The sequence below is a fragment of the Aeromonas sp. R1-2 genome (assembly GCF_040908505.1).
Taxonomy (GTDB): Bacteria; Pseudomonadota; Gammaproteobacteria; order Enterobacterales; family Aeromonadaceae; genus Aeromonas; species Aeromonas veronii.
Genome location: NZ_JBFODU010000032.1, coordinates 55,254 through 112,924 on the forward strand (window position 1 = coordinate 55,254; position 57,671 = coordinate 112,924).

A 57,671-nucleotide genomic window follows, 5' to 3' on the forward strand; every position below is an offset into this window, starting at 1 on the left:
CGAGCAGACCAACTTGCTGGCGCTGAATGCGGCTATTGAAGCGGCGCGGGCCGGTGAGCAGGGACGTGGCTTTGCCGTGGTGGCCGATGAGGTGCGCAATCTGGCGGGTCGCACCCAGAATGCCATCGTCGAGATCCAGACCCTGATCAGCCAACTGCAATCCGGTACCGGCGCCGTGGTCAAGGCGATCCGCGATGGTCATGGACAGGCTGACGAGACGCTCGCCAAGGTGGATCTCTCGGTGCAGGTGCTGGAGCAGATTATCCAGTCGGTCTCCACCATCCATCAGATGAACGAGCAGATTGCCCGGGCGGCGCAGGAGCAGAGCCGGGTGGCGGACGAGATCAACCGCAACGTCAGCAACATTCGTGATGTGAGCCACACCATCCGGGCCGAGGCGGCGACATCCGCCGAAAATGGTCGCGAGCTCTCTGCGCTGGCGGATAAACAGCAGCAGCTGGTGGGGCAGTTCAAGGTATAGAAGGGATGAAAAAAGGCGCCATCCAGCTGGAGGCGCCAAACACATTCAGATGACAGACTGGGTCAAACCGGTGAGATTTGAGCCCCTCTTCCCGCAGAGGAAGAAACACAACACCACAATCGCAGTCGAAAGACTCACTAAAAACACATGTAAACCAACACGTAGTAGAAAATGTGAGCCATATGACGACTGATTGCTGGGCGAATTATGTTTATTCACTGGTCGACCCGCAACCGACAAATTATAATGCGCCCCATTAGAAAAACTCATCGTCGGCTGGTGTCATGTCTCGTCGTTTACCCCCGCTCAATGCCCTCAAGGCCTTTGAAGCAGCGGCTCGTCACTTAAGCTTTACCCGCGCAGCAGAAGAGTTGTTTGTGACTCAGGCTGCCATCAGTCACCAGATCAAGGCGCTGGAGGAGTATCTTGGCATCAAGCTGTTCCGCCGCAAAAACCGCTCCTTGTTGCTGACCGAAGAGGGGCAGGGCTATTTCCTGGATATCAAGGACATCTTTGCCTCCATCTCTGAGGCGACCGACAAGCTGCTGGCCCGCAGTGCCAAGGGGGCGTTGACTGTCAGTTTGCAGCCGAGTTTTGCCATCCAGTGGCTGGTGCCGCGGCTGGTCAAGTTCAGCGAGCGTCACCCCGATATCGATGTGCGGATCAAGGCGGTCGATCTCGACGAAGGGTCGCTCACCGACGATGTAGATGTGGCCATCTACTACGGGCGCGGCAACTGGCCGGGTCTGCGCTCGGACAAGCTGCATACCGAATACCTGATCCCGGTCTGCTCCCCCTTGCTGCTGACCGGGCCCAAGCCACTGCGTACGCCGCAAGATTTGACTCTTCATACCCTGCTGCACGATACCTCCCGCCGCGACTGGAAGGCCTGGTTCCGCCAGCTCGATATCGATGCACCCAACGTCAATCAGGGGCCCATCTTCAGCCACTCCACCATGGTGATCCAGGCGGCGATCCACGGCCAGGGGGTGGCGCTTGGCCACAGCGTGCTGGCACAACCCGAGATTGAGGCCGGCCGCCTTATCTGCCCGTTCGAGCAGGTGCTGGTGAGCAAAAATGCCTTCTATCTGGTGTGCCAGGAGCAACAGTCGGATCAGGGCAAGATCGTTGCCTTCCGCGACTGGATGCTGGAGCTGGTGGAGCAGGAAGAGGCGCGTCGCAGGGCAAGGCTCGCCGATGCCTGATGTGATCCGCGAGGGGGCAATTGATGCCCCCGTTCGCATTTTGCTGGCCCACGGGGCAGGCGCGGGGATGGATCACCCCTTTCTTGCCGAGTTGTCATGTCTGCTGGCCGGGCCGGATATCGAAGTGGTGCGCTTCAACTTTCCCTACATGACAAGGCGTGCACAGGATGGCAAGCGCCGCCCGCCTGACAGGGCGCCTGTGCTGCTCGCCCATTGGCACGACATGATCCGCGAGTTTGCCCATCCACGACTGTTTCTGGCGGGCAAGTCGATGGGCGGGCGGATGGCGGCGGAACTCTATCGTGAAGGCGAGGGTGAGATGAATGCTGCAGGATTGCTCATTCTCGGGTATCCTTTCCACCCTCCGGCCAAGCCCGACAGCTGGCGAGGCGAGGTACTCAAGCATATTGCAGTGCCAACTCTGCTGTTGCAGGGGGAGCGCGATACCTTCGGTAGTCGCGCCGAACTGGCCGATTTCCCCTTCTCACCCGCCGTATCGGTCCATTGGTTGACCGATGGTGATCATGGTTTCAAACCGCGTAAAGCCAGTGGCGTGAGTGAGCAGGAGAATATGCAGCATACAGCGGCGGCCATCAGCCATTTTGTGGCCCGGCATGGATAGCAGAGAGGGTTGGTTTGATTGCCAGCCGTGATGAGAGAGGGAGAGTGAGGATGCAGATCCATCGACATTGGCTGATACTAGCCGGTCTCTTCGGGTTGACTGCCACCATGCTGGGGGCTTATGGCGCCCATGGATTGGCGGCGACCGGCATTACGCCCGAGCGTCTGGCGGCGTTCAATACCGCCGTGCAATATCAGTTTTTTCACGCATTGGCCCTGCTGGTTCTGGGCTGGTGTGGTGTGCGCAGCAAGGTGATCCACCTGGCTGGCACCGCTTTTGTGCTGGGGATCATCGGATTTTCCGGCAGTATTTACGCCATGGTGCTGCTTGGCAGCAAGGGGCTGGGGTTGATTACCCCGGCCGGTGGCCTCTGTTTTATGTTGGGATGGACGGCCCTGATCTGGGCCGGCTGTCGTCTTGGAGGAAAAAATGAATAATCTGCTGCTTTATTGCCGCCCCGGTTTTGAGAAAGAGGCGGCTGCAGAGATCACCGAGCGTGCCGGTAACATGCAGTGCTACGGTTTCGCCCGGGTCAAGGACGACAGCGGTTATGTGATCTTCGAACTGTATGACGAGGAGCAGGCGGACCTGCTGGCTCGCAAGCTGCCATTCCGGGAGCTCATCTTCATCCGTCAGATGCTGGTGGTCACCCATGAGCTGAAGGATCTGGATGTCGCGGACAGGATCTCCCCCATCCTTGAGGCGGTGAGTGACTACACCATTTGCGGCGATCTGCGGGTCGAAACCGCGGACACCAACGAAGCGAAAGAGCTGTCAGCCTTTTGCCGCAAGTTCACCGTGCCGCTGCGTCAGGCGCTGCGCAGCAACGAGATCCTGACCAAGAAGGAGACGCCGAACCGTCCGGTGTTCCACGCCTTCTTCATGGCCAATGATCATGTCTTGCTGGGTTACTCCTACTCGTTCAACAACTCCGGATTCCACATGGGGATCCCGCGCCTGCGCTTCCCGGCCGATGCACCTAGCCGCTCCAGCCTCAAGCTGGAGGAGGCGTTTTACGTGTTCGTGCCGCGGGAAGAGTGGGATGTGCGTCTCTGCTCCGGCATGAAGGCGGTGGATCTGGGTGCCTGCCCGGGTGGCTGGACCTATCAGCTGGTGCGCCGTGGCATGATGGTGACGGCGGTCGACAACGGCATGATGGCCCAATCCTTGATGGATACCGGTCAGGTCAAGCATATCCGGGATGACGGTTTCGTCTGGCGTCCGAGCAAGAAGAACACCTACTGGCTGGTGTGCGACATGGTCGATAAACCGGCGCGGGTCGTTCACATGATTGCGGACTGGTTCCGTGAGGGCGACTGTCAGGAGGCGATGTTCAACCTCAAGCTGCCGATGAAGAAGCGTTATGCCGAGTCGGTGCACAATATCGAGGTATTGCGCGAGATGCTCAAGGAGATCGACAACGCGTTCGTGATCCAGGCCAAGCAGCTCTATCACGATCGAGAAGAGATCACTGTGCATGTTTACAACAAGTACTGGGTCTCCAAACTCGAGCCCAAGGCGTGATGTAGCCATTCAGCCCGAACGATAATTACCAAGGCCGACAGGGAAACCTGTCGGCCTTTTGCTATGCGGCTGCCGGAAAATATCAGAAACGGTAATCGAGGCGCAGGGAGGATTCGTCGTCGGTCACCTTGATCTCTATCTGCAGCGGGATGGTTTTGTCGACCGGATTGAACTGCATTTTGATTCCATCCCCTCTCAGTCTGATTGCCGTATGCAGTCCACCGGCTTTGAATTTGACCTTGGGTCTGAAGCGTTCAATCGACAGACTGATGCTCTTTTCCGGGGTCAGATTGAGCTGCGGGTAGGAGGTGATCTTTTGATTGCCAAAGTTGTCGGTGGAGACTTCAATACCAAACGACAGGGGTTTGGGCGCCTTGAGCAGGTCGTTGGTATCCAGGCTTGAACGCCATACCTCGGTGGCAGTCCGTTTTTCCTGCTGTGGCAGTTTGGCGGTTTGGGTTGATTGGGCCTGTTCGAAGGCACTGGCAGTGCCACAAACCAGCATCAGACCCGACACCAGATAGCACCCGTATCCCTTCATGAAAAACACTCCTTGTTCTTCTTCTCTATTGAACATAGTTGCTGTTTGGGGAGTGGCAAAGGATTCGGAAATATAAAAAAGGGAGCCGAAGCTCCCTTTTAAAATCAATGAATTAACTCACAGGCGATCGATGATAGCCTGGGTGAATTCGCTGGTGGAAGCCGTGCCGCCCAGATCGCGAGTGACCCGATCACCGGATTCGATGGTAGCTCGTACCGCCTCGCGGATCCGCTCTGCTTTATCCTGCATGCCGAGGTACTCCAGCATCTGGATGGAGGCGAGGATCACCGAGGTCGGGTTTGCAATGTTCTTGCCTGCAATGTCGGGGGCAGAGCCGTGGACCGCTTCGAAGATGGCCGCGCCATCGCCGATGTTGGCGCCGGGCGCCATGCCAAGGCCGCCGACCAGACCGGCGCAGAGATCCGAGAGGATGTCGCCGAACAGGTTGGTGGTGACCATGACATCGAAACGCTCCGGATACATCACCAGATTCATGCAGGCGGCATCGACGATCATCTCTTCGCTCTGGATATCCGGATAGTGGCTGGCGATTTCACGGGCTACTTCGAGGAACAGGCCGGAGGTCGACTTAAGGATGTTCGCCTTGTGGATGATGGTGACCTTCTTGCGCCCTTCCTGACGGGCCAGCTCGAAGGCGAACTTGACGATACGCTCGGCCCCTTCGCGGGTGATGATGCTCATCGCCTCGGCACTCTTGTTGTCATCGCTGCGCTTCTGACCTGCACCCGAGTACATCCCTTCGGTGTTTTCACGCACCGTGATGATGTCGATGTTGTCGTAACGGCTTCTGGTGCCCTTGAAGGAGATGACCGGACGCACGTTGGCGTAGAGGTTGAACTTCTTGCGCAGGGAGACGTTGATGGAGGTAAAACCGCCGCCGACCGGTGTGGTCAATGGCCCTTTCAGGCTCACCTTGTTCTTCTCAATCAGATCCAGGGTAGCCTGGGGCAGCAGCTCGCCATGCTTCTCGAGGGCAACCAGACCCGCATCAGCGTATTCGTACTCAAAATCACAGCCCGCATGGGTCAGGATCTGGATGGCTGATTCAATGATGCTGGGGCCGATGCCGTCGCCGGGGATCACGGTAATTTTTCTTTTGGACATGAGAGGGTTCCACTTCCAGGGTATAGGGGAGGATGGGGCTGCTTTATAGCATTTACTCAGCAAACCAACCACATTCCTTTACATTCTACTCACTTTTATCAACAGCGAGGGTGAGTCTCGTCATGGTTCACGCCCTTGCCTGCATTTTTGTTCGGCACTTTAGTCTGGCTGGGGCGGGTAGCGGATGTCCCGCAGGTTGAATCCCAGCGGAATATCCTGCTGCAAGCGTACCAGCCGCTGGGCCAGCAGGGCCTCATCCTGATGTTGGCGCAGCTTGATCAGGGGCTTGGCGGCGTCCTCTTGCTGACAGGCTTCGAGCATGGCTGCCAGATTGCCATATTGCTGCAACAGTTGGGTGGCGGTCTTGGGGCCGATCCCCGGAACCCCCTTGATATTGGAACCGCTGATACCGGTCAGGGCCCAGAAGTCGACCAGCTGAGCTGGGGCTACCCCATATTGCTGCTGGACGAAGGCCGCATCCAGCCAGCGCTTGTTGAAGTAGTCGCGCACCCGGATCTGCTGGCAGATCAGTTGGCAGAAGCCCTTGTCGGTGGAGATGATGGTCGCCTGATGGCCATGGCTGGCGATGCCGCAGGCGAGAGTGGCGATAAGGTCATCTGCTTCATCGGTCTCGGAGAGCAGGGCATCGACCCCGCACTCCCAAAAGGCATCCTGCAGGGTCGCCAACCCCTCACGCAGTTCGGGGGGCATGGGAGTTCGCCCCTCCTTGTAGGCCGGATAGATCTCTTTGCGCCAGCTATGCACCTCGCCATCAAACACGGCAATGACATGGGTCGGCTCGCTATTGGCCAGCAGCTTGCGGCAGGTATTGATAAGGTTGGCGCGGGTTGCAACCAGCGCCTGGGCAGGGGTCAGTGCCTGCTGGGCCTGTACCGCGTGCAGACGGCGAATGAGGTTGAGGGCATCGATGATGAGCAGGTGTGGCCGGATAGTTGACATGGGGCACTCTTGGCGGTCGGGACGCCCCATTGTAACAAACCACTCGCCTTATGGGGGATTGATGGCGGTCGGGAAGGCATAGCGCCAATAAAGAGGGGCGCCGATGCGCCCCTCTGTCGATGATGTATCTGTACCCTAGCGGACGATTTCGTAGCAGGGCACATACTGGCTGCCCGGCAGCTTCATCCGCTGCTGCTTGACGAAACTCTCTAGCAGCTTGTCCATCAGGTGCATCAGCTCCTTGTCGCCGTGCAGCTTGAAGGGGCCCTTCTTCTCGATGGCGCGAATGCCCCCTTCCTTGACGTTGCCGGCGACGATGCCGGAGAAGGCACGACGCAGGTTGGCGGCCAGCAACTGGGGCGGCTGGTTGCGGTGCAGATCCAGACTGGCCATGCTGGCGTGATCAGGTTCGAAGGGGAGTTGGAACTCCGGCTCAATCTTGAGGGACCAGTTGAAGGAGTAGGCATCGCCGACCGATTTGCGGTATTCGCGGATTTTCGGCATCGCTTCCTTCATCACCCGGGCCACTTCCGGTGCATCGCCGACAATGATCCGGTAGAGTTTGGTCGCCGGTTCACCAAGGGTCGCCTTGATGAAGTCGTCGATGGCTCGGAAGTAGTCGGCACTCTCTTTCGGGCCGGTCAGGATGATGGGCATCGGCTGCCGCTCGTTGGCCGGATGCATCATGATGCCGAGCAGATAGAGCAGCTCTTCGGCGGTACCGACCCCACCCGGGAAGATGATGATGCCATGGCCGAGGCGCACGAAGGCTTCCAGCCGTTTCTCGATATCCGGCAGGATCACCAGCTCGTTGACGATGGGGTTGGGCGGTTCTGCCGCAATGATGGAAGGCTCGGTCAGGCCGATGTAGCGCCCGTTGCGCACCCGCTGTTTGGCATGGCCGACGGCGGCCCCCTTCATCGGGCCCTCCATGGCGCCAGGGCCACAGCCGGTACAGATGTTCAGCTCACGCAAGCCCAATTCGCTGCCCACGGCGCGGGTGTACTGGTATTCGATCTCGTTGATGGAGTGGCCACCCCAGCAGACGATCAGGTTGGGATCGGCGCCGGGCAGGATCACCTTGGCGTTGCGCAGAATGGCGAACACCACGTTGGAGATATGAGTGGAGTTGGTCAGATTGACCTGGCGGTTGGACTCGAGCTGATTGGAGACATAGAGAATGTCGCGCAGCACCGAGAAGAGATGCTCCTGAATGCCGCGAATGATCTCGCCATCGACAAAGGCGTGCTCGGGGGCATTGAACAGTTCCAGCTTGACCCCGCGCTCGCGCCGGATCACATGAATATCGAACGATTTGAAACGCTCCAGTATCTCCTTGGAGCTGTCGGTATGGCTACCGGAATTGAGCACTGCCAGCGAGCAGTTGCGAAACAGTTGATAGATATCGCTGGAGGCAGTCTGCTTGAGGCGATCCACCTCAAGCTGTGACAGCAAATCCATGCTGCCGACGGGATTGATGTGCGTAATCATAGGTTCCCCTTTACTCACTTGTTATCGTTGTGTTTTTCCCTGGGGAGAAAAGGGGACGCTATGTTGCATCCCCTGAGATCGATAGTAGTGGTAACAGAGGGTGGAGGGAAATAGGGCGACGACTGTTCGCTGTTTTTTTGACCGCTCGTCAGGCCAGTGTCACTTGATCCCGACCGGTGTGTTTGGAGTGGTAGAGTGCCTTGTCCGCCCGTTCAAATACATCTGACGGGTTGTCCCCATCCTTGAACAGGGTTGCGCCGATGGAGATGGTGATCTCCACCTTGGCATCGCGAAAACGGAACGGGATGCTCTTGATGGTCTGGCGCAGGGTCTCCAGCGGCTTCTGGAACTTGTCCGGGTTGATGTTGGGCAGCAACACCACGAACTCTTCTCCACCAAAACGGGCGATGAAGTCGGTGTCACGCAGCGCGCTCTGCAGCGCCTTGGCGACCACTTTCAGTGCCTTGTCACCCGCCATATGGCCGTAGTTGTCATTGATGTTCTTGAAGTGATCGATGTCGATGATCGCCATGCAAAGCGGAGTGCGGTAACGAAGCCAACGTTTGTACTCCTGCTCCAGCCGTTCATCGAGGGCGGCCCGGTTGTGCACCTGGGTCAGGCTGTCGAGGAACAGCTTGTGTTTTTGAATGGTCAGCCGCTTCTTGTACTCGGCGGTCTCCTCCTTCATCAAGCGCAGCTTGGACTCCATGGTTGAGAGGCGGGTGAGCAGGTGACGCTCCCGCGCCACCGTGCTGTCACGCTCTTGCAGCAGCAGGTTGATGGCGCCCATATGGCCGGAGATGGCGCGCTTGAGCGCATCGATGGAGTTATGGCTGGCCAGGGAGTGATCGATCGCCTGCAACTCGTTGACCAGCGCCTCGCGGGTCTCGCGGGTTTCGTTTTGCAGCGCACGCCCCTCATCGAGGGATTCGGTAAACCCGACATGTACCGCGGACAGGCTCTCGTTGAGGGAGCTGAGGAAGGCGCGGGAGGCTTTGCGCTCCTCACGGGTGCCTTCGATGATGAGCTCGATCACCTGCAGGCAGGTTTCCGCCAGCAGGGCAGGGTTGATCCCGATCAGCAGTTGGCGGCGAATGTCGCTCAGGCTCTCGCCGATGGCGCCGGCAAAGTCGAGTTCGGTGATAAGCCGCTGCAGCTCATCAGCGATACGGGCGTGATCCTTGAGATCAAACGGGTCGACATCGGGTTGGCCATCGTTGCTGGCAGTATCGCTTTCTTGTTGAGTTGCACCTGACGGTGCCAACAGGGGCTGGCTTGGCAGCAGCTGGATCTTGATCGCCTGCTGGTAAAACTCCAGCAGCTTGATCACCTTTTTCTGGTGATCGGCAATGCTGTAACCGGCGGGACTTGCCAGAAATTCCTTGAGGGACTTGCGGGTCTCTTCCGGGAAGCCCTTGATGTTTTTCAGCTGTTTGGATCCAAGCTCGATGGCGGTCTGGGTCAGGGTGATCGACTCTTCCAGCACATTGCTGTGCTGCTGCAGCAGTTTTTCAATGGCCAGCAGATCCTCGTCTAGCGCGGTAAATGCGGGATTGTTATCCAGTTTCTGCTTGAGCTTGGCGAAGCGATTGTCCAGCTCGCGGTCGAAGCCACGGCAGGAGAGCATCAACTTGTTGATAAACTGAATACCACGGGCACGCTCTGCATCGGAAAACGACAGTACGCCGTCGAGTTCCAGCTGTTTCTGCTGAAGGGATTCCCTGAGTCTTGCCAATTGTCCTGCTACGGCAGCGATGTCATTCATTATCAGGTCGCCCTGTTGTCATTATTGTTTTTGGTGTTGGATAGCAACAGTGGTCGAACCTGGTTTCGATCCTCGCCTGTTATCTACATTATTTCCTGGTGGTTATCGGCTGCCGGCTTCCTTGCAAGGCTGGGCCAATTAACCCATTGCTTTTCATGAGAAGAATTGACTTTTACCAGTCCCTTGTCAATTGCCATCAGGCCGCATTGCCACACATCTCCATTAAAAAATGCCGCTTGTTGGCAATCGATCGCCGCGAGCTCCAACCAGGCGTTTTGCTGGCATTTTTCACTGAGCTGAATGGCTCCCGACAGGGCGAGATAGCAGAGGTCAAACAGGCCATTGTGATCGAGCGCGGTCGCCGCTTTCGGCAGGAAGGGGTGACTGACAATCCCGAGGCTGATCCGGCGATCCAGCGGATAGTTGCAAGGGAAGGCGGCGATGGCGGTCAGCAGGTCTCCCGCCAGTTGATGCAGGTTGGTGACGTGGCGCTGTGGCACCACATAGAGCATGTGTCCTTCACGCAAGTCATAGATACGGCCATCTTGTGGAGTCAGGGTGTCCATATAGGCACCAAAGGCCTGCTCGATTTCTCTGCTGGCCTGATAGCCGTGGCGCTCCAGCGTGTTGACCAGGAAAGGTACCCGGAACAGCAGATAGTGCAGCTTGTCATCGAACTCGCTGGAGGGCTGTTCACTGAGGTACCAGCGATCCGATTTGAGCTGGCGCTTTGCCATCTCCCGGGGCCAGCGGTTCATCAGCCGCTGCCAGTTGGCCAGCCCCGAGCGTGGCTCGATCAGCAGGGCCTCATTGGTCCGTTTCAGTTGCAGGCGGGCAGTACGCAGCTTGAGCCAGAGGGTGAAGAAGAGGTAGATAAAGAGCGCCAGCAGCAGGCTGGTGGTGATGCTCGACCAGAGATAGCGCTCCTGCTGATGCTGGCTGTTGTTAAGCCGCTGCTCCAGCTCCTTGATATGTTGTACCCGCTCGACCTGGACATAGTTGTCGCGGATCGCCGCCTGCTCCATGGCTTGCTCCTGCTGGCGCACCTCCTCGCCAAGACGGTGGAAGCGCTTGTAGCTGTCGAGAGCCTGACGCAGATACCCCTTCTGCTCATAGGCCAGCGACAACAGGCGGAATACCTCGTACTGGCGGCGGGTATCGCCGAGCTGATTGGCCAGTGCGCGGGCGTTCTCCAACTGCAGGATGGCGATGGCGGCCTCCTGCTTCTTCAGATAGAGCTCGCCGAGCAGCAGCAGAGTATCGATCAGCGGCTCTTTGGCATCGCTCAGCTCATGGGACTGACGGGCCGCATTGAGGTAGTTGCTGGCCAGCGAGAGGTTGCCGCTTTGCAGGTAGGTCTTGCCGATTTCGTATTTGAGCAGGGAGGCTTGTGGTCGGTTGCTCCCTTCATCGAGCAGATCCAGCGCATTGAAGAAGTAGACCAGCGCCATATTGAGGTCGCCCTGCTCGCGGTTGAGTCGCGCCAGCACCATCAGGGAGTCGCACAGCAGGGAGGGGTTGCCGATGGAGTGGAAGTAGTTGGCCGCCTCATTGGCATACTGCAGCGCTTTCTGTGGCTCCTGCTCCTGCTGGTAGAGTTTGACTATCTGGTTCGACAGCAGGCCGAGAAAGAGCGGGTCATTGAGGCTTTTGGCCTGTTGCTGGGCATCGATATATTCCCCCAGCGCCAGCTGTGGCTGCTGCAGCGCGCGATAAAGGTCGCCGCTGATGGCGCTGACCCAGGCACTGGCGAGGGGATTGGGGGTCTTGGCGGCCCAGATCCGCGCATCTGCCAAGTGGGCCTTGGCATCATCGAAGTGCTGGTTCTCGATGTCGTAGCTGGTGCGTTGCAGGCGGCCATAAATCTGGAGCTGGCTCTGCTTGAGCGTGGGGACGGCCAGCTGTTCGTCCAGTTGATCCATCAGGGCGCGGCTGGTGCTCTGGTTATCCGGTTTGAGGGCCTGACTGCGGATCTTGAGATAGAGGCCGTGGGCCTTGAGTTCCGGTTGCCGCTCTTTGTCTGCCAGCGCCATCGCCTTGTCGAGCGCTTGCTGGGTGGCCTGATATTGGCCCAGTTGCAGCAGACACTCCCCTTTGAGCAAGTGGGCGCCTATGGTCTGGGCCGCCGTGCTGTAGCTCAGGATGGGTTCGCGATAACCGAACTCCTGGCGATTGCTGATGATTTGCTGGGGATTATTGGCTGCGCGCGTCAGGAAGGCGGTGGTGATCTGGACGCATCTGGCAGGATCGGTCAGTACCATCGATTGCGCTTGTTGCAGATCGATAGAGAGTTGCTCCTTGTCCAGATCCAGATTCGGAGCTGACAGGGAGGACATCATCATGGCCAGAAAAAACAGTTGATTCATTGGATTAAGGACGGCGCAGAGGTGTTGGCATGTTATCCAAGCCCCCCCCTGCGAGTCCAGCGTTTACTGTGGTTTGCTGGTGGCCGGCAAGTGGGTTTCGTCTGGATTTTATTATCCAGCCCCCTTATCCCAGCTGCATAAAGCATCGATTGAAACCTTTTTGCAAGTCATGGAGGGCAGTGTGCCTGCCCTCTCTGTCGCAACTCGACTTTATTGGCGGATCAGACGCAAGTTGGCGGGCACGGCTTCGAAATCGGAGCGGAACGGGTTGATGTCGAGGCCGCCGCGGCGGGTATAGCGGGCATAGACGGTCAACTGCTCAGGCTGGCAATAGTGCTTGAGGTCGATAAAGATCCGCTCGATGCACTGCTCGTGGAATTCGTTGTGCTGGCGAAACGAGATGAGATAGCGCAGCAGCTTCTCCCGATCGAGTTTCGGCCCCTTGTAGCGGATCACCACAGAGCCCCAGTCCGGTTGGCTGGTGACCAGACAGTTGGATTTGAGCAGGTGGCTGTGCAGGGTTTCCTCGACCAGCTCGCTACCGGCTGCCCCTTGCAGCAGGGACGCATCAAACTCGTAATTGTCTACCTCGATATCCTGCTCATCGATGCACTCGCCGGGCAGCTGGGCAATCTGGTGCGGCGCCTTGTCGAGGGGGAACAGGGTCACCTTGACGATCTCACCCGCACAGGCGCTCAGATCCTTGGTCAGCATGGCGGCGACTGCCTCGATAGAGTCGCAACGGGTCTGGTTGAAGGAGTTGAGGTAGAGCTTGAAGGATTTGGATTCGATCAGGTTCGCACTGGTGGCCGGAATGGCCACTTCACCCACCGCCACCATCGGCTTGCCCTTGGCATTGAGCCAAGAGAGCTCATAGAGGGTCCAGACATCGCAACCGGTGAAGGGCAGGTCATCGCCCAGCTGGAGATCATTCCGGTTCAGGCTACGTGGAACCGGCTGCAGCAGGGAGGGGGTGTACTGGCTGATGTAATCGGATTGCTGGCCCAGGCTCAGGCCGGTCAGGGCGCTGGCCCCGGCGTATCTATCTTGTTTGCTCACGTAATGTGCTCATGATGAGTGGAATGAAACGGGCCATTGCAGGGCCGGATGGTTGCAGCCGTTTGGCTTGGGCGTCGGCCTCTCTGTATCCCGTGTTCTGTATCCCGGGTCGCAAGGTAGGCTGGCAACCTTGTCTGTTACCGGGTTTGGTGGTGCAATAGCGGACTTTGCCAGCAATTGTGGGGATTTTCGATGTCGGATCAAGTTTTGTCTGCCCTGGAGCACTTTTTTGCCCGCTGGCAACGGGATGGCGAGGCCAGACGAGGCCTGCCCCTGTGCGAGTGGGAGGCGGACTGGCGTTCCCCCTGCCAGCTTGGTGAGCCCGCCGATGGTCGGGTGGCCTGGCGCCTTCACCAGCGCCCCGAACCCGCCGATTTTACGGCTATGGCCGATGCTCTTGAGCTGACAATTCATCCCGGCGCCATTGCCCTGTTCGGGCACTGGTTCAGTCGCCCCATCCCCTGCCTTTTCAAGGGGCTGCGCCTTGAATTGATCCTGCCGTGGAACGACGCGGATCTCGACCTGCTCAGGGAGAACCTCATCGGCCACCTGCTGATGCTGCGCAAGCTAAAACGAACCCCCTCCATCTTTATTGCCACCACCCGCAACGAGATGACGCTCATCTCGCTGGATAACGAGAGTGGTCAGGTGTGGCTTGAGTGGCTCGATTCCGGCCGCCGTCTGACGCTGGCTCCCTCCCTACCGGCGTTTCTGGAGCGGCTGGAGACGTTGCCGCAATAGCACCTGTTTGAGCCAAGGTTACTCATCGGAACGAAAAGAGCCTTGCCATGCGGCAAGGCTCTTTTTTATGGCATCGCGTACAGGGAACGCGCTTAATCCTTGAAATCCCAGGAGAGGTTGGAGACCAGACGGCAGCTGTCGCACTTGAAGTCGAAGATCTCGTGCAGCGGCTCTGCCAGCGCCCACTCACCGCCACAGCTGGGGCAGGGGCGCGCCTTCTCCTCGGCCGCGCTCAGCCCGCCCACCCGATAGAGGTAGTAGTAGGTGGGGATGCCGCTCAGCACTTCCAGCCGCTTGGCCAGGTCGGTGCCGCGCCGGTAGAGGCGGCTGCCCACTTCGCCGATTTCGTGCAGCGCCGCATGTTCGGCGATGGAGCCGTTCATCTGCAACTGATCACACGCCTCCCAATCCTCCTGCCACTTGATGATCTGCTTCTGATCGCCGTTGGCGACCGCGGGCAGCTGGTAGAGCGGAATGGGGGCGAAGTGGTCGCCACAGCGCAGCGGCGAGCAGGTGTGCAGGAAGCTGGTGTAGAGCATCATCCAGCTCGGCCGCTCGCCCTGCTGGCCGCAAGGGTCTGTGCTGTCGGAGAGTAGATCCGCCCCCTGCAGCTGGAGTTTCGGCGCCAGCAGCCCGGCCTGATTGAGCTGCTGCTCCGCCAGCTTGACCTGATCGCTCTGGTTATCGGGGTGCAGGCTATCCTGCTCCGGGCAGACTACCCGACTGACGAAATAGCCGTCGTGCATGCTGGTAGGGAACTCCCGCCCGAGGATCTGGCCCTGATAACGCAGCATGTCGAGGTAGTTGACGATAGCCCGCTCGGCTTCGCCAAGGGAGGTATCGCGGTAACACTCAAAGCAGAGTTCGACGATATACATGGTTCAGCCTTGCCCCTGCTGGAGGAGCAGGTCGGTCAGGCGATCTACCTTCTGTTCGATGCGCGCGAGCTGTTCGGCGAGTTGCTGCAGGGTGAGCTCCGGTGCAGGCTGGGGGGCTGCCTCTTGCAGGATCTCGCTCTCGGCGGTCGCGACGGGCTGCTGCTTCCACTGGCTCAGCACTTTCAGCAGCTCGGCCATCGGCACAGGCTGGGTGAGGCGGGCCTTGATCATGGCGGTGGTGGGTGTCAGGCCCTTGGCGGCCAGCTCGTTGGCAATTCGGATGATCTCGTGGGCGGACATAGGCATGCTCTGGGTGAGAAGGAGGGATCGATATCGGGGCGGGATCTTAACCAAAGCCAGCAGGGGAGGAAAGGGGCGGGCGGCTTAGCGGGGCTGGCGCAACATCACATCGAGCTGGTCGATCGCCTCGCACCAGTCGGAGTCGTTCCACAGGGCATCGCGCAGAAAGCTGGCTTGGGCGGCGCTCCAGAAACCGGCCTCCGGCAGCAGGGTCTCATTGTCGAGGTGATGGTCGTGCACAAAGCGGTGCAGGCTCAGCTCGTCGTTGGCCATCCCGAGCTGGGCAAACAGGGCTGGCAGATCGTGGACAAGGGGTTCCATCTCGTCTCTCCCTTTGCTTAATCCCTGAGATTATAGACAGGCACAGCCATCGGGCGCAGAGACGAGATTGGGGATCAGGCTGAGGGGATGCGATGGGGTGGCAGATCAACGCCCACGACGTGCAGCCCCTGCATCTTGAGGGTGCCCTGATAGTGGCTCTCGCCATCGCTGGAGAATTCAAACTGATAGTGGGTCAGCAGCCGCAGGGGATTGTGGGCCAGCTCCCGCCGGTTGCGGGCCAGCGACAGCAGTTGCAGGTCATGGTGCTGGCAGTAGCGGCGCATGTATTGCCAGGCCACTTCTGCCTGTTGGCGTTGCAGCCAGAACAGGCCGGCTACGGCAATCAGCAACAAAATTCCGAGCATCTCTCCCATAGGCGGGCTTCCTTATCGTGATGTCGATAACCGGGAGTCCTGCTCGGCACTCCCGATCTCCTTTTCTATATTCCCGCCGTGTTGCCTCGTGGCGTGAGGGGGAGGCGAGGGATCAGGCCGAGGCAAACAGACGGCCGATGGCCTTGCCCAGCGCATCGCTGCGCTCGGGGTCGCGCAGTCTGGCCAGCATATCATTGCGCAGGGCCGGTAAAGTGACCAACTCGGCAAAAACCTGATTGAAGAACTGGGTCGGTTGTAGCGCCAGCTGTTCCAGATAGTGGCTGAGCAGATTGGCATCTTTCAGATCGGGCCAGAGCCGGCCGGCGATGGCGAGCAGCAGCGCCGGGCTTGGCTGGGTTTGCAGCAGGGTCAGCAGCTTGTTGGTGCGCAGCGTGCTGCCGGGGCAGGAGGCCATGGCGCGGCAGAGGTAGGCCAGGGTCTCAGGGTTGGGGGCGGCGCACTCCTGCTCCTTGCCGATCCGCTCAAGCAGGGCACCTTGTACTGCTGGCGGCAGCGGGGCGTTTTCAAGGCTCTGGCAGAGGGCATAGAGCGGCTCTTGCGGCAGTTTGGGCAGCGCCTTGCAGATCAGCGCCAGATTGCGCTCATCATGCAGGCGCTCGGCCAGATCGGCAAAGCCCTGCAGCCCCAGCGTTTGCCAACCGGTATCGTTGGGGGCGGCCAGATAGTGGCAGAGGGCATCGTAATAGGCAGAAGGGGCCTGCTCCAGTTGTCGCGCCAGCTTGGCATGCAGACTGGCCATCTTGGCCTCCGCCGGGCGGAAGGTGTAGGGATTGTCGGCCAAGCGCTGGGCTTTTTCCTCGTCCAGATCGCCGGTGAGCTTGTAGCCCAGGGTCTCCACCACCTGATCCATGAACAGCTTGGGGCCGTTTGACATCAGCAGGCCGCGCTCATCGAGGGCAAACTTGAGGAACCAGAGGTAGTGGCGAGACTCGCTCGGTTGGAAGAAGTGCACACCCAGCCAGGCGTGCTGTTGCAGCGGCCAGGGATAGGGCTCCTGCTGCTGTTCGATGCGGACAAAGGTGTCGCTTGCCAGTGGCCGCACCTGGCGGCCCATGTCAAACAGCTGGAACTGGGTGCCAGCCTGAGTCAGAAATTCGGTCAAGGTATTGATGGCAGTAGGCGTCGCAGACATGGTGAGATCCGGCTAATGGTGATGCGGGCCGATTATAAGGCCCTTGCCGAGGATAGCCAGTGGCAGCAGACGTGCGCTGCGGCAGATATCAACATGGCAGCCATGCGGGGGGAGGTGTATAGTATCGCCCTTTTTTAAAGGCAGCAGGCCGCGCTGGCTGCCGTGTATGTCGATGACCCGGCTGAACCGCCGGTGCTGCGCGATTGAATGTATCGGCATCCTGGCTGACCCTGTCGGGTCGGCGGATCAATTTGTGGTTATGAGGAAGAGAGCGAGATGAATCAATATTTGCTGGTAGCTGGCCTGTTGGGGGAACTCACCGCCGAGTTGCAGCGCCTTGAGCGCTGGCAAGCTGACCATCCCGGTGACGAAGCCCTGGCAAGCACCCTGCCTTTTTGTGTCGATACCCTGAGCTTTGATCAGTGGCTGCAGTTCGTGCTGATCCCGCGCATGGAGCAGCTGGTGATGTTGCAGGCGCCGTTGCCCACCTGCGTCTCCCTCTATCCCATGGCCAGCGAAGTCTACAAAGAGGATCTGGCCGAGGCAGAAGCGCTGCTGCGCCTGATCGCCCGCTTCGATCTGCTGCTTTCCGGCAAAGTGATCGAACAATGATGCCTGCGCAAACTCGAGAAGAGAGTGACCTGAAGCTGACTCTGCTCTATCAGGATGAGTGGCTGGTGGCGGTCAACAAGCCGTCCGGTCTGCTGGTGCATCGCAGTTGGCTCGACAAGGGCGAGACCCGTTTTGCCATGCAGATGACCCGGGATCTCATCGGCGGTCGCCATGTCTATCCGGTGCATCGCCTCGATCGGCCCACCTCCGGGGTGCTGCTGTTTGCGCTCGATCCGGTGATTGCCCGCACGCTGACCGAAGCCTTTACCCAGCGTCAGGTGCACAAGGAGTATCTGGCATTGGTGCGTGGTTGGGCACCCGAGCAGGGGGTGATCGACTATCCCCTCAAGGAGCAGCTGGACAAGATTGCCGATGCCATGAGCAACCCGGATCGCCCGGCGCAAGATGCCGTCACTACCTTCCGGCGCTTGCATCAGGTCGAGCTGCCCCACGCGGTCTCCAAAAAGCACCCCACCAGTCGCTACAGTCTGGTCAGATTGTTCCCGAAGACCGGCCGCAAGCATCAGCTGCGCCGTCATATGGATCACCTGTTCCACCCCATCGTCGGGGATACCACCCATGGGGATGGTCGTCACAACCGTTTCTTTCGCGAGCACTTCGGTTGCGAGCGGCTGCTGCTGGTGGCCCGCACCCTGAGCTTTACCCATCCGGTGCTCAAGGTACCGATGCGGATCCAGGCGCCGCTCGGTCAGGATGTGCTGCGCCTGTTTGCCGAGCTGGGCTGGCCCGCCAGCGAGAGCGACTACTAAGCGCCGATCCTCAGCCCTGAACCGGTGGCATCTGACGCCAGCTTGCTGATAGAGTTGCTAAAAGAGTGACTCAAGCAGGGAGAGGAGAATGGCGCAGATCGATATCGTGGTAGGAACTGTCTACGGCGCAGCCATGCTGGTGGCCGAGACCTTGGCAGATGAGCTGGAACGCAAGGGGCATCACTGTTCTCTGCACGAAGAAGCACGGCTGGCGGACATAGACCCCGGCCGTTTTTTATTGCTGGTCAGTGCCACTACAGGACAGGGGGACATTCCTCCCAATCTGCAGCCCTTTGCCAGCGAGCTGGCTGACAAGGCGCCCTGGCTCAAGGGGCTGCGGTATGCCTTGATTGCCATGGGGGACAGCAGCTATGACCATTTTTGTGGTGCGGGCCGTCGGCTGGACGGATTGCTGCAAGAGCTGGGCGCCACGCGAGTGATTCCCCCGCTGGAGCTGGATGCCACCGTGCACGATGAACCCGAACAGGTGGCACTCAGCTGGCTGAAAAAGTGGGATATTCAGCCCTGAATATTCTCTGAAAAAGAGCCATATCAATCCCCTGATCCTTAACCGGCAGGGGATTGTTATTTGTGAACTGTCATTTCTCATATGTTCCCATAAATTATCTCTGTTGTTGTTTTATTTTTTCTCTTTTGAGTCCTCTTTCGTGTGGAAATATGTACATAGTTCTTTCTAAATAGTTCAATCGCTGAAAGCGATTTCAATCATGTTTTTAAAGAATTGTGGAGCTAATGAGACATTTCTTGATGGCTTATATTTTTGTTGGTATCGCTTTCAAGTGGTTTTTTATTGCTTTAAGTATGCTATTTTTGGTTTTATTTCTGCTTGCTTGTTGTTTTTGAGGGTTTTTTTTGTGCTTTTTGTTGTGGTTTGGCAATGGGTGTTCATTTTGTGAGTGTTGTCATATCACCCAGCTGGCATGCTCCATATAATCGCATCTGCTTGTCACTTGGATATATCTACTGGCTAAGCCTTGATTATTAGGACATCACTCATCCTCAGCGGGAAAAGGAAAATGACAATGAATGCAAAATGGCTTCCGATAGCTGCCGCAGTAAGTATGGCGCTCTCTTCCGGTGTTGTTGTTGCTGCTGACGCAGATAATGGTTGGGAAGTACATGGTTATGGTCGTCTGGGTGGTCAATGGAATGGCGATGGCGCCAGCAAAATGAACACCTTGGGGAAACAGGACTACCGTACTGTGACCTCTATGGATGAAAATGCCAACCAGGTCGAGTTGTCTGTAAAAAAGAAATTTGAAGGCAAAAATGGTGTAAAGGGTGAGTTTGTCACACGTGCCGAATATGGTAACCAGAATGCAGGTGACACTGGCTATTTTGTTTCCTCTGAAGGCTCACTGCAGACAAAGCGTGATGATGCCCAATTTGAAATGAAAGAAGCCTATGTGGAGCTGGCTGGTTTTGATTTCCTTGATAAAGATACCAAGATTTGGGCCGGTCAACGTTATTTGAACCGTGAACAAGGGATCTTGACCAAAGAGTTCTGGAAGCAATCTTCCGGTGTCGGTGCTGGTTTCCAGAATGGTGGTTTTGGTATGGCCGTGGTATCAGCTGATGATGCAGGCCAAGTGCGTAATAGCCATGACTTCGGCAAAACCGGTGAAAATCGCACCGCTACGTCACTGAATATTTACTATTATGGTCTGCAAGCTCTTGGTGGCACTTTCGACTTCGATTTGAAGGGGATGAAGCAGTCCAATACCGATGCCGATGCCGCATCAAACAGAGATCCGGTGACCGGAAAATATATCATCAATGCAGATACCGGTGTTGGTGCCTCTATTGCCTATAACCGTGATTATTATGGTTTTAAAGGTTGGTCCAAAACGGCTATCGCTTATGGCGAAGGTATGGCCTCCAATCGTGGGGTTAACTTCGGCTCCTGGAACGGTAGCTTTGGTAAAGACTCCAAGGCGCTGTTTTTGACCTCTTACGGGGTGGCTGACGTGACTCCCCGCCTGCAAATCGGCACTGAGGTCACTTACTGGGCACCGCAACATGTCGGTTGGGATGGTGACTTAGACGTATCTCGTTTTGTTGCGGCAGTGCAACCATCTTATAAAATCAATGATAATTTGCGTGCTATCTTTACCGGCTCTTATTCTGTAGAGAAAAATGAGAAGGCCACCGGTGGTGCTGCCAATTGGTTTGGTTCTGACGTAGACAATAGCGATACTACTGCTAAGTATTACGCTCTGGAAGCCGCTGTAGCCTTTACCGTTGATGCTGACTACTGGGGTCGCCCGCAAATCAAGCCTTTCGTATCTTGGGTGAGCGCAGATGATGAACAATTTGCTGGTAACATTGGCATTGATAATAACAAGAAGAGCCAAGTGTTCTATGGTGTTGAAGCTGAAGTGTGGTTCTAAGCTGATTCTCAGCTAACAGTAAAAGAAGCGGCGCATGTTCATGCGTCGCTTCTTGATTTAAAGGAATAGCTATTATGAGACGTAACACGAAAGTGGCAGTGATCGTGGCTGGAGTTCTGCTGTTGGGTGGATGTGCCAGTCATAGCTCACAGTCAATTCCGGATTCTGGATTCGCTACCTTGATGGCGTCTCCCGCATGTTGCACGGATTTTGCTCAGATGCCCCTTGATGCATTGCCAGATGATGACAGCACTCTGGAAGTAGTCTTGGATTCTTCTTCGCCTGTATTTGACTTCAATGATGGCAAGTCTTACTTCAAAGCCTTTCAGCTGCCCAAGCAGCGTAGCCAAATAGATATCACGCTTAAGTCTTATTTCACTGATAGCATCATGTTGCCAAGTGTGCTTTTTTTAGACAAAAATCTGAGGGTTATAAAAGAAGTCAATGCTGAGCAATTCCAGCTCGTTTATGGCAGCATCGGTCGTCGCATTTCCCTGGATAGCCATATTACCTTAGACCAAGCGTCATCTGGCCAGCAGGCTGAGTTTATGATTATCAAGGCGGACCCCAAAAGTCGTCAGGGTGAGACTAAGGTAATGTCTGCGGCAAGAAAATGGGCAAAGGAGACTGGCTTGGCTGAGCCGGTAGAAGCTGATCCTGTGTTCTCACACAGCATGTCTGGTAATTTAGCTCTGTCGGTGCGTTCATCTGGCCAGCTCTTGAGTTCAGGGCAGGTAATGTCATTAGGTGCAGTGCAAAACCAGTCCATCACTCCCTCACCTCAGCCTACCGTAGGCAATAGCAAAAGTGCCATCGTGTTACCAGCATCAACTTCAGCACCTGCCATGCTGAGTGAAACAGAAGCTTTCTACCAGAGCCAGATCGAAAAAGCGGTCAAGGCGGGGGATATCGACAAGGCGATGAAGCTGGTGAACGAGGCCGAGCGGGCTGGTTCAACCAAAGCAAAAAGCGTGTTTATTGATGCGGTCAAGCGCTCGCAAAAATAGAGTAATACGACCGTTTGCTGGTCAGATATATTTGTTGAGGCCTCCCTTGTTGGAGGCCTTTTTAATCGGTAGACTGTAATAAATAAAAATCACGCCGTTACATTGGGTTACATTGGGTTACCATTTGATGTAAATGGTATTATTAAAATACAAAGTGAAACTGCTATTTATATGTCTTTGTAATAAAGTGATAATGCGGATTATTAACTTATATTAGAGGCGTTTTTTAGCCGCTAAACAAGTTGTGATCTTCCCTCCAAATTCAATATTCCCCCGCCTTCGAAAGCAGCAATTTATGACCCGCTGGGTTATATTCTGATGGTCAAAATAAACAAGCCCGACTCGAAGATATCTGAATGAATCAGTGCTTATTTCATCCAGATAGATCGTTCAGGGACGACAATCCATTCAGGAGCGCACACAATGTTCAAAAATGCTTTCTCTAATCTGCAAAAGGTTGGTAAGGCGCTGATGCTGCCAGTATCAGTCTTGCCAGTCGCAGGTATTCTGCTGGGGGTGGGTGCTGCCCACTTCAGCTGGATGCCGGAAATTGTCTCCCAATTGATGGAGCAAGCCGGTGGTTCTGTATTTGGCCAGATGGCCCTGCTGTTCGCAGTGGGTGTTGCTCTGGGCTTTACCAATAACGACGGTGTATCCGGTCTGTCAGCCATCGTTGGCTATGGCATCATGGTTGCAACCCTGAAGGTCATGGCACCTGTGATGGGTGTTGAAACCATCGAAACCGGCGTGCTGGGTGGCATCCTGGCCGGTGGTATCGCTGCCTGGGCCTTCAACCGTTTCTACAAGATCCAGCTGCCAGAGTACTTGGGCTTCTTCGCGGGCAAACGTGCCGTACCCATCATCACCGGTTTCCTCTCCATCGGTCTGGGTGTGATCCTGTCTGTGATTTGGCCGCCAGTGGGTGGCGCCATCGGTGCCTTCTCTGACTGGGCTGCCAACCAGAACCCGGTACTGGCCTTCGGTATCTACGGCGTGGTTGAGCGCTCCCTGATCCCGTTCGGTCTGCACCACATCTGGAACGTACCGTTCTTCTATCAGGCTGGTACCTGCGTCAACGGTGCCGGTGAAACTGTTCACGGTATCATGACCTGCTTCCTGACTGCTGATGACGCTTCCCGCGCTGCCGGTAACGGCTTCGGTCAGCTGGCTGGTGGCTACCTGTTCAAAATGTTCGGTCTGCCTGCTGCTGCGTTCGCCATTGCTCACGCTGCCAAGCCGGAAAACCGCGCCAAGATCGTTGGTATCATGGCCTCTGCAGCCCTGACCTCTTTCCTGACCGGTATCACCGAGCCGATTGAATTCTCCTTCCTGTTCATCGCTCCGGTTCTGTACGCAATCCACGCAGTACTGGCTGGTCTGGCTTATGTGCTGACCAACTCTCTGGGTATCGTACACGGTCACACCTTCTCCAACGGCTTCATCGACTTCGTGGTGCAATCACCGCGTGCCGACAACATGCTGCTGCTGGTTGGTCTGGGTCTGGTTTACGCGGCCATCTACTACGTGGTATTCAGCTTCGTTATCCGTGCCATGAACCTGAAAACCCCGGGTCGTGAAGACGAGACTGCTGAAGAGGCCGTTGGCCAAGGCAAAGACGAGATGTCTGCTGCTTTGGTTGCCGCCTTCGGTGGTAAAGAGAACATCGCTTCTCTGGATGCCTGCATCACCCGTCTGCGTGTTGGCGTGAAAGATGTTGCCAAGGTTGACCAGGCTGGTCTGAAGAAGCTGGGTGCTGCCGGTGTGGTAGTGGCTGGTTCCGGCGTTCAAGCCATCTTCGGTACCAAGTCCGACAACCTGAAAACCGACATGGACATCTGGATGAAGAGCAACTAATCCTGTTGCCTGAATATCAGCGTGTTTGAAGAGGGAGGCGAAAGCCTCCCTCTTGCTATTTATGGTTATGGAGCGTGCGAGTCACAGCAGGTCGAACTCGGCAGGAGTCTCGTTACCCAAGATGCGATGTGTAACGGGATGCCCTATGTCGGCACAACCGCTGGTGTGCCTCGCTCGACTTATCGCATGTCATCACCTGATAAACCTACATAAAGTCAGCCAATAAAAAGAGCGCCACATCGGGCGCTCTTTAAGCAAGAGGGGGAGGGTTAGAGTTTCTCCAGATCCCGTTCGATTTCGCTGATCTTGTTCTGCACCACTTTTTCCAGATGGCGCAGGTCGCGCAGGATCTTCTGCTTGATGTCCGGGTCGGCTTGCTGATGGACGCCCTGGGTCAGGTTGTCCAGCTCATCCACCACATATTTGAGGTTGGCATTGATCTCGGTGACATCCTTGTACTCATGGGTACCGGAGTCGACCAGCATGGTCTTGCGCTGGCGGGGATACTTGAATTTGACACTCTTGGCGAAGAACTCGCCTTTCTGCTTCTTGAAGTAGATCTTGAGGATGTCGTGGTTGGCCTCCTGGCGCAGGGTGTAGCTGTCTACGGAGGCGGGATCCTGGATCCCCAGGCTCTTCAGATTCTCGTACATCAGGCTTCCTCGGTTTGAAACGATCCTGTCCCATCCATCTTAACCGATGCCTCATGGCTTGCCTGTGACAGGGGCGCCAAAATCAAAAGGGCGCCATCAGGCGCCCATTTAATCACGGCAATGCTGATTACTCGTCGATGGAGCGCAGCAGAGCGTTGATGCCGACTTTGGCGCGAGTCTTGGCATCAACCTTCTTGACGATCACCGCCGCGTAGAGGCTGTACTTGCCGCATTTGGAGGGCAGGGAGCCGGAGACGACCACGGAGCCAGCCGGTACGCGGCCGTAGTGGATCTCGCCGGTTTCACGGTCATAGATGCGGGTGGACTGGCCGATGAAGACGCCCATGGAGATGACGGAACCTTCCTCGACGATGACCCCTTCAACCACTTCGGAGCGGGCACCGATAAAGCAGTTGTCTTCGATGATGGTCGGGTTGGCCTGCAGTGGCTCCAGTACGCCGCCGATGCCGACGCCGCCGGAGAGGTGGACGTTCTTACCGATCTGGGCGCAAGAGCCGACAGTAGCCCAGGTATCGACCATGGTACCTTCGTCAACGAAGGCGCCGATGTTGACATAGGAGGGCATCAGCACGGTATTGGGGGCGATAAAAGAGCCTTTGCGGGCCGTTGCCGGCGGCACCACGCGCACACCCGCTTCCTTGAACTGCTCGGCGGTGTAGTTGGAGAACTTGAGGGGAACCTTGTCGTAGTACTGGGCATCGTCGCCCTTGATGATGCCGTTGTCGTTGATGCGGAAGTAGAGCAGTACCGCTTTCTTCAACCACTGATGGACAACCCACTCACCGGCGATCTTCTCGGCAACCCGTGCCTTGCCAGAGTCCAGCAGGTCGATGGCTTGCAGGATGGCTGACTTGGTGGCGCTATCCACGGAGCCCGGAGTAATGGTGTCGCGGCGTTCGAAGGCCGCTTCAATGATCTGTTGCAACTCGGTCATGACAGGTTTCCTTTAAAAAATTCTGTTTGTTGTATCACACTTTTCCGACTGTTTTTAAGGGGTTGACCGGAATTCTTCCGGCCAGCGGCCATTTCTTCATCCGGTGTGCGCCAACCAGTTGTTTGGCATGGCAAAAAACGCCCGACAACCAGTCTCTTTCGAATCACTCTTCGCTTAATCCAGTACCGACTGCTGGGGGTTGAGTTGGTGTACCAGTCGCTCTTCCAGCTGTTTTTGCTGTTCGGCGGTCAAGGGCTCGCCATCGAGGCTGGTCAGGCTGAAAAAGTCCTCGACCCTCTCACCGAAAGTGGCGATTTTGGCGGCGTGCAGCGACAGCCCGCACTGCTGGAAAACGGCACCGATCCGCGCCAGCAGGCCGGGAGTATCGAGGGCCGTCAGCTCCATCAGGGTGTGACGGCTCTCCCCTTTATGGGGCAGGAAGACCACCCGGGTCGGCACGCTGAACTGGCGGTGGCGCCGTGACAGCGGCTTGTTGCGCAGCACCAGCTTGCCCGGCTCCTGCAGCGCCTTCTCCAGCGCTTTCTTGATGGTGGCGGTGCGGTTGGGGCTGATGGGTTCGCCGCTTGGCTCCAGCACCACGAAGGTATCGAGCACATAGTTGCTGCGCGAGTTCATGATCTGGGCATCGTGGATGTTGAGGTTCTTCTGATCCAGCGCCGAGGCCACGGTGGCAAACAGATTCGGCGTGTCGCGGCAGTAGATAAATACCTCGCTGCCGCCGCGGGTCGGGTGTTTGCCGATGATCACCAGCGGTGCCGGGTTGTCGCCATGCTCGATGATGTGGCGGCAGTGCCAGGCGATCTGTTCCGGGCTGTGGCGCAGGAAGTAATCGGCCTTGAAGTCGGCCCAGAGCTGATTGATTGCCTCTTCCGATACATCCCGTTGTGCAAGCAGTTGCTTGGCCTGACGCTGGTTTTCGCGAATGCGCAGCCGCATGTCGGGCGGGTTCTCCAGCCCCTGGCGAAGCGCCTTCTGGGTCGCGAAGTATAGCTCCCGCAGCAGGGTGCCCTTCCAGTCGTTCCACAGGGTATCGTTGGTGGCGCAGATATCGGCCACGGTAAGGCAGTAGAGCAGGTCTAGATGCTGCTCGTCGCGCACCTTCTGGGCAAAATCGGTGACCACGTCGGGGTCATAGATATCGCGGCGCTGGGCGGTGACCGACATCAGCAGATGGTGGCGTACCAACCAGGCGACCAGTCGGCTCTCGTAGCGATCCAGACCGTGCAGCTGGCAGAACTCCAGCGCATCGACGGCGCCGAGCTCCGAGTGATCGCCACGCCGCCCCTTGGCGATGTCGTGGAACAGGGCAGCGATGCTGAGCAGTTCCGGTTTGCGCAGCCGGGTGAAGACCTCGTGGCAGAGCGGGTGGCTTTGGCGACTGGCCGGATTGGGGAACTGGTGAATGTTCTTGAGCAGCCGGTGGGTGTGCTCATCCACCGTGTAGGCGTGGAACATGTCGAACTGCATCTGGCCGACGATGAGGTTCCATTGCGGCAGATAGGCGGCGAGGATGCCGTATTTGTGCATCAGGGTGAGCGGCAGGCCGATGCCGTTGGGGTGGCGCAGCAGCGCCATAAACAGGCGACGGCAGTCGGGCAGATCCTGCAACCAGCAGTTCAGTTTACGGCGTGCCTCGCGCAGTTGGCGCAGGGTGGCCGAGTGGATGCCTGCAATCTCGGGATGCTGGACCATCTGATAGAAGAGGCGCAGAATAGCGGCCGGTTCACGGCTAAACAGCTCCGCATCCACCGCATCGATGAGGCGGCCACGAAGCTGGAACTCGTCGGAGAGGCGGCGCACATCCATGGCGGTGTTGCCGAGGATCGCCTCGTCAAACAGCTGCAGCAGCATCTCGTTGAGTTCGGAGACCCGACGCACCGTCTGATAGAAGCGCTTCATCATCTGCTCGACCGGGGTGTTGCCTTCCCCTTCGAACCCCAGCATCTGGGCCACGGTACGCTGGCGATCGAACAGCAGGCGGTTATCTCCCTTGTTGATGGCCATGTGCAGGGCAAAGCGTACCTTCCAGAGAAAATTCTGGCAGTCGAGTAGTTCGCGATACTCGGCGCGATTGAGAAAGCCGTGGCTGGTCATCTCGAACAAGGTGGTGGCGCCAAAGTGGCGGCGGGCGACCCAGGCGAGGGTCTGAATATCGCGCAGGCCGCCCGGATTGCTCTTGAGATCCGGCTCCAGCTTGTAGGCGGTGCCGAGAAACTGCTGGTGACGTTCAGCCTGCTCCTGGCGCTTGGCGCGAAAGAAGGCTTCGCTCGGCCAGAAGTGCTGGGGGCCGGTGGCCTCTTTCAGTTGTCGGAAACCTTCCTGGCGACCTGTGATGTAGCGGGCCTCAATGAGGTTGGTGGCGACCGTAATATCGGCGCGCCCCTGCTCGAGGCACTCCGCCACGTTGCGCACCGCCTGACCCACCTCAAGCTTGAGATCCCACAGCAAGGTGATGAACTCGCCGATGCGCAGTCCCAACACCTCGTCCAGTTCATCGCCATCATAGAGGATCAGCAGGTCGATATCGGAGTGGGGGTGCAGCTCGCCGCGGCCATAGCCCCCCACCGCGATCAGGGTCAGATCGCTCTTGTCAAAGCCGAACTTCTGCCACAACCGGCAGAGCAACTGATCCATGTACTCGGAGCGGGTGGCGACCAGCTCGATGATGTTGTCGCCGGCATCAAAACGGGCGTGCAGCCAGCCGAGAAAGCGGCTCAGGTACTCTTTGCAGTTGTCGCGAGTGAGCTGGTCATCGGGTAACAAATGGGGGGAAAGCAGGCTGGCGTCCATGGCATCTCACACAGTGGCAGGCAAACGGCTGAAACAGAAGTAAAAACCCCGGCGCTTTGGAAGTTCAGGGCCGGGGTTCGATGTTAGCTGTGTTTGATGAAGCGGTCGATAGTGTCATCGGGGCGCAGGGTAAGCACCTCGCAGCCATCCTCGGTCACCAGCAGGGTGTGCTCCCACTGGGCGGAGTCGCCGCCATCCTTGGTGGTCACGGTCCAGCCATCCTTCGGATTGACCTTGCAGTGATACTTCTTGCTGTTGACCATCGGCTCGATGGTGAAGCACATGCCCGCTTTCAGCTCCAGCTTGCCACTGTTGCGGTAGTGGAGGATCTGCGGCTCTTCGTGGAACTCGGCACCGATACCGTGACCGCAGTAGTCACGCACCACGGAGAAACCGGCCTTCTCGACGATGGGCTGGATCACTGCGCCAATCTCGGTGATGCAGGCACCCGGACGCACCTTCTTGATGGCGGCGTAGAGGCTCTCTTGCGCAACTTTGCAGAGCTGGCGGCGCAGCGGGGTGGTTTCACCCACGATGAACATGGCCGAGGTATCGCCGTGGTAACCATCCTTGATAACGGTGATATCCAGGTTGATGATGTCGCCATCGCGCAGCTTCTTGTGATTCGGGATACCGTGGCAGATCACATCGTTCACCGAGGTGCAGATGGATTTGGGGAAACCGTGGTAGTTGAGCGGAGCTGGAACCGCCTGTTGTACGTCGACAATATAGTCGTGGCAGAGGGTGTTCAGTTCGTCAGTGGTGACGCCAGCTTTGACATGGGGCGCAATCATGACCAGCACATCGGCGGCCAATTGGCCGGCAACGCGCATCTTTTCAATCTCTTCCGGTGTCTTGATTTTAATGGACATGGGATCTCTCTTGCGGCCTGCCGCTGGGCCTGCGAGGGCAGACAGGACAGGTAATGAAAAATAGATGCGTTTGCAATCAGGGCAAAATTTTATCCGCAACCCCCGCGTACTTCCAGTGTGATTGTCATCACAACGTCAAATCGGCATCGCAGCATCCTCTGGCGGGATCCATATTTACACCTGTTTAGGGTGTCGGCCGGTGGTGTCCTGGACAAAGTTATGATATAAAGCGCGCCGGAATGGGGAACTTGCGTCCCGATTTCATCACCCTTACTTAAACAACACACACACATCGACACATATGCCGGGGTGCCTTAACGGGTCGGTTATATGGGATGTGTGGAGGCCTAACCCCAATACAGAGGTATAAAATGGCTAAAGTTTCTATGCGCGACATGCTGCAAGCCGGCGTTCACTTCGGTCACCAGACTCGTTACTGGAACCCGAAAATGAAATCCTACATCTTCGGTGCCCGCAGCAAAGTTCACATCATCAACCTGGAAAAAACCGTTCCGATGTTTGACGATGCCATGAACTTCATCAGCTCCGTAGCTGCCAAGAAAGGCAAGGTACTGTTCGTTGGTACCAAGCGTGCCGCGTCTGAAGCCGTAAAAGAAGCCGCTGAGCGTTGCGACCAGTTCTATGTAAACCACCGCTGGCTGGGCGGTATGCTGACCAACTGGAAAACCGTTCGTCAGTCTATCAAGCGCCTGAAAGATCTGGAAACCCAGAGCCAAGACGGTACCTTCGACAAGCTGACCAAGAAAGAGGCGCTGATGCGTACTCGCGAAATGGAAAAGCTGGAGAAGAGCCTGGGTGGTATCAAGAACATGGGCGGCCTGCCTGACGTTCTGTTCGTTGTCGATGCCGACCACGAGCATATCGCTATCAAAGAAGCCAATAACCTGGGTATCCCGGTAGTTTCCATCGTTGATACCAACTCCAACCCGGACGGCGTTGACTATGTCATCCCGGGTAACGACGACGCTATCCGTGCCGTACAGCTGTACCTGAATGCTGCTGCTGACACCGTACTGGAAGCTCGCGCTCAGGACATCGTTGTTCAAGCTGAACAAGATGGCTTCGTTGAAGCTGAGTAATTGATAAGGACTGTAAAGCCCTTATTAACCAAGCTGATGTAATTGGTTAGCAGGGGCCCTTGTGGCCCCTGTTTCTTGTCAATTCAAGACCGAGGATACTGGACATGGCTAACGTTACTGCCGCCCTGGTAAAAGAACTGCGCGAGCGCACTGCCGCTGGCATGATGGATTGCAAAAAAGCACTGGAAGAAGCTGCTGGCGATATCGAGCTGGCAATTGAGAACATGCGCAAATCCGGTCAGGCCAAAGCCGCCAAGAAAGCTGGCCGTATCGCCGCTGAAGGCGTTATCTTTGCTCGCACCGAAGGCAACGTTGCCGTCATGATCGAGCTGAACAGCGAAACCGACTTCGTCGCCAAAGATGCCAGCTTCATGGCAATGGGCCAGAAGATCGCTGACATCGCTGCGACCCAGAAAATTGCTGACGTTGACGCGCTGAAAGCCGCTGACTTCGGTAACGGCGAATCCGTCGAGCTGACCATCACCAACCTGATCGCCAAGATCGGTGAGAACATGAACCTGCGTCGCGTGATGCTGGTTGAAGGTGACAACCTGGGTACCTACGTTCACGGTTCCCGCATTGGTGTTATCACCAAGCTGACCGGTGGTTCTGCCGAGCTGGCCAAAGATCTGGCCATGCACGTTGCTGCCAACAGCCCGCAATTCGTCAAGCCTGAAGACGTGTCTGCTGAAGTCGTTGCCAAAGAGCGCGAAATCCAGATCGACATCGCCATCAACTCCGGCAAGCCGAAAGAGATCGCTGAGAAGATGGTTGAAGGCCGCATGAAGAAGTTCACCGGTGAGGTTTCCCTGACTGGTCAACCGTTCGTGAAAGATCCTTCCATGACCGTTGCCGAGCTGCTGAAGAAAGAAGGCGCTGACGTTGTCTCCTTCACCCGTTTCGAAGTGGGCGAAGGCATCGAGAAGCAAGAGACCGATTTCGCTGCTGAAGTTGCAGCCCAAATCGCGGCCGCTCAAAAGGCCTAATCGAACCGGTTTTTCCGTTTCCCCAGACCGCGACTTATGTCGCGGTCTTTATATGACCAGGAATCAGTGACATGAGTACCAATCCCAAACCTGCATACAGACGTGTTCTTCTGAAGTTGAGTGGTGAAGCCCTGCAAGGATCCGAGGGTTTCGGCATTGATCCGGCGGTGCTGGAGCGGATGGCCCAAGAGATCAAAGAACTGGTTGAGTTGGGTGTTCAGGTCGGTCTGGTCATCGGTGGCGGCAACCTGTTCCGTGGTGCCGGTCTTGCCAAAGCGGGCATGAACCGCGTGGTGGGCGACCACATGGGTATGCTGGCAACCGTGATGAACGGTCTGGCCATGCGTGATGCCCTGCATCGTGCTTATGTGAATGCCCGTCTGATGTCTGCCATCTCTCTGCAAGGCGTCTGCGACTCCTACAGCTGGGCCGAGGCAATCAGCCAGCTGCGTGCTGGCAAAGTCGTTATCTTCTCTGCCGGTACCGGCAACCCCTTCTTCACTACCGATTCTGCGGCTTGCCTGCGCGGGATCGAGATCGAAGCTGACGTGGTACTCAAAGCCACCAAGGTTGATGGTGTATACAACGAAGATCCGGTCAAGAATCCGGATGCCGTGCTGTATCATGAACTGAGTTATGATGAAGTTCTTGAAAAAGAGCTCAAGGTGATGGATCTTGCTGCCTTTACCCTGGCACGTGACCATGATCTGCCGATCCGCGTGTTCAACATGAACAAACCGGGTGCCCTGCGCCGGGTTGTCATGGGTGAACCGGAAGGCACTCTGATCCACCACGTTGGTAAATAAGATAAAAGTGAGCCACCTGGCGCTCTTATCCTATCCATCACGTCAGTAAATAAGATAGACACGGGCCGTGTAGCGGCTCGTTCGCCAAAAGGAAAACCACTGTGATCAACGAGATTAAAAACGACGCCAAGGACCGTATGGGCAAGAGCGTAGAAGCGCTCAAGACTCAAATGTCCAAGATCCGTACCGGCCGCGCTCACCCGAGCCTGCTCGACGGCATCCAGGTTGAGTATTACGGTGCTGCCACTCCGCTGAAACAGTTGGCCAACGTCGTGGCAGAAGATGCTCGCACCCTCTCCATCTCCATCTTTGACCGCTCCATGATCCAGGCGGTAGAGAAGGCGATCCTGACCTCCGATCTGGGCCTGAACCCGTCCAGCAATGGTCAGACCCTGCGCGTGCCGCTGCCGCCGCTGACCGAAGAGCGTCGTCGTGACCTGACCAAGATCGTCCGTGCCGAAGCGGAAAACGCTCGTGTTGCCGTGCGCAACATCCGTCGTGACGCCAACGCTGATCTGAAAGCGCTGCTGAAGGACAAAGAGATCTCCGAAGACGATGACCGTCGCGCCCAGGAAGAGATCCAGAAACTGACCGACTCCTACATCAAGCTGGTCGATGAGGCCCTTGCCGTAAAGGAGAAGGAGCTAATGGAAATCTAACCGTCTGAAAGGTATATTACGAGCGCCGTGTAGTGCCCCTGCACGGCGCTTTTGTCTTTGTGGGAGAATTACATGTCGCTTTTGGCTGCGTTGGGTGATTGTGCCAACTCGTCTTTACCCCGTCACGTCGCCATCATCATGGATGGTAACGGTCGCTGGGCCCAGAACCGAGGCAAGATGCGGGTTTATGGCCACAAGGCGGGCGTCAAGTCAGTGCGCGAGGCCGTTACCTTTGCTGCGCGTGCCAAGATCGAGGCATTGACCCTGTTTGCATTCTCCAGCGAGAACTGGCGCCGCCCGGAAGGGGAGGTCAGTGCCTTGATGGAACTGTTCATCACAGTGCTGGGTCGTGAGGTGCAGAAACTGCACAACAACGGGATCCGGCTCAAGGTGATTGGCGATACTGCTCGCTTTAGTGAGCGGTTGCAGGCCAAAATCGCCAAGGCGGAGGCCTTGACCGCCAATAACAAGGGGTTGACCCTGAACATTGCGGCCAACTATGGCGGCCAGTGGGATATCGCCCAGGCGGCCCGCAAGCTGGCCAAAGCAGTGGCGGCCGGTGAACTGGCCGCTGACGACATTGATGAATCCATGTTGACCCGCGAGGTTTGCATGGCCGATCTGCCACCTGTGGACCTGTTGATCCGCACTGGTGGCGATCATCGCATCAGCAACTTTGTGTTATGGCAGCTCGCCTATGCCGAGCTCTATTTTACCCCGGTATTGTGGCCCGATTTCAACGAGGCCGAGTTCAGTGAGGCTGTCGCCTCTTTCGTTGCCCGCGAGCGTCGCTTCGGTTGCACGGGTGAACAGATACGGGAATTGATCGCCGAGCAGCAGACCGGCTAAACCCCGCTCCCAAGAGAGAGGTTTCTTTTGCTAAAACAACGAATTATTACTGCTTTGATGTTGATCCCCCTGGTGTTGGGGGCGCTCTTCTTTCTGCCATTGAAATTTTTTGCCCTGTTGGCTGCGCTGGTGTTTTTGTTGGCCAGTCGTGAATGGAGTGGGTTTGTCTCTGCTGCTCCGCAGCAATGGTTACCCATCGTATTTTGTCTGTTGCTCGGTGCCAGCCTCTTTTGGTTGCCGGTGGAGCAACTCTGGACGCCCCACCTGCACCCCCTGGTGATGGGCGTGCTCTGGACTGCGGTAAGCTGGTGGCTGCTGGGTCTGCTGCTGGTGTTGCGTTATCCCCAAAGCGCCAAGCTGTGGAAAGAGTCTATCTGGCTCAAGTCGCTGTTTGGTCTGGTGACCCTGGTTCCCTTCTTCTGGTCGCTGGTCGCCATCCGTGGTTACAACTTTTACCATGACCCCATGATGGGGGCCTGGATCCTGTTGTTCGTGATGGGACTGGTCTGGGCGGCAGATTCTGGCGCGTATTTTTTCGGCAAGGCGTTCGGCAAACACAAGCTTGCCCCCGCCGTCAGTCCGGGCAAAACCATCGAAGGGATGTGTGGCGGCCTCTTTACCGCCAGCCTGCTGGCCATCGGTGTCACCTGGTCGATGGGATTTGTTCCTGCCAAGATGATCACCGTGCTGTTTTGCTCTCTGCTGGCGGTGCTTGCCTCCGTACTCGGTGATCTGACCGAGAGCATGTTCAAGCGCGAAGCGGGCATCAAGGACTCCGGCACCCTGCTGCCGGGTCATGGCGGCATTCTCGACCGGATCGACAGCCTGACCGCCGCCCTGCCGGTGTTTCTGCTCAGTTATCTGCTACTCAGTCAGGAGTTTTGATGCACAAGTCACTGGTTATTCTGGGGGCCTCCGGCTCCATCGGTCAGAGTACCTTGAAAGTGCTGCGCCATAACCCGGGCAGTTGGCAAGTGTTGGCGTTGACCGCCGCCCGCAACGTGGATGCCATGTTGCGGGACTGCCTCGAATTCTCCCCCCGTTTTGCCGTGATGGTCGATGAGGATGCCGCCCGCGAACTGGCTGCCCGTCTGAAAGCGCACGGCAGTGCGACCCGGGTCATGTCTGGTGCAGCAGCCCTTTGCGAGGTTGCCGCTCACCCCGACGCCCATAGCGTGATGGCCGCCATTGTCGGTGCGGCCGGTCTGGCCCCGACCATGGCCGCGGTGCGTGCCGGCAAGCGTATTTTGCTGGCCAACAAGGAGGCGCTGGTGATGTCCGGTGCTCTCTTCATGGAGGCCGTGCGCGAACATGGCGCCGAGCTGCTGCCCATCGACAGCGAACACAACGCCATCTTCCAGTGTCTGCCGACTGCCGTGCAGCGCCAGCCCGGTTTTTGCGATCTGGCTGCGGCGGGGATCAGCAAGATTTTGCTGACCGGCTCTGGCGGCCCGTTCCGTTACACCGAGATCAGCGAGCTGGCGAAGGTGACGCCGGCGCAGGCCATCGCTCATCCCAACTGGTCTATGGGGGCCAAGATTTCGGTCGACTCCGCCACCATGATCAACAAGGGGCTGGAGTACATCGAGGCGCGCTGGCTGTTCAATGCGGCGCCCGAGCAGATCCAGGTGGTGATCCACCCGCAGTCGGTGATCCACTCCATGGTGCAGTACAAGGATGGCTCCGTGCTGGCTCAGCTTGGCAATCCGGATATGTGTACCCCCATCGCCCATGCGCTGGCTTATCCCAATCGCATCCCCTCCAGTGTGGAACCTTTGGATTTCTTCAGTGTCGGAGAGTTCAGCTTTATCCGGCCTGATTACGAACGCTACCCCTGTCTGGCGCTGGCCATCAATGCCTGCCAGAAGGGACAAGCGGCGACTACTGCGCTTAATGCAGCCAACGAGGAGGCGGTTGCCGCCTTCCTGGCCGGGCGCATCGGTTTTATGGATATTGCCCGGATCAACGAGGCAGTGATGCTGGCGCTGGAGAGCAGCGCAGTCGGCTCTCTCGATGATCTGTTTGCCCTGGACGGTGCGGCAAGAGCCCGTGCTCACACTTTGATTGAGGAGCTTGGCTGATGGGCGGTGTGTTGTGGAATATCGGTGCCTTTGTTGTTGCGCTGGGCCTGCTGGTCGCGGTGCACGAGTTTGGTCACTTCTGGGTGGCCCGTCGTTGTGGCGTCAAGGTTGAGCGCTTCTCCATCGGTTTTGGCAAGGCGATCTGGCGCAGGATGGGTAAAGATGGCACCGAATATGTGCTGGCGCTGATCCCCCTCGGTGGTTACGTCAAGATGCTCGATGGCCGGGTCGATGAGCTCAAACCCGGTGACGAGCAGTACGCCTTCAACCACAAGAGTGTCTGGGCGCGAATGGCGATTGTCGCCGCGGGTCCCATGGCCAACTTCGTGTTTGCCCTGTTTGCCCTCTGGCTGATGTTTATCATCGGGGTGCCGAGCGTCAAGCCGGTGATCGGTGAAGTGCGTCCGGCATCCATCGTAGCCGAGGCGGGTGTGCTGCCGGGGATGGAGATTGTCGGGGTCGGCGATGAGCAGACCGGTGACTGGGAGAGCGTCACTTACGCCCTTATCAGCCATCTGGGTGACGATGCTGTGACTCTCAAGGTGCAGGCACCCAATACCAGCTATACCACCGATAAAACCTTGTCGCTGACCGGCTGGACCTTCGATCCGGATAAAGAGTCGCCCATCGGCAGCTTGGGAATTGTCCCCCTGAGTGGCAAAGTGCTGCCCGTCGTGGCTGCAGTGGTGGCCAAGAGTGCCAGTGAAAAGGCGGGGCTACAGGTCGGTGACCGTATCAAACAGGTCGGCGATCAGCCTATTACCGCGTGGGCCCAGTTTGTCGAGCTGGTGCAGCAGGCTCCGGGCGAACCCCTACAAGTGGTGGTTGAGCGCAACAACAGTGATCTCAACGTGACCCTGACCCCGGATAGCCGCAAGGTGCAGGGCAAGCTGGTAGGATTCGTCGGTCTCTCGCCGCAACTGGTTCCATTACCGGATGAATATCGAATTCTGTTACAGTATGGGCCTTTGCAGGCGCTGTGGCATGGCGCGGACAAGACCTGGAGCCTGATCACGCTCACCTTTGACATGATTGGCAAGTTGATCGGTGGCATCGTGTCGCTGGACAACCTGAGCGGCCCCATCTCCATTGCCAAGGGCGCCGGCAGCAGTGCCGACTATGGTCTGGTCTATTTCTTGAGTTTTCTGGCGCTGATCAGCGTCAACCTGGGGATTATCAATCTGTTCCCCCTGCCGGTGCTCGATGGTGGCCATCTGGTCTATTTCCTGATCGAAGCGGTCACCGGCAAGCCGGTATCAGAGAAAATACAGGAAGTGGGTTTCAGGATCGGCGCCGCCATTCTGATGTTATTGATGGGCATTGCGCTGTTTAACGATTTCGCTCGCCTCTGAGGCCAGAGCATCAACAAGGACACATAAGAACAAAATGGCTGTTAAAAAAGCATTGGTGTTGAGTTGCCTGCTGGGTGCCAGTTTCCTGGCCCAGGCGGCCCCTGCCTCTTTTGTGGTGCAAGATATCCAGGTCGAAGGTCTGCAACGGGTGACCCTGGGTGCCGCACTGTTGAACCTGCCGATCCGGGTCGGTGATACCGTCGACTCCGTGGCTCTGGCCAGCGCCATCAAAAAGCTCTATGCCTCGGGTAACTTCGAGGATGTGAAGGTTTACCGTGACGGCCAGGTGCTGCAGGTGATGGTCAAGGAGCGTCCGACCATCTCCAGCATCGAGTTTGCCGGCAACAAGGATATCAAAGAGGAGCAACTGACCCAGAGTCTGGAGTCCTCCGGTATCCGTGTGGGCGATCCGCTGGATCGCACCGTACTCACTTCCCTCGAGAAGGGACTGGAAGATTTCTACTATGGCGTGGGTAAATACTCCGCCAAGGTCAAGGCCATCGTCACCCCGTTGCCGCGCAACCGGGTCGACCTCAAGTTTACCTTCGTGGAAGGGGAAGCGGCCAAGATCCAGCAGATCAACATCGTCGGCAACAGCGTCTTCCCTGAAGAGAAGCTGATTGCTCAGCTCTCCCTGCGCGACGAAGTGCCCTGGTGGAACTTTACCGCCGACCAGCGCTATCAGAAGCAGAAACTGGCCGGTGATATCGAGACCCTGCGCTCCTACTACATGGACCGCGGCTATATCCGCTTCCAGCAGGAGTCTACCCAGGTCTCCATGACCCCCGACAAGAAGGGCGTCTACGTCACCCTCAACATCAAGGAAGGGGATCAGTACAAGGTCTCCGGTGTCCAGCTCAAGGGTGACCTGATCGATCGCGGTGGCGAGATGAAGGGATTGATCCCGATCGCCATCGGCAGCACCTACTCCGCCAGCCAGGTGACTCATACCGAAGAGGTGCTCTCCAAGTTCCTCGGCCGTTACGGCTACGCCTATCCGAAAGTGGTCACCTTCCCGCAGATCAATGACAAGACCAAGGAAGTCGAGCTGATCGTCAACGTTGAGCCGGGCCCCCGTGTCTATGTGCGTAACATCAACTTCAGCGGTAACGCCACCACCGAAGACCAGGTGCTGCGTCGCGAGATGCGCCAGATGGAAGGCACCTGGCTCTCCTCCGACAACATCGAGCAGTCCAAGAGCCGTCTCAACCGCCTTGGCTACTTTGAGAGCGTCGAAGTGGACACCAAACGGGTGCCGGGCAACGATGACCTGGTTGACCTCGACTTCAAGGTCAAGGAGCAGCCAGCAGGCTCCATCAACGCAGGTATCGGTTACGGTACCGAATCGGGTCTGAGCCTGCAGGCGGGGATCTCCCAGGACAACTTTATGGGTACCGGTAAAAAGGTCTCCATCAACGCCAGCACCAACGACTACTCCAAGAACGTTGACCTGAGCTACAACGACCCCTACTTCACCGTGGATGGTGTCAGCCTGGGTGGTCGGGTCTACTACAACCAGTTCCGCGCCGATGATGCCGATATCGTTGATTACGAGAATGAAACCATCGGTTTCCGTCTCTCCAGCGGCTTCCCGGTCAACGAGTTCAACCGTCTCGACTTCAGTACCGGTATCGAGAGCACCAAGCTGAGCCGTCCGTCTTTTAATGCCCAGAATTATGCGCAGTGTTTGAAGGAAAATGAGAATAATACTGACTATTGCTGGAACCAGTGGAACGATAATCGCCAGTCGGTGCAGATGGATCAGTTCTGGAATATCTACTCACAGGATGGCGCCAACCTTGACTTCGTGACCGTCGATCTGACCGCTGGCTGGACCCGCTCCACCCTGAACAAGGGGATGTTCCCGACCGCCGGTGAGCGTCAGCGTGTCAACGCCAAGGTGACTGTGCCGGGCATGGAGCTGCAGTACTACAAGCTCTCTGCCGAAGATGCCCATTATTTCCCGCTCGATGCGGATCATAGCTGGGTGATGATCGGCAAGGGGCGTATCTCCTACGGTAATGGCTATGGTGATGATCCCATGCTGCCGTTCTTCGAGAACTACTATGCCGGTGGTTTCGATACGGTTCGGGGCTTCAAGAGCAATACCATTGGTCCTAAGGCGATCTACAAGGTCTATAACAAGCCAAGTGTTGCTGGGCAAAGTCCGACCTGTCAGACAAATGCTGACGGTTCTTGCTTGTACGAAGGTTCCGATACCTCTGTAGGGGGGAATGCCTTAGCCGTTGCGTCATTTGAATTGGTCTTCCCGACCCCGTTCGTCTCCGAGACTTATCGTCCGCAGATCCGTACCACCGCATTTGTCGATGCAGGTACTGTCTGGAGCACTGATTTTGCCAACGGGGCATATCCTTGTGCCGCCAGTTCTAATTGCAATTACTTGAGCCAGGACTACTCCAGCCCGGGCAATATCCGGGTCTCTGCCGGTGTCTCCCTGCAGTGGCTCTCGCCGATGGGTCCGCTGGTGTTCGCCCTGGCCAAGCCGATCAAGAAATACGAAGGGGATCGTACCGAGTTCTTCTCCTTCAACATCGGTCGTACTTTCTAAGCAGAGTTTCGCCCCCACCCATGCGGTGGGGGTCTTCAATGATGGGACGCGCGGTATGCGTGCCTCACCAGGTAACAAGACGGTCCTAACGCCGCTTGCATAATCGGGTAAATCAGGTAGCCCTCGCCATGAGGGAACAAGGAGTAAGTGTGAATAAAGCGTTGAAAGTAGCTGGTTTGAGCTTTGCACTGATGGCTGCCGGCATGGGTTCTGCCTTCGCTGAGACCAAGATCGCCGTGGTTGATATGGGCGAAGTCTTCCAAAAGCTGCCCCAGCGTGAAGCCGTTGCAGCCAAGCTGAAAGGTGAATTCGAGCCGCGCATGCGTGAGCTGCAGAAGTTGGAACAGGAAGGCCAGAAGCTGGTCGAGAAGTTCCGCAAGGATGAGGCCTTCATGAGCGCCGAGCAGAAGAAGCAGAACCAGGAGAAGCTGGCCAAGCTGCAGATGGAGTTCAACCAGAAGCGTCAAGCCTTTGAGCAGGACAACGGCCGCCGTCAGTCCGAAGAGCGCAACAAGATCCTGACCAAGGTGCAGGCAGCCATCGATTCCATCGCCAAGAGCAATGGTTACGATCTGGTGCTGGAGCGCAATGCCGCCCCGTATGCTGCCAGCAAGCTGGACATCTCCGGCCAGGTTATTTCTCAGGTAAGCAAGAGCAACTAATTGATGGCATTCACTCTCGCACAGCTGGCCCAGCAACTGGGGGCCCAGGTCCATGGCGACGGAACCCTGGAAATCCGCAAGGTAGCGACACTGGAAAAGGCCGGGGAGGGGGATATCACCTTCCTGTCCAACAAAAAGTACCGGCACTATCTGGAGCAGAGCAAGGCGACCGCCGTGCTCATTACAGAAGCGGATCTGCCATTTTGTCCCACCAATGCCCTGGTGCTCAAAGACCCCTATGTGGGCTTTGCCCGGGTAGCCCAACTGCTGGACACCACCCCGCAGCCGGCCACGGATATCCATCCGAGCGCCGTTATCGCGGCTGACGTGCAACTGGGCGAGAGAGTGGCCATCGGCGCCAATGCAGTGATCGAATCCGGCGTCGTGCTGGGTGACGATGTACGCATTGGCCCGGGCTGTTTTATTGGCAAAAATACCCGGCTGGGAGCACGCTCCCGGCTGTGGGCCAACGTCACCCTCTATCACAATGTGACCATGGGTACCGACTGTCTGGTTCAATCCGGCACAGTGATCGGCGCCGATGGTTTCGGTTATGCCAACGAGCGTGGCGAGTGGATCAAGATCCCCCAGCTCGGCGGTGTGACCATTGGCAACCGGGTCGAGATCGGTGCCTGTACCACCATTGACCGCGGTGCGCTGGAAGATACCCGCATCGCTGACAACGTCATCATCGACAACCAGTGCCAGATCGCCCACAACGTGGAGATCGGTTACGGCACCGCCGTGGCGGGCTCTACCGTGATGGCTGGTAGTCTCAAGGTCGGCAAATACTGTATCATTGGCGGCGCTTCCGTCTTTAACGGGCATATGGAGATCTGCGACCAGGCCACCGTTACCGGTATGGCCATGGTGATGCGACCCATTACCGAGCCCGGTGTCTACTCTTCCGGCATCCCTCTGCAAACCAATAAAGAGTGGCGCAAGACCGCCGCCCGGGTGATGCGTATTGAAGAGATGCACAAGCGGTTAAGCAAGCTTGAGAAGAAGCTGGATCAAGAATAATCACGATTGGTATAGGGTACTGTTTTGACTACTGAAAAGAAGAGCCTGGGTATCCAGGAAATCATGGATCTGCTGCCCCACCGTTATCCGTTTCTGATGGTGGATCGTGTAGACGACTACGAGATCAGCGATGAGCGCAAAACCCTGCGTGCCATCAAGAACGTCTCGTTCAACGAGCCGATCTTCCAGGGGCACTTCCCGGCCAAGCCGGTGTTCCCGGGCGTACTGATCCTGGAAGCGATGGCACAGGCCACCGGTATCCTGGCCTTTACCATGGTGGGCAAGCCGTCTCCCAACGAACTCTATTATTTTGCCTCAATCGACAACGCTCGCTTCAAGCGCCCGGTCGGCCCCGGTGACCAACTGGTGCTGGACGTGGAGTTCCTGAAAGAGCGTCGCGGTATTGCCAAGTTCACCGGTGTCGCCACCGTCGACGGTGAAGTGGTCTGTACCGCCGAGCTGATGTGCGCCAAACGCGAGGTTTAACACACGTGATCGACCAGACTGCCATCATTCACGATACTGCCATCGTCCATGAGTCTGCCGTGATCGGTAAAGGGGTTGAAATCGGCCCCTTTTCTGTCATCGGCGCCGAGGTGGAAATCGGTGACAACACCTGGGTAGGTTCCCATGTGGTGATCAAGGGCCCGACCAAGATTGGTCGCGGCAACAAGATCTTCCAGCACACCTCCATCGGTGAGGATTGCCAGGACAAGAAGTACGCCGGTGAGCGCACCTTCCTCGAAATTGGCGACAACAACGTCATTCGCGAGAACTGCACCTTCCACCGCGGCACCATTCAGGATCAGAGCCTGACCAAGGTGGGCAGCGGTAACCTGTTCATGGTCAACGTTCATGTTGCCCACGATTGCATCATCGGTGACAACTGCATCTTCGCCAACAACGCGACCCTGGCGGGCCACGTGGTGATCGGTGACTTCGTGATCTTTGGTGGTCTCTCCGCCATTCACCAGTTCGGCCGCGTCGGTTCCCACGCCTTCGTCGGTGGCTGCGCCGCCCTGAACAAGGATGTGCCGCCTTACGTGATGGCTGCCGGCAACTATGCCAAGCCGTTCGGGGTCAACTCCGAAGGTCTGCGTCGCCGCGGTTTCAGCGCCGAGGCCATCTCTGCCGTCAAGCGTGCCTACAAAGAGATCTTCCGTTCCGGCAAGACCATCGAAGAGGTGCTGCCTGTGCTGATCGAGATGGCGCAAGCCGAACCGGCCGTCCAGCTCTATGTGGACTTCCTCAAAGATAACGAGCGCGGGATCATCCGTGCCTGATCCGGTTCGTATCGGTATCGTCGCCGGAGAGGTCTCCGGCGACATTCTGGCTGCCGGTCTGGTGCGCGAGCTGCAAGCCCGCTACCCGGATGCGCAGTTTGAAGGGATCGCCGGGCCGCGGATGCAGGCCCTCGGCGTCAAGGCGCTGTTCGAGATGGAAGAGCTCTCCGTCATGGGGATCACCGAGGTGCTGGGCCGTCTGCCGCGCATCCTCAAGGTCCGTCGCGAACTGTTGCGCCACTTTATTGCCAATCCGCCCGATATCTTCATCGGCGTGGATGCACCGGACTTCAATATCGGAGTGGAGCTGAAACTGCGCCGCGCCGGTATCAAGACGGTTCACTATGTCAGCCCCTCTGTGTGGGCCTGGCGCCAGAACCGCATTCACAAGATCAAGGCTGCCACCGACATGGTGCTCGCCTTCCTGCCGTTCGAGAAAGCCTTCTACGACCGCTTCGACGCCCCTTGCCGTTTTGTCGGTCACACCATGGCGGACGATATTCCGTTGGTGCCGGATCAGGCTGCCGTGCGTCGCAATCTCGGTATCGATGCCAATCGCCGCTGGCTGGCAGTGCTGCCGGGCAGCCGCACCGCAGAAGTGGGCTTTATGTCCCCCCTGTTTCTCGAAGCGTGCAAACACCTGATGGTGCGCTATCCGGATCTCGGCTTCATCGTGCCGCTGGTCAACCAGAAACGGCGCGAGCAGTTTATGGCCATCAAGGCTGAGGTAGCGCCGGGTCTCGACATGGTGCTGCTGGAAGGGCAGGGCCGCGAGGCGATGATCGCCGCTGACGTGGTGATGCTGGCCTCTGGCACCGCGGCGCTCGAAGCCATGCTGGTGAAAAAGCCGATGGTGGTGGGCTACAAGCTCAAGCCCTTCAGCTATTGGCTGGCCCAGCGACTGGTAAAGACCGAATTTGTCTCTCTGCCCAACCTGCTTGCCGGTCGCATGCTGGTGCCGGAACTCATCCAGCACGAGTGCACCGCGGAGAATCTGGTGGAAGAGGTGAGCAAGTACTTCGAGCACGACAACAGTGCGCTGGTCAACACCTTCACCGAGCTGCACCAGCTGATCCGCTGCAATGCCGACTCGCAGGCCGCCGATGCGGTGGCGGATCTGCTCGGCAGATAACGCTATTTCGGACCGTCGATTGCGCCGCGCAGCCCGTTAATCCGTTTTCGAGCGGTAATGCCGCGCCAGTCGACCCCTGTCAGGCCCCACGGGGCCTGTTTTGATTCAAGGCTACAAGATGATGATCGATATTCCTGACGACAAGCTGGTTGCCGGTGTGGACGAAGTGGGCCGTGGCCCCCTGGTGGGTGACGTGGTCACCGCTGCGGTCATTCTCGATCCCGCCAATCCCATTGTCGGACTGGCTGACTCCAAGAAGCTCTCCGAGAAGAAGCGGCTGGCGCTGTTTGACGAGATCAAAGAGAAAGCGCTCGCCTGGGCCATCGGTCGTGCCACTCCGGAGGAGATCGACGAGCTCAACATCCTGCATGCCACCATGCTGGCGATGCAGCGCGCCGTGGCGGGATTGAAGGTCACCCCCGAGCTGGTCTTTATCGATGGCAACCGTTGCCCGGCATTGCCGATGGAAGCGCGTGCCGTGGTCAAGGGCGATAGCCTGGTGGCCGCCATCAGCGCCGCCTCTATCCTCGCCAAGGTGACCCGCGACGGCGAGATGACCGAGCTGGACAGCCGTCATCCTGAATATGGTTTTGCCCGTCACAAGGGTTATCCGACTGCGGAGCACCTCGCCATTCTGGCCGAGCGTGGCCCGTTGCCAGAATATCGCAAGAGCTTCAAACCGGTGCGCCGCGCACTGGGGATCGAGTAGACCATGCCATTTAGTTTGAGCAGCGAGAGGAGATGACGATGGCTGAACCCCGTTTTATCCACCTGCGAGTCCACTCCGACTTCTCCATGGTCGATGGCCTGCAGAAGATCAACCCCATCGTCGGGGCGGCGGCGGCCAACAACATGCCGGCGCTGGCGCTGACCGATCAGATGAACATGTGCGGTCTAGTGCGCTTCTATGGTGCCGCCCACGGCAAGGGGATCAAGCCTATCGTCGGTGCCGACTTCTGGGTGCAGAGCGATGAGCTCGGCGACGAGCAGTTCCGTCTCACCCTGCTCGCCATGGATAACGACGGCTACCAGAACATCACCTTGCTTATTTCCCGCGGTTACCAGCGCGGCCACGTGCAGGGGCGGCCGGTTATCGACAAGAGCTGGCTCGCCGAGCATGCCAAGGGCGTGATCGTCCTCTCTGGCGGGCGCGAGGGGGATGTGGGCAAGTTCCTGCTCAAGGGCAACCGGCAGATGACCGAGCAGTGTGTCGCCTTCTATCAGACCCACTTCCCCGATGCCTACTACCTCGAACTGCTGCGCACCGGTCGACCCGACGAAGAGGTCTATCTGCACATGGCGGTGGCCATTGCCACCGAGTTCGAGCTGCCGGTGGTCGCCACCAACGAGGTGGTGTTCCTCAACGCCGATGACTTCGACGCCCACGAGATCCGGGTTGCCATCCACGATGGCTATACCCTGATGGACAAACGCCGTCCCCGTCGCTACAGCCCCCAGCAGTACCTGCGCAGTCAGGAGGAGATGGCCGAGCTGTTTGCCGACATTCCCGAAGCGCTGGAAAACACGGTGGAGATCGCCAAGCGCTGCAACGTGACGGTGCGTCTTGGCGAGTACTTCCTGCCCAACTTCCCGACCGGCGACATGACTACCGAAGATTTTCTGGTGGCCAAGTCGAAAGAGGGTCTGGAGGAGCGTCTCGAGTTCTTGTTCCCGGATCCGCAAGTGCGGGCCGAGCGTCGTCCCGAGTATGACGAGCGTCTCGACATCGAGCTGAAAGTGATCAACCAGATGGGCTTCCCGGGTTACTTCCTCATCGTGATGGAGTTTATCCAGTGGTCCAAGGACAACGGCATTCCCGTTGGCCCGGGCCGGGGCTCGGGGGCGGGTTCTCTGGTGGCCTACGCCCTCAAGATCACTGACCTCGACCCGCTGGAATTTGACCTGCTGTTCGAACGTTTCCTGAACCCCGAGCGGGTATCCATGCCCGACTTCGACGTCGACTTCTGCATGGACCGACGCGACGAGGTGATCGAGCACGTCTCCGACATGTATGGCCGGGATGCGGTCTCCCAGATCATCACCTTCGGCAGCATGGCGGCCAAGGCAGTAGTGCGGGACGTGGGCCGGGTGCTGGGCCACGCTTACGGCTTTGTGGATCGTATCTCCAAGCTGATCCCGCCGGATCCGGGCATGACGCTCGCCAAGGCATTCGAGGCCGAGCCCAAGCTGCCCGAGCTCTACGAGCAGGATGAGGAGGTCAAAGACCTCATCGACATGGCTCGCCGCCTGGAAGGGGTGGTGCGCAACGCTGGTAAACACGCCGGTGGCGTGGTGATCGCACCCACCAAGATCACCGACTTTGCGCCGCTCTACTGCGATGACGAAGGCCATCACCCGGTCACCCAGTTCGACAAGAACGACGTGGAGTACGCCGGTCTGGTGAAGTTCGACTTCCTGGGTCTGCGAACGCTCACCATCATCGACTGGGCGCTCGGCATGATAAACCCGCGTCTTGCCAAAGAGGGCAAGCCACCGGTGGACATTGCCGCCATCCCCATCGATGACAAGAAGTCGTTCGACCTGCTGCAGCGCTACGAGACCACAGCGGTATTCCAGCTGGAATCCCGCGGCATGAAGGATCTCATCAAGCGGCTGCGCCCCGACTGCTTCGAAGATATGATCGCACTGGTGGCCCTGTTCCGACCGGGCCCGCTCCAGTCTGGCATGGTGGATAACTTCATCGACCGCAAGCACGGTAATGAAGCGATCTCCTATCCGGACGAGAAGTGGCAGCACGAGAGCCTGAAACCGATTCTGGAGCCCACCTACGGCATCATCCTCTATCAGGAGCAGGTGATGCAGATTGCCCAGACCCTGGCGGGTTATACCCTGGGTGGCGCGGATATGCTGCGTCGGGCGATGGGTAAGAAAAAGCCCGAGGAGATGGCCAAGCAGCGGGCCGGTTTCGAGGAGGGTGCCGTCAAGAATGGCGTCGACGGCGAACTGGCGATGAAGATCTTCGATCTGGTGGAGAAGTTTGCGGGCTACGGCTTCAACAAATCCCACTCCGCCGCCTATGCGCTGGTCTCCTACCAGACCCTCTGGCTCAAGACCCACTTCCCGGCCGAGTTCATGGCGGCGGTCATGACCGCCGATATGGACAACACCGACAAGATCGTGACCCTGGTGGATGAGTGTCAGCGGATGGGGCTGACCGTGATCCCGCCGGATGTGAACACCGGCCGCTATCGCTTCTCGGTCAACGAAGATGGCCATATCGTCTACGGGATCGGGGCGGTGAAAGGGGTCGGTGAAGGCCCCATCGATGCGATCTTGAGCGCCCGGGATCAGGACGGCCCGTTCCGCGATCTGTTCGACTTCTGCAACCGGGTCGACATCAAGAAGCTCAACAAGCGGGTGATGGAGAAGCTGATCCTCTCCGGCGCCATGGATCGGCTCGGCCCCCACCGTGCCGCCCTGATGGCGACCCTGGAGGAGGCGATGCGTGCCGCCGAGCAGCACGCCAAGGCGCAGGCGGTGGGGCAGGTCGACATGTTCGGCGTGCTCACCGAAGAGATTGACGACGTCAAGAAGGCGTTTGCCAACGTGCCGCACTGGCCTGACAAGGTGTGGCTGGAAGGAGAGCGCGAGACCCTCGGGCTCTATCTCACCGGCCACCCCATCAACCAGTACAGCAGCGAATTGCGTCGTTATACCTCGGGTCGCCTGTGCGATCTGCATCCCACCTCCCGCGATACCGTGACCACGGCGGCGGGGCTGGTGATTGCGGCCCGCAGCATGGTGACCAAGCGTGGCAACAAGATGGGGATCTTCACCCTGGACGACCGTTCCGGTCGCCTCGATGTGACCCTGTTCAGTGAAGCGCTGGAAAAATATGAAGAATTGATGCAAAAAGACCGCATTTTGGTGGTTTCTGGACAGGTCAGCTTTGATGACTTCTCTGGTGGCCTTAAAATGTCGGCTCGAGAATTACTGGATATCAACGATGCGAGGGAGCGTTTTGCCAGAGCAATCCGCATCTCCCTCAATGAACAGCGGATTGATGATCGCTTTTTCCCGCGTTTGTGCGAGATTTTGGAGCCCGCCCGTGCCGGAGTCTGTCCGGTTCAGGTAAACTATCGTCGCCCCGGCTCCCGGGTGCGATTGACGCTCGGTACCGAGTGGCGGGTGACGCCCACCGATCAACTGATAGATGACTTGCGAGTCCTGCTTGGACGAGAGCGGGTTGAATTGGTTTTTGATTAGAGGTTCTAAGGCCCTATGAGTCTTTTTCTGGATTTTGAACAGCCGATTGCCGAGTTGCAGGCGCAGATTGATGAACTCAAACATGTGAGTGAAGGCAATCACGCCGTGGATCTGAAAGACGAGATCCGCCGGCTGGAGAAGAAAAACGAAGAGCTGACCAAGAAGATCTTCGGTGATCTGGGTGCCTGGCAGGTATCCCAGATGGCGCGTCATCCCCAGCGCCCCTACACCTTTGACTATATCGAGCATATCTTCACCGATTTCGACGAGTTGGCTGGCGATCGCGCCTATGCCGATGACAAGGCTATCGTCGGCGGCATCGCCCGTCTCGACGGTGAGCCTGTGATGGTGATTGGTCACCAGAAGGGTCGTGAGACCAAAGAGAAGATCAAGCGCAACTTCGGCATGCCGCGTCCGGAAGGGTACCGCAAGGCCCTGCGTCTGATGGAGATGGCCGAGCGCTTCAAGATGCCTATCATCACCTTTATCGATACCCCGGGCGCTTACCCCGGCGTCGGTGCCGAAGAGCGTGGTCAGTCCGAGGCGATTGCCCGCAACCTGAAAGTGATGGCCGGTCTGACCGTGCCGGTGGTCTGCACCGTGATCGGTGAAGGCGGCTCCGGCGGTGCGCTGGCAATCGGCGTGGGTGACCGGGTCAACATGCTGCAGTACTCCACCTACTCCGTCATCTCGCCGGAAGGGTGTGCCTCCATCCTGTGGAAAAGCGCCGACAAGGCTTCTGTGGCTGCCGAAGCGATGGGTATCACTGCCCAGCGTCTGAAAGAGCTCAAGCTGATCGACCACGTGATCGACGAGCCCCTCGGCGGTGCCCACCGCGATGTGGAGAAGATGGCCAAAAACCTCAAGGCCCGCATCAAGCAGGATCTGGACGCCCTGCGTCCGCTCGATACCGAGCAACTGCTGGAGCAGCGCTACCAGCGTCTGCTGGGCTACGGCTACTGCTAAGCGCTGCCGTCAACCCCGACTATTCAGGCCCCCGTCATCGATGGGGGTTTTTTATTGCTGATGACCTGTCTTGCGGTGATTGTGCCAACGCGCCCTGAAACGGCGCTGCTCACTCTTCGCGGGTGAGGGGAAGGGTTGGTATACCATACCGTTGGTGAGGGCTGCCAGTAGCCTGCAGCATCCTTTGGCATCGCTAGCGGTGGCATGACAAGCCGCTTGATCATCCGATAGCGGCATAAAAAAGCGCCCCGACTATGCGGAGCGCTTTTACAGGTGTCTGGCGGTATTACAGTTCAATCTCGTCTGTAAGACCTTCATAGGCGATATCGATGGATTGCAGCTCCTTCTGCAGGCGGTGCTTGTCTTTCAACGCCTCGATTTCACGCCATTTACGTTTTTTTCCCGTTGTCCCGCGGCTACGCGAACCGAGTTCAACCACCTCGTCATAATCGAAGTTGAACATTTCCATGGCTCCCTCCTTGGTTTTTATCGTTTTCACCACCCGTATAACATAACGAATCTGAAATTAAAACGTTTTCGTGACGACTCTATGACAGCGCTAAAAAAGCCCATGAAAAAAAACCGGGCCCCTTGTTAGGGGCCCGGTTTTTATCAGAAAAAAGAACCGATTACAGGCGGCTTGCCAGCATGGTTTCCAGCTTGCCCTGGTCGATGGCGAACATGCGGATGCCTTCGCCCAGCTTCTCGTGAGCCATGGCATCCTGGTTCAGTTCCCAGCGGAATTCGGCTTCGGTCATCGGGGTCGGTTTGGCCTTGCGCTCACCGGTGTAGTCCAGTTTGCGTACCACGGCGCCTTCGGTCTTGCTCAGCTCTTCCAGCAGGGCCGGGCCGATGGTCAGGCGGTCGCAACCGGCCAGTTCCAGGATCTCGCCGGTATTGCGGAAGCTGGCGCCCATCACGACAGTCGGGTAGTCGTGCTGCTTGTAGTAGTTGTAGATGGAGGTGACGGAGACCACGCCCGGATCTTCGCTGGCGGTGTAATCACGGCCATTTTTGGCCTTGTACCAGTCGAGGATACGACCCACGAACGGGGAGATCAGGAAGGCACCGGCTTCGGCACAGGCACGGGCCTGGGCGAAGGAGAACAGCAGGGTCAGGTTGCACTGGATACCCTCTTTCTCCAGTACTTCGGCGGCACGGATCCCTTCCCAGGTGGAGGCCAGCTTGATCAGAATGCGGTCGTTGCTGATACCCGCTTCGTTGTAAAGACGGATCAGCTTGCGGGCCTTGGCGATGCTGGCTTCGGTATCGAAGGAGAGACGGGCATCCACTTCGGTAGAGATACGGCCCGGAACGATCTTCAGCACTTCCAGACCGATGTTGACGGCCAGCTTGTCGCCCGCGTCGATGATTTGCTGTGCCTTGTCCTGGCTCTGGGCTTTGGCCCACTTGATGGCGTCTTCGATCAGCGGAGCGTACTCGGGGATCTCGGAGGCCTTCAAAACCAGAGAGGGGTTGGTGGTGGCATCGATGGGCTGATAGCGTTTGATGGCTTCGATATCACCGGTGTCGGCAACAACAGTGGTCAGGGCTTTCAGCTGGGTTAATTTATCGGCCATAGCGAATATCATCTCTTAATGAGGGAGTAATCCCTGGGTTGCGGGCTTGAGACGGTGGTTCTGAAATAAAATTACAGGATCTTGGTGCCTCAGGCTCAGAAAAGCGCGATGGGGGCGGCCCATCGTCATTGCCTGCCTAATTAATACTGATGTGCTGCATCCTGCAATAGGGACGCTTGGTTGTTAAACATTCAGGCTGTTGAGTTATCCCGTTTTATGGCTTGAAACTATATGATTAGTAAGGTTTTTTACATTTCATTCCGACCTCACTCCGGTTTGCTTTCAGCTGAACTTTTTTAGCCAATATCCATATTTGTGTCGTCGATCACATAAATTATCTCGCTACGTACTTGAAATTTAATTACAGCGAAAACGTTTGGCGAAATGTCTCCGTTTGAAAGCCATTTCATGCAAGCGTTTGCGTTTTCGCATAGCTCATCAGGGATATATCAAAAAGGTTCTCTTATGGGGCTTAATGGTGGCCTGTCTGATTGAATTATTGAGTTTGTTGAAAGTTTGCGATTTAAATGGAGCTTTATGGGCTTTTACCGTTCGTTTTTTGTGTCTCGCGTGACCGGGATCACTATTCCGGGCTCTCCCCCTGTGCTAGATTCCGCCCCTTTAGCGAAACGCTAATTAAACGACAGACAGAAAACGGTCAGCGCAGACTGGCCATGGATGTGAATAACAACGAGAGAATTATGGACACCTTGATTGCGATGCTAAACGACCTGATGTGGGGAGCCGTGCTCATCTACCTGCTCATCGGGGTCGGTATCTTTTTCACCTTCCGCCTGGGTTTTATCCAGATCCGTCACTTTGGCCACATGTTTTCCGTGCTGAAAAACAGCCGTAAATCGGACAACGCAGGCATCTCCTCCTTCCAGGCCCTCTGTACCAGCCTTGCCGCCCGTGTCGGCACCGGCAACCTGGCCGGTGTGGCTGTCGCCATCTATCTGGGTGGCCCCGGCGCCATCTTCTGGATGTGGCTGATTGCCTTTATCGGCATGGCGACCGCCTTCGTTGAAAGCACTCTGGCCCAGCTCTACAAGGTCAAGGATGAGGATGGCAACTACCGTGGTGGCCCGGCCTACTACATGGAGAAAGGCCTTGGCATGCGCTGGATGGGGGTGGTCTTCTCGCTCTGCCTGATCCTGGCATTTGGCCTGGTGTTCAACGCGGTGCAGGCCAACTCCATCAGTCTGGCGATGAAGGTGGCGTTTGGCATTCCTGACTGGGTCAGCGGTCTGGCGCTGGTGGCGCTCTCCGGCCTGATTATCTTCGGCGGCATTCGTGGCATCGCCCGTTTTGCCGAGCTGGTAGTGCCCTTTATGGCGCTGGCCTACATCCTGCTGGCGCTGGTGATCGTGGCGATGAACATCACCGAGTTGCCCCATGTCTTCATGCTGATCATCAAGTCCGCCTTCGGGATTGAGCAGGCAGGCTCGGGTGCGCTGGGTTATGCCATCTCCCAGGCGATGATCAACGGTATCAAGCGCGGTCTCTTCTCCAACGAAGCGGGGATGGGCTCTGCGCCCAACGCTGCGGCGACTGCAACTCCCTATCCGCCGCACCCGGCCTCCCAGGGTTATGTGCAGATGCTGGGGGTCTTTATGGACACTATCGTCATCTGCAGCTGTACCGCCGCCATCATCCTGATGTCCGGTCAGTTCGAGCCGGGTTCCGGGGTGACCGGTGTCGAGCTGACCCAGCGGGCGCTCTCCTCCCAGATTGGCAGCGGTGGCAACATCTTCATTGCGGCGGCCATCTTCTTCTTCGCCTTCACCTCTATCGTGGCGAACTACTCCTATGCCGAGACCAATCTGGTGTTCCTCGAGCACAACCACAAGGGCGGCCTGATGCTGTTCCGGGTGTTCGTGCTGGGGATGGTGATGTTCGGTGCCGTGGGTGAGTTGCCGATTGTGTGGGCGATGGCGGATGTCTCCATGGGACTGATGGCTATCGTCAACCTGGTGGCGATCCTGCTGCTCTCCAGCGTTGCCATCAAGCTGGCCAAGGATTACAACGACCAGCTCCGGCTGGGCAAGGTGCCCACCTTCGATGCCAACAAATACCCCGAGATCCGCTCCCAGCTGGAAGAGGGGATCTGGGACAATCCGACCAAAAAATAACAAGCGGTGAGTCAAACCTCTTGATTAAAACCTGAAGGGGGAGCCGGTGGCTCCCCCTTCTTTTATGGCGCACTCGTTGGCTGTTGATCCCAGCGCTGGGCGAGCTGTCTGATACGCCGTCGTAACTGGCGCCAGCAGCGCCCTTGTTGCCGTTCGCTGAGGGGGGCATAACGCCAGAGTCGATAGAGCCACGCACTCTTTAGCAGGGCGTGGGCAAGGTCGGGACGCAGCCGTGCCAGCCGCTCGCACCATGCCCCCATGCTCTCGGCGGGCTCTGGTGGGTAGCCGCTGCGTTTACCCCGTTTGAGCAGGGGCTGCCAGATGCGCCGCTCTGGCGGCAGGCGGGCGGGCAACAGCAGGGGCAGGCTCACCAGCAGGGCGACCAGCATCAGGCTGGCGAGGATCAACCAGGGAGTATGCCCCGCCAGTGCGGGCCAGCGCAGGCCGACTTGTTGCCAGAGCTGACCCGCATCGTAACCAATCACCCAGCGACTCCACTGGTAGTCGATATTGTTGCCCCACCAGCGCAGCTGATTGAGCAGAGCCCAGTTGCGATAACGCTGCAAAGCGAGGGGGTCGGCAGCGGTAAACTCGTCGCTCAGAGCCTCCCTCACGCCGCCTTCAATGCGTTCCGGTGCCACTGCCGCCGTGGGGTCGATTCGCTGCCATGTTCCCCCTTCATCGAGATACTCCACCCAGGCGTGAGCATCGAACTGGTGTACCGCCAGATAGTTGCCCGTGGGATTCCACTCGCCGCCGAGATAACCGGTGACCAGCCGTGCCGGAATACCGGCAGCGCGCAGCACGAAGGCAGTCGCCATGGCGTAGTGGCCGCAAAAGCCCTGCTTGGTATCGAACAGAAATCCATCCACCCCGTCACGGCCAAGTCGTGGCGGGGTCAGAGTGTAGTAATAGGATTGGCTGCGAAACTGCGCGAGTAGGGCGGTGACCAGCGCTGCGCGATCCGGATGGCGTGCGGCCAGCCCTTGGCCATAGGCGTGCGCCCTCGGGTTACCCCCGGCTGGCAGTTGCAGGTTGCGCTGGGCAGCTTGGTGGTCATCCTCGGGCTGCGCTTCACCGCGGCCAATGCGATAGCGGATCGCCACCTCGCCGCTCCCCTGCCGATAGAGGGTGTCGAGAGGGGTAAGCAGCACCGGGCCCGCCAGCAGACGCGGCTCACTCAGGGCAAAGGCCCAGCGGTGGCGCTGGGGCTCGGCGATCACCTCGTAGCTCCCGGCGGGTAACGGACTATCTGCCAGTTGAGTGTTGGCCTGTGAAGAGGATGCCAGAAGGGTGAGCCCGGTCTGCACCGGCACTGTCTGCTGCCATGCTTTGACCTCGGGGCTCAGCAACCAGCGCTGACCATCGAAAACTTCTTGGCGCATCACCGGAAAATAGCGCTCGCGGACAGGGGGCGGGCCATCGGCAAAGGTGACCCGAAACGCCAGTTCGGAGGAGTTGACCAGTTCGCTGATATCGCCGGGGGCCAGCTCTTCCGAGAGCCCCGACAGTGCGCGGCTGGTGGTGGGCATCTGCCAGAGGGGCGGGAGCCTCGGCAGCAGCAGAAACAGAGTGATGAGCAGGGGAAGCGCCAGCAGCAGGGCGCCGCCCGCGCTGCGCCAAGGCCGTTTCTGCTCGGGAGCGATGGTGGCCACCAGCGCGGTCACTGCCAGCCAGAGCGCTACTGTCATTCCGGCCGTCCAGCCGATGCTCTGTCGCTGCACCAGCGTCAGCGCGATCAGAAAGAAGGCGAGCAGCAGCACCTGCTCGATATCCCGCTCGCGCCGTACCTCGATCATCTTGAGGCTATAGCCGAGCCAGAGCAGATTGATCAGGGCGGGCAGGGTGCCCAATGTGCGCCACTGCAACCCCAGCAACACCACGGTTGTGATGGCCAGCAGCGCCAACCAGCGGGCAGGCAGGGGCTGCCAGCCGCGCCACAGCATAATGGCCCGGAGGCCGAGGGTGATGGCGCCCACCGCCACTACCCAGAGTTGCAGTTGGGGCCAGAGCGCCGCGACCAGCAGCAGCTGTTGCAGGGCGATGAGTGGCAGCAGACGGCGGTTATCGAGCAGCATCCTGCGTGCTCTTCTGTGGTGTGGCATCGAACTGGGCCAGTGCCAGCAGGCAGCGCTGCACAAAGGCGGCGCCGCTATCGGGCCCCAGCGTCTGGTTTGTCAGCGTCAGGGTAAAGGGGATGCCCCGCTTGCCGTAATCGGCGCACCACCAGGCCAGCACCGCCAGCCGCTGCTCCAGATCCCCGCCTGCGACCCGCTGCAAGGTGAGGTGAGTGTCATCCTGCTGCGGTTCATGGAACTGTTTGGTCAGCAGGCCGCGCCCTTGGGCAAGTTGCTTCCAGGCGACTCGGCTCAGTGGCTCACCAGCCTGATGTGCCCGCAGGGTATCGAAGTCGCCAAGGGGGGCGGGTGCAGGCTGGCCCTGCTGACCCTTGTTGTCACCCGACGCTTCCCCCCTCAGTGCCCCGTACTCCGGTTTGGGGGCGAGCCAGCCCTCCAGTTGCAAGTCCAGCAGGGACCAGCAGCGAAACAGACCGAGGGGGTAGCGGCTCTCGACCCGCAATCGACCAAGGGGCAGTGGCCCGCGGCGAGAGCCCGATACTGGCAGGATAACTGAGCTGGGCACAGCGTCGGTCTGTGCCAGCCAGAGGGTGCCTGCGTTGAGGCTAAAGTGAAGTGCCTGCACTGGGCGAGGGCTCTGCACCAAGATGCGGATAGGAAGCTGGCTACCCGCTTCCCCCAGCACCAGCGGGCCCCCCAGTAGCTCCAGCCCCAGCAGGTTGCGGTGGGTGAGCCACATGGCTGCCATAAACAGGCTGCCGAGGCAGTAGGCCACCAGCAGCACCAGATTGTTCTGGTAGTTGGTGCCTAGCAGATAGATGGCGAGCAGCACCAGCAGATAGAGCAGCCCCATGCGGGTGGGGAGGATAAAGAGGCTGCGGGTACCCAGCGTGATCTGGCGGGCCGGGGGAATGCGGCGGTCGAGCCAGCGTCGTTGCCAGCTGGCTCGCCACTGCTGCCAACGGTTTAGCAATTTGTTCATCAGGGATTGTCCGGATCAACTTTGGCCAGCAATCGCTGGCTCAGGGGGCAGGCTTCGCCGTGCTGTACGCCAAAGCTGCCCCGCAGCCGATGCTCGGCCACATAGGGGAAGACTGCCTGCACATCCTCCACCGTGACGAAGCGCCGCCCCGCCACCAGCGCCCAGGCCCGGCTCACCGCCAGCAAGGTCTGGGCTGCCCTGGGGGAGAGGGGCTGTGGCAGATCCCCATCAAAGCGGCTCTGGTGCACCAGCGCTAGCAGGTAGTCGAGGGTGGTATCGGAAACATGGATAGCATCACCTTCCGCTTGCAGGGCAGCCAGCTCGGCGGCATTCAGCATGGCGGGCAACGGGTCAGTCGGCTGGTTGCCGCGCAGCAACTGGCGCTCCGCCTCTCGCGGCGGAAAACCCAGCGAGAGTCGCACGGCGAAGCGGTCGAGTTGGGACTCCGGCAGTGGATAGGTGCCCGCCTGATCCGCCGGGTTCTGGGTGGCGATGACGAAAAACGGATCGGGGAGGGGATGCGTATTCCCCTCAATGCTCACCTTGTCCTCGGCCATCGCCTCCAGCAGGGCGCTCTGTACTTTGGGGCTGGCCCGGTTGATCTCGTCCGCCAGCAGTACCTGGGTGAAGATGGGGCCGGGGTGAAAGCGAAATGTTTGCTGCTGGGGGTCAAAAATCTGAAGCCCCAGCAGGTCGGCGGGGAGCAGATCGGCAGTGAACTGCATCCGCCGGCATGCCAGCCCCAGTGCCTGTGCCAGCGCGTGGGCCAGGGTGGTCTTGCCCATGCCGGGCAGATCCTCGATCAGCAGATGACCGCGCGCCAGCAGGGTCACCAGCGCGATTTTCAGCTGTAGCGGCTTGCCCAGAATGACTTGCTCCAGTGCCGCCAGCAGCCCGGCAATCTGCTCTTCTCTTTTCATTCCCTTCATACACATTCCCTGTATTGCGTCGCACCTACAGCTTATACGCCCGCAAGGGCGAAGGCAGATAACAGACGGGCGGTAAAGTGCAGCGCAGGGATGGCAATGAGCGGGAGGTGACCCGGTTTATTGCTGAATCTGCTCGATTCAATATGGCCGTCCAGGCACGCAGCTCAATACAATATTTCCTGATTGGAATGTACCGATCGCCATCTCTTCACTAGGTGAGGGCGGTGGGCACCCATATAGTTGCCCCATTGCGACGCGCTGCGTTGCTAGCTTTGTCACCACCTTGGCCCCGCCACTGTTCGCCTGTCTCTGTGATCTGGCAGGCATCGGCACGCCAATCTGTTATGGAGCGTTCATGCCTGTATTCCTGTTGTGCACTTTTCTGATGATCATTCTCTATCCGGTCGGGATCGATCTCTATCTGGTCGCCGTGTCCCAGATTGCCGATGCCCTGCAGGCGAGCGAGGCGCAGATCCACACCGCCTTCTCCATCTATCTGTTTGGCATGGCTGCGACCGTGCTGCTGGGGGGAATGATTGCCGATCGCTACGGGCGGCGCTGGGTGGTGCTCGGGGGGGCGTTGATTTTTGTCATCGCCTCGCTGGTGGCGGGTCATGCCGAAGGGATCACCCAGTTCTACCTCGGCCGTTTCTGGCAGGGGGTCGGGGCGGGGGCGCTCTATATCATGACCTTTACCGTGCTGCGGGACGTGTTGAGTCAGGAGCGGTTGGCGATGGCGCTCTCGATGATCAACGGGGTCATCTGCGTGATCCCGGTGCTGGCGCCGGTGCTCGGTTACCTCATCCTGTCCCATTTTGACTGGCGCGGGATCTTCGTGGCGATGGCGCTGGTGGCGGCCATCAGCGGTCTGGTGAATTTGTTGCTGCTCAAGGAGACCCATCCGGCCCGGCAACCGGGCAGTGGTGCTGCGCTGCCTTTTGCCCTGCTGCTTGCCCTGCTGCGCTCCCCGCGCTTTATGTTGCTCTCCCTGCTGACCAGTGCCAGTGTGACCGCCATTTTGGTCTATGTCAGCGTCTCGCCGCTGATCCTGATGAAGGAGTTTGGTTTCACCACAGAGCAGTACTCCATCGTGATGATGGTGATGGCCGGGGTGAGTATGTCTACTTCTTTCCTGACCCCTCTGCTGTTGCGCTGGCTTGGTAAGCACAAGGTGCTGGCGGTATCCCATCTGGCTTATCTGCTGGCTGCGTGTTTTCTACTCGGGTGCTGGCAGTTGGGGGGCAATATCCATCTGCTGTTACCGGGATTTGCGTTGGTCTGTGTCGGCTTCTCCTGTGGCTTCGGAGTGGCGATGGGGGAGGCGCTCGATGGTTGTCAACACAATGTGGCGTTCGCCAGCGCGGTGCTCTGCATCATGCAGATCAGCCTCTCCGGCCTCTATATCTGGCTGCTGGGCCAACTTG

Annotated in this window: 52 protein-coding genes (2 of these 52 cut by a window edge); 31 read left to right on the top strand and 21 right to left on the bottom strand. The window is 58.0% G+C overall.

What is annotated here, in order from left to right:
• The 5 genes from AB5Y76_RS12905 to rlmM form a co-directional block, all read left to right on the top strand.
• Positions 1-481 carry the 3' end of a methyl-accepting chemotaxis protein gene (locus AB5Y76_RS12905; protein ID WP_040068500.1) on the top strand. The gene continues 1,661 nt to the left of window position 1, outside the view, so only the last 481 of its 2,142 coding nucleotides appear in the window; its start codon lies beyond the left edge, outside the window; its stop codon occupies positions 479-481.
• 284 nt (positions 482-765) lie between these two features.
• Positions 766-1,686: a transcriptional regulator GcvA gene (locus AB5Y76_RS12910; protein WP_005338622.1), complete on the top strand. Its 921-nt coding sequence runs from the start codon at positions 766-768 to the stop codon at positions 1,684-1,686.
• A complete protein-coding gene (locus AB5Y76_RS12915; RefSeq protein WP_263717453.1) occupies positions 1,679-2,308 on the top strand; it encodes an alpha/beta family hydrolase in 630 nt (209 codons plus the stop codon). The genes AB5Y76_RS12910 and AB5Y76_RS12915 overlap by 8 nt, the downstream gene beginning before the upstream one ends.
• Before the next feature lie 50 nt (positions 2,309-2,358).
• The gene (locus AB5Y76_RS12920; RefSeq protein WP_075115000.1) at positions 2,359-2,745 is read left to right on the top strand and encodes a DUF423 domain-containing protein; all 387 of its coding nucleotides are present in this window, start codon (positions 2,359-2,361) and stop codon (positions 2,743-2,745) included.
• Complete coding sequence (gene rlmM / locus AB5Y76_RS12925; RefSeq protein ID WP_005338617.1) at positions 2,738-3,832, top strand: 23S rRNA (cytidine(2498)-2'-O)-methyltransferase RlmM; 1,095 nt, start codon at positions 2,738-2,740, stop codon at positions 3,830-3,832. Before AB5Y76_RS12920 ends, rlmM begins: the two co-directional genes overlap by 8 nt.
• Before the next feature lie 82 nt (positions 3,833-3,914).
• Here rlmM and AB5Y76_RS12930 read toward each other — a convergent pair whose 3' ends face one another.
• The 7 genes from AB5Y76_RS12930 to queF all read right to left on the bottom strand — a co-directional run bounded on the left by AB5Y76_RS12930 (position 3,915) and on the right by queF (position 13,139).
• Positions 3,915-4,373, bottom strand: a complete 459-nt coding sequence (locus AB5Y76_RS12930; RefSeq protein WP_005338615.1) for a hypothetical protein — start codon at positions 4,371-4,373, stop codon at positions 3,915-3,917.
• 117 nt (positions 4,374-4,490) lie between these two features.
• On the bottom strand, positions 4,491-5,498 hold the full coding sequence (locus tag AB5Y76_RS12935) for an isocitrate dehydrogenase (RefSeq protein WP_005349723.1): 1,008 nt from the start codon (positions 5,496-5,498) through the stop codon (positions 4,491-4,493).
• Positions 5,499-5,657: 159 nt separating this feature from the next.
• The gene (xni, locus tag AB5Y76_RS12940; RefSeq protein ID WP_263717454.1) at positions 5,658-6,458 is read right to left on the bottom strand and encodes a flap endonuclease Xni; all 801 of its coding nucleotides are present in this window, start codon (positions 6,456-6,458) and stop codon (positions 5,658-5,660) included.
• A gap of 135 nt (positions 6,459-6,593) precedes the next feature.
• Positions 6,594-7,949 carry a nucleotide 5'-monophosphate nucleosidase PpnN gene (ppnN, locus tag AB5Y76_RS12945; RefSeq protein WP_005338611.1) on the bottom strand — a complete coding sequence of 452 codons (1,356 nt, stop codon included), beginning with the start codon at positions 7,947-7,949 and terminating at the stop codon, positions 6,594-6,596.
• 148 nt (positions 7,950-8,097) lie between these two features.
• Entirely contained in the window at positions 8,098-9,714 is a 1,617-nt protein-coding gene (locus AB5Y76_RS12950) for a diguanylate cyclase (RefSeq protein WP_263717455.1), read from the bottom strand.
• 83 nt (positions 9,715-9,797) lie between these two features.
• Positions 9,798-12,080, bottom strand: a complete 2,283-nt coding sequence (locus tag AB5Y76_RS12955) for a hypothetical protein (RefSeq protein WP_019445908.1) — start codon at positions 12,078-12,080, stop codon at positions 9,798-9,800.
• 210 nt (positions 12,081-12,290) lie between these two features.
• Positions 12,291-13,139, bottom strand: a complete 849-nt coding sequence (gene queF, locus AB5Y76_RS12960; protein WP_263717456.1) for an NADPH-dependent 7-cyano-7-deazaguanine reductase QueF — start codon at positions 13,137-13,139, stop codon at positions 12,291-12,293.
• Positions 13,140-13,331: 192 nt separating this feature from the next.
• Between queF and AB5Y76_RS12965 the strand changes: the two genes are divergently transcribed.
• Positions 13,332-13,880, top strand: coding sequence for a SecY-interacting protein Syd (locus AB5Y76_RS12965; RefSeq protein ID WP_263717457.1), 549 nt, complete (start codon positions 13,332-13,334; stop codon positions 13,878-13,880).
• A gap of 92 nt (positions 13,881-13,972) precedes the next feature.
• On the opposite strand, the gene AB5Y76_RS12970 is transcribed toward AB5Y76_RS12965, so the two are convergent.
• From AB5Y76_RS12970 to AB5Y76_RS12990, 5 genes are all read right to left on the bottom strand, one after another.
• Entirely contained in the window at positions 13,973-14,758 is a 786-nt protein-coding gene (locus AB5Y76_RS12970; RefSeq protein ID WP_263717458.1) for a Zn-ribbon-containing protein, read from the bottom strand.
• Between the two features lie 3 nt (positions 14,759-14,761).
• Complete coding sequence (locus tag AB5Y76_RS12975; protein WP_040068486.1) at positions 14,762-15,058, bottom strand: hypothetical protein; 297 nt, start codon at positions 15,056-15,058, stop codon at positions 14,762-14,764.
• An 84-nt stretch (positions 15,059-15,142) separates the two neighbouring features.
• A complete protein-coding gene (locus AB5Y76_RS12980; RefSeq protein WP_088869965.1) occupies positions 15,143-15,379 on the bottom strand; it encodes a DUF2789 family protein in 237 nt (78 codons plus the stop codon).
• Between the two features lie 74 nt (positions 15,380-15,453).
• Positions 15,454-15,753 carry a DUF3301 domain-containing protein gene (locus AB5Y76_RS12985; protein WP_100646599.1) on the bottom strand — a complete coding sequence of 100 codons (300 nt, stop codon included), beginning with the start codon at positions 15,751-15,753 and terminating at the stop codon, positions 15,454-15,456.
• A gap of 112 nt (positions 15,754-15,865) precedes the next feature.
• Positions 15,866-16,906 (bottom strand): DUF3549 family protein, encoded by a 1,041-nt coding sequence (locus tag AB5Y76_RS12990; protein ID WP_040067970.1) that lies wholly within the window; start codon positions 16,904-16,906, stop codon positions 15,866-15,868.
• A gap of 276 nt (positions 16,907-17,182) precedes the next feature.
• On the opposite strand from AB5Y76_RS12990, the gene AB5Y76_RS12995 reads away from it, so the two are divergent.
• The 6 genes from AB5Y76_RS12995 (at position 17,183) to ptsG (ending at position 23,560) form a co-directional block, all read left to right on the top strand.
• Positions 17,183-17,518: a YqcC family protein gene (locus tag AB5Y76_RS12995; protein WP_263717459.1), complete on the top strand. Its 336-nt coding sequence runs from the start codon at positions 17,183-17,185 to the stop codon at positions 17,516-17,518.
• Positions 17,515-18,288, top strand: coding sequence for a tRNA pseudouridine(65) synthase TruC (truC, locus tag AB5Y76_RS13000; protein WP_263717460.1), 774 nt, complete (start codon positions 17,515-17,517; stop codon positions 18,286-18,288). Before AB5Y76_RS12995 ends, truC begins: the two co-directional genes overlap by 4 nt.
• A gap of 88 nt (positions 18,289-18,376) precedes the next feature.
• Positions 18,377-18,817, top strand: coding sequence for a flavodoxin (locus AB5Y76_RS13005; RefSeq protein ID WP_042055099.1), 441 nt, complete (start codon positions 18,377-18,379; stop codon positions 18,815-18,817).
• 514 nt (positions 18,818-19,331) lie between these two features.
• The gene (locus AB5Y76_RS13010) at positions 19,332-20,699 is read left to right on the top strand and encodes a carbohydrate porin (RefSeq protein ID WP_263717461.1); all 1,368 of its coding nucleotides are present in this window, start codon (positions 19,332-19,334) and stop codon (positions 20,697-20,699) included.
• A 74-nt stretch (positions 20,700-20,773) separates the two neighbouring features.
• Positions 20,774-21,706, top strand: a complete 933-nt coding sequence (locus AB5Y76_RS13015) for a MalM family protein (RefSeq protein ID WP_263717462.1) — start codon at positions 20,774-20,776, stop codon at positions 21,704-21,706.
• Between the two features lie 423 nt (positions 21,707-22,129).
• Entirely contained in the window at positions 22,130-23,560 is a 1,431-nt protein-coding gene (ptsG, locus tag AB5Y76_RS13020; RefSeq protein ID WP_005338586.1) for a PTS glucose transporter subunit IIBC, read from the top strand.
• A 269-nt stretch (positions 23,561-23,829) separates the two neighbouring features.
• On the opposite strand, the gene AB5Y76_RS13025 is transcribed toward ptsG, so the two are convergent.
• The 4 genes from AB5Y76_RS13025 to map form a co-directional block, all read right to left on the bottom strand.
• On the bottom strand, positions 23,830-24,213 hold the full coding sequence (locus AB5Y76_RS13025) for a DUF3461 family protein (protein ID WP_005338583.1): 384 nt from the start codon (positions 24,211-24,213) through the stop codon (positions 23,830-23,832).
• 127 nt (positions 24,214-24,340) lie between these two features.
• Positions 24,341-25,168, bottom strand: coding sequence for a 2,3,4,5-tetrahydropyridine-2,6-dicarboxylate N-succinyltransferase (gene dapD / locus AB5Y76_RS13030; protein WP_005338581.1), 828 nt, complete (start codon positions 25,166-25,168; stop codon positions 24,341-24,343).
• Between the two features lie 174 nt (positions 25,169-25,342).
• Positions 25,343-27,979, bottom strand: a complete 2,637-nt coding sequence (gene glnD / locus AB5Y76_RS13035) for a bifunctional uridylyltransferase/uridylyl-removing protein GlnD (protein ID WP_263717463.1) — start codon at positions 27,977-27,979, stop codon at positions 25,343-25,345.
• Positions 27,980-28,062: 83 nt separating this feature from the next.
• The gene (map, locus tag AB5Y76_RS13040) at positions 28,063-28,851 is read right to left on the bottom strand and encodes a type I methionyl aminopeptidase (protein WP_005338579.1); all 789 of its coding nucleotides are present in this window, start codon (positions 28,849-28,851) and stop codon (positions 28,063-28,065) included.
• Positions 28,852-29,222: 371 nt separating this feature from the next.
• On the opposite strand from map, the gene rpsB reads away from it, so the two are divergent.
• The 17 genes from rpsB to accA all read left to right on the top strand — a co-directional run bounded on the left by rpsB (position 29,223) and on the right by accA (position 48,546).
• A complete protein-coding gene (rpsB, locus tag AB5Y76_RS13045; RefSeq protein ID WP_005303470.1) occupies positions 29,223-29,951 on the top strand; it encodes a 30S ribosomal protein S2 in 729 nt (242 codons plus the stop codon).
• A gap of 104 nt (positions 29,952-30,055) precedes the next feature.
• A complete protein-coding gene (gene tsf, locus AB5Y76_RS13050; protein ID WP_005338578.1) occupies positions 30,056-30,937 on the top strand; it encodes a translation elongation factor Ts in 882 nt (293 codons plus the stop codon).
• 71 nt (positions 30,938-31,008) lie between these two features.
• A complete protein-coding gene (gene pyrH, locus AB5Y76_RS13055; RefSeq protein WP_005338577.1) occupies positions 31,009-31,743 on the top strand; it encodes a UMP kinase in 735 nt (244 codons plus the stop codon).
• A gap of 101 nt (positions 31,744-31,844) precedes the next feature.
• The gene (gene frr, locus AB5Y76_RS13060; RefSeq protein WP_005338576.1) at positions 31,845-32,402 is read left to right on the top strand and encodes a ribosome recycling factor; all 558 of its coding nucleotides are present in this window, start codon (positions 31,845-31,847) and stop codon (positions 32,400-32,402) included.
• Between the two features lie 72 nt (positions 32,403-32,474).
• Positions 32,475-33,251, top strand: coding sequence for a polyprenyl diphosphate synthase (uppS, locus tag AB5Y76_RS13065; RefSeq protein ID WP_005338574.1), 777 nt, complete (start codon positions 32,475-32,477; stop codon positions 33,249-33,251).
• A 27-nt stretch (positions 33,252-33,278) separates the two neighbouring features.
• Positions 33,279-34,136, top strand: coding sequence for a phosphatidate cytidylyltransferase (locus tag AB5Y76_RS13070; RefSeq protein WP_026034918.1), 858 nt, complete (start codon positions 33,279-33,281; stop codon positions 34,134-34,136).
• Positions 34,136-35,332, top strand: a complete 1,197-nt coding sequence (gene ispC, locus AB5Y76_RS13075; RefSeq protein ID WP_263717464.1) for a 1-deoxy-D-xylulose-5-phosphate reductoisomerase — start codon at positions 34,136-34,138, stop codon at positions 35,330-35,332. The genes AB5Y76_RS13070 and ispC overlap by 1 nt, the downstream gene beginning before the upstream one ends.
• Positions 35,332-36,684 (top strand): sigma E protease regulator RseP, encoded by a 1,353-nt coding sequence (rseP, locus tag AB5Y76_RS13080; RefSeq protein WP_263717465.1) that lies wholly within the window; start codon positions 35,332-35,334, stop codon positions 36,682-36,684. Before ispC ends, rseP begins: the two co-directional genes overlap by 1 nt.
• 34 nt (positions 36,685-36,718) lie before the next feature.
• Positions 36,719-39,253 (top strand): outer membrane protein assembly factor BamA, encoded by a 2,535-nt coding sequence (gene bamA / locus AB5Y76_RS13085; RefSeq protein WP_263717466.1) that lies wholly within the window; start codon positions 36,719-36,721, stop codon positions 39,251-39,253.
• 149 nt (positions 39,254-39,402) lie between these two features.
• A complete protein-coding gene (locus tag AB5Y76_RS13090) occupies positions 39,403-39,915 on the top strand; it encodes an OmpH family outer membrane protein (protein WP_005338563.1) in 513 nt (170 codons plus the stop codon).
• A 3-nt stretch (positions 39,916-39,918) separates the two neighbouring features.
• A complete protein-coding gene (lpxD, locus tag AB5Y76_RS13095; RefSeq protein WP_088869967.1) occupies positions 39,919-40,938 on the top strand; it encodes a UDP-3-O-(3-hydroxymyristoyl)glucosamine N-acyltransferase in 1,020 nt (339 codons plus the stop codon).
• Between the two features lie 24 nt (positions 40,939-40,962).
• Positions 40,963-41,424, top strand: coding sequence for a 3-hydroxyacyl-ACP dehydratase FabZ (fabZ, locus tag AB5Y76_RS13100; RefSeq protein ID WP_005338559.1), 462 nt, complete (start codon positions 40,963-40,965; stop codon positions 41,422-41,424).
• Positions 41,425-41,429: 5 nt separating this feature from the next.
• Complete coding sequence (lpxA, locus tag AB5Y76_RS13105) at positions 41,430-42,221, top strand: acyl-ACP--UDP-N-acetylglucosamine O-acyltransferase (RefSeq protein ID WP_005338557.1); 792 nt, start codon at positions 41,430-41,432, stop codon at positions 42,219-42,221.
• Positions 42,214-43,353: a lipid-A-disaccharide synthase gene (gene lpxB, locus AB5Y76_RS13110; RefSeq protein ID WP_263717467.1), complete on the top strand. Its 1,140-nt coding sequence runs from the start codon at positions 42,214-42,216 to the stop codon at positions 43,351-43,353. The genes lpxA and lpxB overlap by 8 nt, the downstream gene beginning before the upstream one ends.
• Before the next feature lie 118 nt (positions 43,354-43,471).
• The gene (rnhB, locus tag AB5Y76_RS13115; protein WP_120414974.1) at positions 43,472-44,062 is read left to right on the top strand and encodes a ribonuclease HII; all 591 of its coding nucleotides are present in this window, start codon (positions 43,472-43,474) and stop codon (positions 44,060-44,062) included.
• A 38-nt stretch (positions 44,063-44,100) separates the two neighbouring features.
• Complete coding sequence (gene dnaE / locus AB5Y76_RS13120; RefSeq protein ID WP_263717468.1) at positions 44,101-47,580, top strand: DNA polymerase III subunit alpha; 3,480 nt, start codon at positions 44,101-44,103, stop codon at positions 47,578-47,580.
• A 15-nt stretch (positions 47,581-47,595) separates the two neighbouring features.
• Positions 47,596-48,546 (top strand): acetyl-CoA carboxylase carboxyl transferase subunit alpha, encoded by a 951-nt coding sequence (gene accA, locus AB5Y76_RS13125; protein ID WP_005338549.1) that lies wholly within the window; start codon positions 47,596-47,598, stop codon positions 48,544-48,546.
• A gap of 286 nt (positions 48,547-48,832) precedes the next feature.
• On the opposite strand, the gene AB5Y76_RS13130 is transcribed toward accA, so the two are convergent.
• Both AB5Y76_RS13130 and tal read right to left on the bottom strand, forming a co-directional pair.
• On the bottom strand, positions 48,833-49,015 hold the full coding sequence (locus AB5Y76_RS13130) for a DUF3545 family protein (RefSeq protein WP_005338547.1): 183 nt from the start codon (positions 49,013-49,015) through the stop codon (positions 48,833-48,835).
• 160 nt (positions 49,016-49,175) lie between these two features.
• Positions 49,176-50,126 carry a transaldolase gene (gene tal / locus AB5Y76_RS13135; protein WP_005349780.1) on the bottom strand — a complete coding sequence of 317 codons (951 nt, stop codon included), beginning with the start codon at positions 50,124-50,126 and terminating at the stop codon, positions 49,176-49,178.
• 701 nt (positions 50,127-50,827) lie between these two features.
• On the opposite strand from tal, the gene AB5Y76_RS13140 reads away from it, so the two are divergent.
• On the top strand, positions 50,828-52,258 hold the full coding sequence (locus AB5Y76_RS13140; protein ID WP_013724018.1) for a sodium:alanine symporter family protein: 1,431 nt from the start codon (positions 50,828-50,830) through the stop codon (positions 52,256-52,258).
• Positions 52,259-52,320: 62 nt separating this feature from the next.
• Here AB5Y76_RS13140 and AB5Y76_RS13145 read toward each other — a convergent pair whose 3' ends face one another.
• From AB5Y76_RS13145 to AB5Y76_RS13155, 3 genes are read right to left on the bottom strand one after another with little or no spacing between them, the layout of a single operon-like run.
• Entirely contained in the window at positions 52,321-54,336 is a 2,016-nt protein-coding gene (locus AB5Y76_RS13145; RefSeq protein WP_263717469.1) for a DUF3488 and transglutaminase-like domain-containing protein, read from the bottom strand.
• Positions 54,323-55,318, bottom strand: coding sequence for a DUF58 domain-containing protein (locus AB5Y76_RS13150; protein WP_263717470.1), 996 nt, complete (start codon positions 55,316-55,318; stop codon positions 54,323-54,325). The genes AB5Y76_RS13145 and AB5Y76_RS13150 overlap by 14 nt, the downstream gene beginning before the upstream one ends.
• Positions 55,318-56,238, bottom strand: coding sequence for a MoxR family ATPase (locus tag AB5Y76_RS13155; protein WP_263717495.1), 921 nt, complete (start codon positions 56,236-56,238; stop codon positions 55,318-55,320). The genes AB5Y76_RS13150 and AB5Y76_RS13155 overlap by 1 nt, the downstream gene beginning before the upstream one ends.
• Before the next feature lie 364 nt (positions 56,239-56,602).
• On the opposite strand from AB5Y76_RS13155, the gene AB5Y76_RS13160 reads away from it, so the two are divergent.
• Positions 56,603-57,671, top strand: partial view of an MFS transporter gene (locus AB5Y76_RS13160; RefSeq protein WP_263717471.1) — the 5' portion only. 116 nt of this gene lie beyond the right edge of the window; only the first 1,069 of its 1,185 coding nucleotides appear in the window; the start codon lies at positions 56,603-56,605; its stop codon lies off the right edge, out of view.

Coding starts and splice junctions, on each gene's coding strand:
- AB5Y76_RS12910 (WP_005338622.1), top strand. CDS start 766: ATGTCTCGTCGTTTACCCCCGCTCAATGCCCTCAAGGCCTTTGAAGCA.
- AB5Y76_RS12915 (WP_263717453.1), top strand. CDS start 1,679: ATGCCTGATGTGATCCGCGAGGGGGCAATTGATGCCCCCGTTCGCATT.
- AB5Y76_RS12920 (WP_075115000.1), top strand. CDS start 2,359: ATGCAGATCCATCGACATTGGCTGATACTAGCCGGTCTCTTCGGGTTG.
- rlmM (WP_005338617.1), top strand. CDS start 2,738: ATGAATAATCTGCTGCTTTATTGCCGCCCCGGTTTTGAGAAAGAGGCG.
- AB5Y76_RS12930 (WP_005338615.1), bottom strand. CDS start 4,373: ATGAAGGGATACGGGTGCTATCTGGTGTCGGGTCTGATGCTGGTTTGT.
- AB5Y76_RS12935 (WP_005349723.1), bottom strand. CDS start 5,498: ATGTCCAAAAGAAAAATTACCGTGATCCCCGGCGACGGCATCGGCCCC.
- xni (WP_263717454.1), bottom strand. CDS start 6,458: ATGTCAACTATCCGGCCACACCTGCTCATCATCGATGCCCTCAACCTC.
- ppnN (WP_005338611.1), bottom strand. CDS start 7,949: ATGATTACGCACATCAATCCCGTCGGCAGCATGGATTTGCTGTCACAG.
- AB5Y76_RS12950 (WP_263717455.1), bottom strand. CDS start 9,714: ATGAATGACATCGCTGCCGTAGCAGGACAATTGGCAAGACTCAGGGAA.
- AB5Y76_RS12955 (WP_019445908.1), bottom strand. CDS start 12,080: ATGAATCAACTGTTTTTTCTGGCCATGATGATGTCCTCCCTGTCAGCT.
- AB5Y76_RS12965 (WP_263717457.1), top strand. CDS start 13,332: ATGTCGGATCAAGTTTTGTCTGCCCTGGAGCACTTTTTTGCCCGCTGG.
- AB5Y76_RS12970 (WP_263717458.1), bottom strand. CDS start 14,758: ATGTATATCGTCGAACTCTGCTTTGAGTGTTACCGCGATACCTCCCTT.
- AB5Y76_RS12975 (WP_040068486.1), bottom strand. CDS start 15,058: ATGTCCGCCCACGAGATCATCCGAATTGCCAACGAGCTGGCCGCCAAG.
- AB5Y76_RS12980 (WP_088869965.1), bottom strand. CDS start 15,379: ATGGAACCCCTTGTCCACGATCTGCCAGCCCTGTTTGCCCAGCTCGGG.
- AB5Y76_RS12985 (WP_100646599.1), bottom strand. CDS start 15,753: ATGGGAGAGATGCTCGGAATTTTGTTGCTGATTGCCGTAGCCGGCCTG.
- AB5Y76_RS12990 (WP_040067970.1), bottom strand. CDS start 16,906: ATGTCTGCGACGCCTACTGCCATCAATACCTTGACCGAATTTCTGACT.
- AB5Y76_RS12995 (WP_263717459.1), top strand. CDS start 17,183: ATGAATCAATATTTGCTGGTAGCTGGCCTGTTGGGGGAACTCACCGCC.
- truC (WP_263717460.1), top strand. CDS start 17,515: ATGATGCCTGCGCAAACTCGAGAAGAGAGTGACCTGAAGCTGACTCTG.
- AB5Y76_RS13005 (WP_042055099.1), top strand. CDS start 18,377: ATGGCGCAGATCGATATCGTGGTAGGAACTGTCTACGGCGCAGCCATG.
- AB5Y76_RS13010 (WP_263717461.1), top strand. CDS start 19,332: ATGAATGCAAAATGGCTTCCGATAGCTGCCGCAGTAAGTATGGCGCTC.
- AB5Y76_RS13015 (WP_263717462.1), top strand. CDS start 20,774: ATGAGACGTAACACGAAAGTGGCAGTGATCGTGGCTGGAGTTCTGCTG.
- ptsG (WP_005338586.1), top strand. CDS start 22,130: ATGTTCAAAAATGCTTTCTCTAATCTGCAAAAGGTTGGTAAGGCGCTG.
- AB5Y76_RS13025 (WP_005338583.1), bottom strand. CDS start 24,213: ATGTACGAGAATCTGAAGAGCCTGGGGATCCAGGATCCCGCCTCCGTA.
- dapD (WP_005338581.1), bottom strand. CDS start 25,168: ATGACCGAGTTGCAACAGATCATTGAAGCGGCCTTCGAACGCCGCGAC.
- glnD (WP_263717463.1), bottom strand. CDS start 27,979: ATGGACGCCAGCCTGCTTTCCCCCCATTTGTTACCCGATGACCAGCTC.
- map (WP_005338579.1), bottom strand. CDS start 28,851: ATGTCCATTAAAATCAAGACACCGGAAGAGATTGAAAAGATGCGCGTT.
- rpsB (WP_005303470.1), top strand. CDS start 29,223: ATGGCTAAAGTTTCTATGCGCGACATGCTGCAAGCCGGCGTTCACTTC.
- tsf (WP_005338578.1), top strand. CDS start 30,056: ATGGCTAACGTTACTGCCGCCCTGGTAAAAGAACTGCGCGAGCGCACT.
- pyrH (WP_005338577.1), top strand. CDS start 31,009: ATGAGTACCAATCCCAAACCTGCATACAGACGTGTTCTTCTGAAGTTG.
- uppS (WP_005338574.1), top strand. CDS start 32,475: ATGTCGCTTTTGGCTGCGTTGGGTGATTGTGCCAACTCGTCTTTACCC.
- ispC (WP_263717464.1), top strand. CDS start 34,136: ATGCACAAGTCACTGGTTATTCTGGGGGCCTCCGGCTCCATCGGTCAG.
- rseP (WP_263717465.1), top strand. CDS start 35,332: ATGGGCGGTGTGTTGTGGAATATCGGTGCCTTTGTTGTTGCGCTGGGC.
- bamA (WP_263717466.1), top strand. CDS start 36,719: ATGGCTGTTAAAAAAGCATTGGTGTTGAGTTGCCTGCTGGGTGCCAGT.
- lpxD (WP_088869967.1), top strand. CDS start 39,919: ATGGCATTCACTCTCGCACAGCTGGCCCAGCAACTGGGGGCCCAGGTC.
- rnhB (WP_120414974.1), top strand. CDS start 43,472: ATGATGATCGATATTCCTGACGACAAGCTGGTTGCCGGTGTGGACGAA.
- dnaE (WP_263717468.1), top strand. CDS start 44,101: ATGGCTGAACCCCGTTTTATCCACCTGCGAGTCCACTCCGACTTCTCC.
- accA (WP_005338549.1), top strand. CDS start 47,596: ATGAGTCTTTTTCTGGATTTTGAACAGCCGATTGCCGAGTTGCAGGCG.
- AB5Y76_RS13130 (WP_005338547.1), bottom strand. CDS start 49,015: ATGGAAATGTTCAACTTCGATTATGACGAGGTGGTTGAACTCGGTTCG.
- tal (WP_005349780.1), bottom strand. CDS start 50,126: ATGGCCGATAAATTAACCCAGCTGAAAGCCCTGACCACTGTTGTTGCC.
- AB5Y76_RS13140 (WP_013724018.1), top strand. CDS start 50,828: ATGGACACCTTGATTGCGATGCTAAACGACCTGATGTGGGGAGCCGTG.
- AB5Y76_RS13145 (WP_263717469.1), bottom strand. CDS start 54,336: ATGCTGCTCGATAACCGCCGTCTGCTGCCACTCATCGCCCTGCAACAG.
- AB5Y76_RS13150 (WP_263717470.1), bottom strand. CDS start 55,318: ATGAACAAATTGCTAAACCGTTGGCAGCAGTGGCGAGCCAGCTGGCAA.
- AB5Y76_RS13155 (WP_263717495.1), bottom strand. CDS start 56,238: ATGAAAAGAGAAGAGCAGATTGCCGGGCTGCTGGCGGCACTGGAGCAA.